The 53,869-nt window shown below is 64.2% G+C and carries 49 protein-coding genes, 1 tRNA gene, 1 pseudogene and 1 riboswitch (1 of these 52 only partly in view); of the genes and pseudogenes, 22 read left to right on the top strand and 29 right to left on the bottom strand.

Annotated elements, in window-relative coordinates:
• Nucleotides 1–78: 78 nt before the first annotated feature.
• Genes EPD66_RS15040 through pspA form a run of 3 tightly spaced genes read right to left on the bottom strand, consistent with a single transcriptional unit; the run spans nt 79 to nt 1,366 of the window.
• A complete protein-coding gene (locus tag EPD66_RS15040) occupies nt 79–456 on the bottom strand; it encodes a PspC domain-containing protein (RefSeq protein WP_142849335.1) in 378 nt (125 codons plus the stop codon).
• Nucleotides 453–680: an envelope stress response membrane protein PspB gene (pspB, locus tag EPD66_RS15035; RefSeq protein ID WP_142849334.1), complete on the bottom strand. Its 228-nt coding sequence runs from the start codon at nt 678–680 to the stop codon at nt 453–455. Before pspB ends, EPD66_RS15040 begins: the two co-directional genes overlap by 4 nt.
• Before the next feature lie 2 nt (nt 681–682).
• Nucleotides 683–1,366 (bottom strand): phage shock protein PspA, encoded by a 684-nt coding sequence (pspA, locus tag EPD66_RS15030; protein WP_221930991.1) that lies wholly within the window; start codon nt 1,364–1,366, stop codon nt 683–685.
• 132 nt (nt 1,367–1,498) lie between these two features.
• Here pspA and pspF point away from each other — a divergent pair, with 132 nt between their 5' ends.
• Nucleotides 1,499–2,500: a phage shock protein operon transcriptional activator gene (gene pspF, locus EPD66_RS15025; protein ID WP_142849333.1), complete on the top strand. Its 1,002-nt coding sequence runs from the start codon at nt 1,499–1,501 to the stop codon at nt 2,498–2,500.
• Nucleotides 2,501–2,558: 58 nt separating this feature from the next.
• A complete protein-coding gene (locus EPD66_RS15020; RefSeq protein ID WP_142849332.1) occupies nt 2,559–3,167 on the top strand; it encodes a flavodoxin family protein in 609 nt (202 codons plus the stop codon).
• 179 nt (nt 3,168–3,346) lie between these two features.
• On the opposite strand, the gene EPD66_RS15015 is transcribed toward EPD66_RS15020, so the two are convergent.
• The 9 genes from EPD66_RS15015 to EPD66_RS14975 form a co-directional block, all read right to left on the bottom strand.
• On the bottom strand, nt 3,347–4,120 hold the full coding sequence (locus EPD66_RS15015; protein ID WP_255448510.1) for a hypothetical protein: 774 nt from the start codon (nt 4,118–4,120) through the stop codon (nt 3,347–3,349).
• A 96-nt stretch (nt 4,121–4,216) separates the two neighbouring features.
• Nucleotides 4,217–4,714, bottom strand: coding sequence for a CarD family transcriptional regulator (locus EPD66_RS15010; protein WP_142849330.1), 498 nt, complete (start codon nt 4,712–4,714; stop codon nt 4,217–4,219).
• 355 nt (nt 4,715–5,069) lie between these two features.
• Complete coding sequence (fdxA, locus tag EPD66_RS15005) at nt 5,070–5,399, bottom strand: ferredoxin FdxA (protein WP_142849329.1); 330 nt, start codon at nt 5,397–5,399, stop codon at nt 5,070–5,072.
• Nucleotides 5,400–5,431: 32 nt separating this feature from the next.
• A complete protein-coding gene (locus tag EPD66_RS15000; RefSeq protein ID WP_185961434.1) occupies nt 5,432–5,902 on the bottom strand; it encodes a TerB family tellurite resistance protein in 471 nt (156 codons plus the stop codon).
• 157 nt (nt 5,903–6,059) lie between these two features.
• Nucleotides 6,060–7,037, bottom strand: a complete 978-nt coding sequence (locus EPD66_RS14995) for an NAD-dependent epimerase (RefSeq protein ID WP_142849327.1) — start codon at nt 7,035–7,037, stop codon at nt 6,060–6,062.
• A 27-nt stretch (nt 7,038–7,064) separates the two neighbouring features.
• Nucleotides 7,065–8,180, bottom strand: a complete 1,116-nt coding sequence (locus EPD66_RS14990; protein ID WP_142849326.1) for a DegT/DnrJ/EryC1/StrS aminotransferase family protein — start codon at nt 8,178–8,180, stop codon at nt 7,065–7,067.
• A 99-nt stretch (nt 8,181–8,279) separates the two neighbouring features.
• Entirely contained in the window at nt 8,280–11,381 is a 3,102-nt protein-coding gene (locus EPD66_RS14985; protein WP_142849325.1) for an efflux RND transporter permease subunit, read from the bottom strand.
• On the bottom strand, nt 11,378–12,487 hold the full coding sequence (locus EPD66_RS14980; protein ID WP_142849324.1) for an efflux RND transporter periplasmic adaptor subunit: 1,110 nt from the start codon (nt 12,485–12,487) through the stop codon (nt 11,378–11,380). Before EPD66_RS14980 ends, EPD66_RS14985 begins: the two co-directional genes overlap by 4 nt.
• 135 nt (nt 12,488–12,622) lie before the next feature.
• Nucleotides 12,623–12,883: a hypothetical protein gene (locus EPD66_RS14975; protein ID WP_142849323.1), complete on the bottom strand. Its 261-nt coding sequence runs from the start codon at nt 12,881–12,883 to the stop codon at nt 12,623–12,625.
• A gap of 695 nt (nt 12,884–13,578) precedes the next feature.
• Between EPD66_RS14975 and EPD66_RS14970 the strand changes: the two genes are divergently transcribed.
• Genes EPD66_RS14970 through EPD66_RS14960 form a run of 3 tightly spaced genes read left to right on the top strand, consistent with a single transcriptional unit; the run spans nt 13,579 to nt 18,373 of the window.
• Entirely contained in the window at nt 13,579–15,519 is a 1,941-nt protein-coding gene (locus EPD66_RS14970; RefSeq protein ID WP_142849322.1) for a PrkA family serine protein kinase, read from the top strand.
• A gap of 34 nt (nt 15,520–15,553) precedes the next feature.
• Nucleotides 15,554–16,831, top strand: a complete 1,278-nt coding sequence (locus tag EPD66_RS14965) for a YeaH/YhbH family protein (protein WP_142849321.1) — start codon at nt 15,554–15,556, stop codon at nt 16,829–16,831.
• A 12-nt stretch (nt 16,832–16,843) separates the two neighbouring features.
• Nucleotides 16,844–18,373: a SpoVR family protein gene (locus EPD66_RS14960; protein WP_142849320.1), complete on the top strand. Its 1,530-nt coding sequence runs from the start codon at nt 16,844–16,846 to the stop codon at nt 18,371–18,373.
• Between the two features lie 137 nt (nt 18,374–18,510).
• On the opposite strand, the gene tyrS is transcribed toward EPD66_RS14960, so the two are convergent.
• The 3 genes from tyrS to hflX all read right to left on the bottom strand — a co-directional run bounded on the left by tyrS (nt 18,511) and on the right by hflX (nt 23,716).
• A complete protein-coding gene (tyrS, locus tag EPD66_RS14955; protein WP_255448515.1) occupies nt 18,511–19,785 on the bottom strand; it encodes a tyrosine--tRNA ligase in 1,275 nt (424 codons plus the stop codon).
• Nucleotides 19,786–20,142: 357 nt separating this feature from the next.
• Complete coding sequence (locus EPD66_RS14950; RefSeq protein ID WP_255448514.1) at nt 20,143–22,206, bottom strand: bifunctional diguanylate cyclase/phosphodiesterase; 2,064 nt, start codon at nt 22,204–22,206, stop codon at nt 20,143–20,145.
• A 193-nt stretch (nt 22,207–22,399) separates the two neighbouring features.
• Nucleotides 22,400–23,716: a GTPase HflX gene (hflX, locus tag EPD66_RS14945; RefSeq protein ID WP_142849317.1), complete on the bottom strand. Its 1,317-nt coding sequence runs from the start codon at nt 23,714–23,716 to the stop codon at nt 22,400–22,402.
• Between the two features lie 294 nt (nt 23,717–24,010).
• Nucleotides 24,011–24,214, top strand: a riboswitch (cobalamin riboswitch).
• Between the two features lie 122 nt (nt 24,215–24,336).
• On the opposite strand from hflX, the gene EPD66_RS14940 reads away from it, so the two are divergent.
• The 5 genes from EPD66_RS14940 to EPD66_RS14920 are packed head-to-tail and all read left to right on the top strand — an operon-like array spanning nt 24,337 to nt 29,850.
• Nucleotides 24,337–26,265 carry a TonB-dependent siderophore receptor gene (locus tag EPD66_RS14940; protein WP_255448509.1) on the top strand — a complete coding sequence of 643 codons (1,929 nt, stop codon included), beginning with the start codon at nt 24,337–24,339 and terminating at the stop codon, nt 26,263–26,265.
• A 6-nt stretch (nt 26,266–26,271) separates the two neighbouring features.
• The gene (locus EPD66_RS14935) at nt 26,272–27,132 is read left to right on the top strand and encodes an ABC transporter substrate-binding protein (RefSeq protein ID WP_142849316.1); all 861 of its coding nucleotides are present in this window, start codon (nt 26,272–26,274) and stop codon (nt 27,130–27,132) included.
• Nucleotides 27,129–28,133, top strand: a complete 1,005-nt coding sequence (locus EPD66_RS14930; protein ID WP_142849315.1) for an iron ABC transporter permease — start codon at nt 27,129–27,131, stop codon at nt 28,131–28,133. Before EPD66_RS14935 ends, EPD66_RS14930 begins: the two co-directional genes overlap by 4 nt.
• Nucleotides 28,130–28,930 (top strand): ABC transporter ATP-binding protein, encoded by an 801-nt coding sequence (locus EPD66_RS14925; protein WP_185961432.1) that lies wholly within the window; start codon nt 28,130–28,132, stop codon nt 28,928–28,930. The genes EPD66_RS14930 and EPD66_RS14925 overlap by 4 nt, the downstream gene beginning before the upstream one ends.
• A complete protein-coding gene (locus EPD66_RS14920) occupies nt 28,927–29,850 on the top strand; it encodes a hypothetical protein (protein ID WP_142849314.1) in 924 nt (307 codons plus the stop codon). The genes EPD66_RS14925 and EPD66_RS14920 overlap by 4 nt, the downstream gene beginning before the upstream one ends.
• A 7-nt stretch (nt 29,851–29,857) precedes the next feature.
• Here the strand turns inward: EPD66_RS14920 and EPD66_RS14915 are convergent, their stop codons facing one another.
• The 7 genes from EPD66_RS14915 to secA all read right to left on the bottom strand — a co-directional run bounded on the left by EPD66_RS14915 (nt 29,858) and on the right by secA (nt 38,068).
• The gene (locus EPD66_RS14915; protein ID WP_142849313.1) at nt 29,858–30,427 is read right to left on the bottom strand and encodes a hemerythrin domain-containing protein; all 570 of its coding nucleotides are present in this window, start codon (nt 30,425–30,427) and stop codon (nt 29,858–29,860) included.
• Nucleotides 30,428–30,468: 41 nt separating this feature from the next.
• Nucleotides 30,469–31,008, bottom strand: a complete 540-nt coding sequence (locus EPD66_RS14910; protein ID WP_142849312.1) for a DJ-1/PfpI family protein — start codon at nt 31,006–31,008, stop codon at nt 30,469–30,471.
• A 95-nt stretch (nt 31,009–31,103) separates the two neighbouring features.
• Entirely contained in the window at nt 31,104–32,357 is a 1,254-nt protein-coding gene (locus EPD66_RS14905) for a Gfo/Idh/MocA family protein (RefSeq protein WP_142849311.1), read from the bottom strand.
• Nucleotides 32,358–32,442: 85 nt separating this feature from the next.
• On the bottom strand, nt 32,443–33,147 hold the full coding sequence (locus tag EPD66_RS14900; protein WP_142849310.1) for a YafY family protein: 705 nt from the start codon (nt 33,145–33,147) through the stop codon (nt 32,443–32,445).
• 18 nt (nt 33,148–33,165) lie between these two features.
• Nucleotides 33,166–33,549: a VOC family protein gene (locus EPD66_RS14895; RefSeq protein ID WP_142849309.1), complete on the bottom strand. Its 384-nt coding sequence runs from the start codon at nt 33,547–33,549 to the stop codon at nt 33,166–33,168.
• Nucleotides 33,550–33,694: 145 nt separating this feature from the next.
• On the bottom strand, nt 33,695–34,909 hold the full coding sequence (locus EPD66_RS14890) for an argininosuccinate synthase (protein ID WP_142849308.1): 1,215 nt from the start codon (nt 34,907–34,909) through the stop codon (nt 33,695–33,697).
• Between the two features lie 444 nt (nt 34,910–35,353).
• A complete protein-coding gene (secA, locus tag EPD66_RS14885) occupies nt 35,354–38,068 on the bottom strand; it encodes a preprotein translocase subunit SecA (protein WP_142849307.1) in 2,715 nt (904 codons plus the stop codon).
• A gap of 283 nt (nt 38,069–38,351) precedes the next feature.
• Here secA and EPD66_RS14880 point away from each other — a divergent pair, with 283 nt between their 5' ends.
• The 7 genes from EPD66_RS14880 to EPD66_RS14850 all read left to right on the top strand — a co-directional run bounded on the left by EPD66_RS14880 (nt 38,352) and on the right by EPD66_RS14850 (nt 44,375).
• Entirely contained in the window at nt 38,352–39,170 is an 819-nt protein-coding gene (locus tag EPD66_RS14880) for a peptidylprolyl isomerase (protein WP_221930990.1), read from the top strand.
• A gap of 29 nt (nt 39,171–39,199) precedes the next feature.
• Nucleotides 39,200–40,429 (top strand): bifunctional glutamate N-acetyltransferase/amino-acid acetyltransferase ArgJ, encoded by a 1,230-nt coding sequence (gene argJ / locus EPD66_RS14875; RefSeq protein WP_142849305.1) that lies wholly within the window; start codon nt 39,200–39,202, stop codon nt 40,427–40,429.
• Nucleotides 40,426–41,418 carry a bifunctional GNAT family N-acetyltransferase/(deoxy)nucleoside triphosphate pyrophosphohydrolase gene (locus tag EPD66_RS14870; RefSeq protein ID WP_255448508.1) on the top strand — a complete coding sequence of 331 codons (993 nt, stop codon included), beginning with the start codon at nt 40,426–40,428 and terminating at the stop codon, nt 41,416–41,418. Before argJ ends, EPD66_RS14870 begins: the two co-directional genes overlap by 4 nt.
• Nucleotides 41,415–42,188: a molybdopterin-binding protein gene (locus tag EPD66_RS14865; RefSeq protein WP_142849304.1), complete on the top strand. Its 774-nt coding sequence runs from the start codon at nt 41,415–41,417 to the stop codon at nt 42,186–42,188. The genes EPD66_RS14870 and EPD66_RS14865 overlap by 4 nt, the downstream gene beginning before the upstream one ends.
• A 7-nt stretch (nt 42,189–42,195) precedes the next feature.
• A complete protein-coding gene (locus EPD66_RS14860; protein WP_142849303.1) occupies nt 42,196–42,438 on the top strand; it encodes a hypothetical protein in 243 nt (80 codons plus the stop codon).
• A gap of 115 nt (nt 42,439–42,553) precedes the next feature.
• Nucleotides 42,554–44,188 carry an enterochelin esterase gene (fes, locus tag EPD66_RS14855; RefSeq protein WP_142849302.1) on the top strand — a complete coding sequence of 545 codons (1,635 nt, stop codon included), beginning with the start codon at nt 42,554–42,556 and terminating at the stop codon, nt 44,186–44,188.
• Between the two features lie 101 nt (nt 44,189–44,289).
• A tRNA-Leu gene (locus EPD66_RS14850) sits at nt 44,290–44,375 on the top strand.
• Nucleotides 44,376–44,518: 143 nt separating this feature from the next.
• Here EPD66_RS14850 and EPD66_RS14845 read toward each other — a convergent pair.
• From EPD66_RS14845 to EPD66_RS14830, 4 genes are all read right to left on the bottom strand, one after another.
• Complete coding sequence (locus EPD66_RS14845; protein WP_142849301.1) at nt 44,519–45,907, bottom strand: hypothetical protein; 1,389 nt, start codon at nt 45,905–45,907, stop codon at nt 44,519–44,521.
• A 24-nt stretch (nt 45,908–45,931) separates the two neighbouring features.
• Nucleotides 45,932–46,399, bottom strand: a complete 468-nt coding sequence (locus EPD66_RS14840; RefSeq protein ID WP_142849300.1) for a CesT family type III secretion system chaperone — start codon at nt 46,397–46,399, stop codon at nt 45,932–45,934.
• A gap of 162 nt (nt 46,400–46,561) precedes the next feature.
• Complete coding sequence (cowN, locus tag EPD66_RS14835) at nt 46,562–46,858, bottom strand: N(2)-fixation sustaining protein CowN (protein WP_142849299.1); 297 nt, start codon at nt 46,856–46,858, stop codon at nt 46,562–46,564.
• A gap of 130 nt (nt 46,859–46,988) precedes the next feature.
• Nucleotides 46,989–47,675 (bottom strand): LytTR family transcriptional regulator DNA-binding domain-containing protein, encoded by a 687-nt coding sequence (locus EPD66_RS14830; protein WP_142849298.1) that lies wholly within the window; start codon nt 47,673–47,675, stop codon nt 46,989–46,991.
• A gap of 160 nt (nt 47,676–47,835) precedes the next feature.
• On the opposite strand from EPD66_RS14830, the gene EPD66_RS14825 reads away from it, so the two are divergent.
• The 3 genes and pseudogenes from EPD66_RS14825 to EPD66_RS24825 form a co-directional block, all read left to right on the top strand.
• On the top strand, nt 47,836–48,048 hold the full coding sequence (locus EPD66_RS14825; RefSeq protein WP_142849297.1) for a hypothetical protein: 213 nt from the start codon (nt 47,836–47,838) through the stop codon (nt 48,046–48,048).
• A 186-nt stretch (nt 48,049–48,234) separates the two neighbouring features.
• The gene (locus tag EPD66_RS14820; RefSeq protein WP_142849296.1) at nt 48,235–48,825 is read left to right on the top strand and encodes a putative glycolipid-binding domain-containing protein; all 591 of its coding nucleotides are present in this window, start codon (nt 48,235–48,237) and stop codon (nt 48,823–48,825) included.
• 55 nt (nt 48,826–48,880) lie between these two features.
• Nucleotides 48,881–49,018: pseudogene (locus EPD66_RS24825) on the top strand (ATP-binding protein); the annotation flags it as partial.
• Nucleotides 49,019–49,131: 113 nt separating this feature from the next.
• On the opposite strand, the gene EPD66_RS14810 reads toward EPD66_RS24825, so the two are convergent.
• A complete protein-coding gene (locus EPD66_RS14810; RefSeq protein ID WP_142849295.1) occupies nt 49,132–50,109 on the bottom strand; it encodes a helix-turn-helix transcriptional regulator in 978 nt (325 codons plus the stop codon).
• 403 nt (nt 50,110–50,512) lie between these two features.
• Here EPD66_RS14810 and EPD66_RS14805 point away from each other — a divergent pair, with 403 nt between their 5' ends.
• Nucleotides 50,513–52,087, top strand: coding sequence for a YifB family Mg chelatase-like AAA ATPase (locus EPD66_RS14805; RefSeq protein ID WP_142849294.1), 1,575 nt, complete (start codon nt 50,513–50,515; stop codon nt 52,085–52,087).
• On the opposite strand, the gene EPD66_RS14800 is transcribed toward EPD66_RS14805, so the two are convergent.
• Entirely contained in the window at nt 52,039–52,443 is a 405-nt protein-coding gene (locus tag EPD66_RS14800; protein WP_142849358.1) for a helix-turn-helix domain-containing protein, read from the bottom strand. The genes EPD66_RS14805 and EPD66_RS14800 overlap by 49 nt on opposite strands.
• Before the next feature lie 310 nt (nt 52,444–52,753).
• On the opposite strand from EPD66_RS14800, the gene EPD66_RS14795 reads away from it, so the two are divergent.
• Nucleotides 52,754–53,332: a hypothetical protein gene (locus EPD66_RS14795; protein WP_142849293.1), complete on the top strand. Its 579-nt coding sequence runs from the start codon at nt 52,754–52,756 to the stop codon at nt 53,330–53,332.
• 170 nt (nt 53,333–53,502) lie between these two features.
• Here the strand turns inward: EPD66_RS14795 and EPD66_RS14790 are convergent, their stop codons facing one another.
• Nucleotides 53,503–53,869, bottom strand: the final stretch of a protein-coding gene (locus EPD66_RS14790) for an acetyl-CoA carboxylase carboxyltransferase subunit alpha (protein WP_142849292.1). 587 nt of this gene lie beyond the right edge of the window; the window shows 367 of its 954 coding nt (coding positions 588–954); the start codon falls outside the window, past its right edge; its stop codon occupies nt 53,503–53,505.

Raw genomic sequence — 53,869 nt, 5'->3', positions numbered from 1 at the left:
GGGAACCCATAGCGGCCCTGAAAGGCGACGGTATGGATGCCCGCCAGGGCGGGCATAACGCATGAAAGAAGGTATGGGCTACAGGTCGCGGAACTTGCGGCGGAGCTGGAAGTCTTCCGACAGCACGGCCTCTTCCAGGCGCTTCAGACGTTCCTCGGTGTCCTGGAGCTTGCCCTTGGCCTCGCGCAGGGCGGCCTGGGGGCCGAGATGGACGGCACGGCGCAAGGCCTCCTCCCGGGGCGAGCCGAATCCTTCCGGCGGACGGCGGCGCAGGAACGCCGCCAAAGCCAGATAGGCCAGCAGGCTGGGCAGGGTGAAGAAGACCAGACCCAGGAACCAGCCGAGGCGGGCCAGCCTGACGTCGATTCCCAGATATTCGGCCAGACCGGCGCAGACACCGGCGACCCAGCCGTCCTCGGGGCGGCGATAGAGGCGAAAGCGGAGATCGCTGGTCATGCGTCTTTCCTCCAGCCAGGGGCTTCCGCATCAAGGATGCGTTCCAGATTGGCCACACGCTCGCGCAGGCGGTCGGCGGTGCCCAGCAGTTCCGTCATGGTGCGCTCCTCCTCTGCCGACAGCGTGCGGATGGACCGCCAGCGGACGATGTAGTGGCCGATGAGGGCGATCGGCGCCACCACCGCAAGCGCCAGAAAGCCGAGGAAGAACACGACGAATTCCATGATCAGTCCCCGCTAGTGATGGAGCCGCCGCCCTTCACGCGGCTCTTCAGGCGAGCCAGTTCGTCCTCGACCGCCGCATCGGCTTCCAGTTCGACGAATTCTTCCTTCAGCGAACGGCGGCGGCCCAGGTCGAAGCTGTCCACCTTGCCTTCCAGTTCGTCCAGGCTGCGTTCCACCTGCTCGAAGCGGGCGAAGGCGTCGGTGATGCGGTCGTCATGGATATGGCCGCGCATCTTCAGCCGCGACGAGGCGACCGAATGACGGGTGGCCAGGGCCTTCTCGCGGGCCTTGGCATCGGCCAGCTTGGCCTGGAGCTGGGCTAGGTCCTCGCTCTGCTTCGCCAAGCTTTCCTCGATCTGGGCATGTTCCTGGGCCAGCGCCTCCAGGGTCTCGACGACGCGGGCCTTGGCCGACAGCGCGCCGCGGGCGAGGTCCTCGCGGTCCTTCTGCAGGGCCAGTTCGGCCTTGCGCTGCCATTCGTCGCGCTCGCCTTCGAGCTGCTTCATGCGGCGCTCGATCTCCTTCTTCTCGGCGATGAAGCGCACCGAGTTGGAGCGGACCTCGACCAGGGTGTCTTCCATCTCCTGGATGATCAGGCGGATGATCTTCTCGGGGTTCTTGGCCCGGTCGAGCATGGAATTGATGTTCGAGTTGATGATGTCGCTCAGGCGCGAAAAGATGCTCATGTCGGCTCTCTCTCCAGGGATCGGCAAAACTCTCGGCCTTCTTGATTGCAGGCAGCGTGCCAATTCCGAATCGCCCGGATTCCGCCGATTCTCCCTCTTGAGGAGTGGCGGTTTTCGTCATAATTTGGCGAAATGATCGATCTTGAAGCGGATTCCGACATCCCCGCCCCGCCGCCCTTGCTGGGTGAATCGCCCTCTTTCCTCGCCATGCTGGAACGGGTTTCGGCGCTGGCTCCGGTGCCCCGGCCGGTGGTGGTGATCGGCGAGCGCGGCACCGGCAAGGAATTGGTCGCCGCCCGGCTGCATTACCTTTCGCAACGCTGGGACAGCCCCTTCGTCAAGGTCAACTGTGCCGCCTTGAGCGAAAGCCTGCTGGATGCCGAGCTGTTCGGCCACGAAGCCGGGGCCTTCACCGGCGCCACCCGCCGCCGCGCCGGTCGTTTCGAGGCCGCCCATGGCGGCACGCTGTTCCTCGACGAGATCGGCACCATGGCACCCGCCGTGCAGGAAAAGGTGCTGCGGCTGGTCGAATACGGCGAGTTCGAGCGGCTGGGGTCGAGCATCACCCAGCGCGTCGACGTGCGCCTGATCTGCGCCACCAACGCCGATCTCCCGGCCATGGCGGCGGCGGGCGAATTCCGCGCCGACCTTCTCGACCGCCTGTCCTTCGCCGTCGTCACCCTGCCGCCCCTGCGCGAGCGCCCGGAGGACATCCTGCTGCTGGCCGAGCATTTCGCCCGCGCCATGACCCGCGAACTGGGCCGCCCCTATTTCGCCGGCTTCACTCCCGCCGCCCTGGACCAGCTTCTCGGCCATTCCTGGCCGGGCAATGTGCGGGAACTCAAGAACGTGGCCGAACGAGCCGTCGCCCTGAACGAGGAACCGGACGCCCCCGTTTCCTCCGTCCTCCTCGATCCCTTCGGCACCTCCCGTCCGGCACCTCCGGCGGCCAGCCCCCCGCCCCCGCCGGAGCCGGAAACAGCGGATTTCGACGCCGCCCTCGACCGCTTTGCCGGCGGCCTGCTGCGCCAAGCCCTGGAAAAGGCGCGCTTCAACCAGAAGGAAGCCGCCCAGCGCCTGGGCCTCGACTACCACCGCTTCCGCCGCCTGCTGCGCAAGCACGGCGTGACGTAAGAGGGAACAAGGCGGACGCCGCTCCGTTGACGGAAAAAGCATTCAACGGAGCGGCGCCATGTCCCTGACAGCCCTTGCCCTGAACTGCACCCTCAAGACCTCGGACAAATCCCCCTCTTCCACCGACCACATGCTGCGGCTGATGCTGGGGGATCTGGCGAAGTTCGGGGTGGAAAGCGCGGTCATCCGCGTGGCCGACTACAACATCAAGCCGGGCGTGTCCTCGGATGAAGGACCGGGCGACGACTGGCCCGAGATCCGCCGCCGGATCATGGAGGCCGATATCCTGGTCCTGGGCACGCCCATCTGGCTGGGCCAGCCGTCGAGCATCTGCAAGCGCGTGCTGGAGCGCATGGACGCCTTCCTGGGCGAAACCGACGACCAGGGGCGCATGCCCTCCTATCCGCGCGTCGCCCTGGTGGCCGTGGTCGGCAACGAGGACGGCGCCCATCACGTCTCGGCGGAACTCTTCCAGGCGCTGAACGATGTCGGCTTCACCATTCCCGCCAGCGCCGTCTGCTACTGGGTCGGCGAAGCCATGCAGGCCAAGGATTTCAAGGACCTGCCGCAGACGCCCGAAGCGATCGTCAGCACCTCGGCCATGGCCGCGCGCAACGCCGTCCATCTGGCGCGTTTTCTGAAGGAAAACCAATATCCGGGAGGGTGAGAGGACCCGCCTCGTGCGTCAACTCTGACGCACGAGGCGCGGACAGGGTTGGTCCGCCGCACCCTTCGAGACGGCCCTACGGGCCTCCTCAGGGTGAGGCTAATTCTTTATTTATATCAGCAAGGTATCCCTCATGCTGAGGAGCCGCGAAGCGGCGTCTCGAAGCATGCGACGATTCCTCACGCCTCGATGACCGTGCCCACGCTGCCGTCGGGGTCGAAGGCGGCGGCGACCAGAGGGCCGCCGAAGCCGCAACCGGCATCCAGCGTCGCGGAGACGGAGCCGAAAGCCGGGCCGGAATGGGCGCGGTCGAAGCCGCGCACGACACAGCCGAAGCCACTATAGGATTCGGCCAGTTCGACGAAGCCGCCACTGCCCCACCAGAAGGCGTCGCCCTGATCCTCGAGCGGGCGGCGCGGATCGATACCCGCGCTGACCAGAAGCAGGCGGCCGTCCTCGGTATAGGCGGCGTGGCGCAACACGCTCATCAGTTGGGTGTGGCCGTCATGCTGGCGCATGGACTGGCGCAGGCTGCTGGTCCAGCGGGTCAGCGGCAAAACGCCGTCGCGGATATAGGTGAAGCCTTCCCGCAGGCGTCCGCCATAGGCGTTGACGGTGGCCTCGATGCCGTTATCGGCCAGCCATTGCAGCACTTCCGATGGATTGGGAGCGAATTGAAGCTGAAGCAGCTTCTGCCACATCTCTTCCTGCTGGCCGCGCAGATAGACCAGCGAGGCACCGTCCTCGCAGGTGCGGGCCATGACAGCCCGGCGGAACAGCAGCAATTCCTCGACGGTTTCGCGCACGGCGGGGCCGTGGCCCAGGAAATTGCCCAAATAGACGATCTGGTCGCCCAGGGCCAATTCCCCGCTCAGCTTGTCATGCAGCGCACGCAGGCGGTCCACTTGCCCATGAATGGCGGCGACCGCCCAGACACGCGTATTTGCCCGCAATGATGCGAAAATGTTCTGGGTGGCCGTCATTATGGATGCGTGCGTTATTCCAAGAAGTGGCGTGGCGGCCCAGGATGAGCCGCCCCACATACCAGATTACGCAGCGAAGAGAAGCTTTTCCAGCTTTTGCGTTGCAGCATCGGCGTCGATCGACTCGACAGCCGCCAATTCGGCCGCCAGACGCTCCAGGGCAGCTTCGTAGATCTGCCTTTCGCTATAGGACTGGTCGGGCTGGTTGGCATTGCGGTGCAGGTCGCGCACCACTTCGGCGATGGCGATGGGGTCGCCGGAATTGATCTTGGCTTCGTATTCCTGGGCGCGGCGGCTCCACATGGTCCGCTTGACGCGGGCCCGGCCCTTCAGGGTGGACAGCGCCTGTTCCATGACGGAAGAGGAAGACAGGCGGCGCAGACCGGACTTGTGCGCCTTGCTGATCGGAACACGCAGCGTCATGCGATCACGATCAAAAGAAATGACGAACAGCTTTACTTCCATGCCCGCGATCTGCTGCTGTTCGATCGCGGTGACCTGGCCCACCCCATGGGTCGGATAGACCACGTAGTCACCGGCAGTAAAGGTAAGGTCGCTCGACATCTTATCACTCATCCTTCGAGAAAGAGAGGCTTTGGGCGCTCTGACCCGCCATACCGCCTATCGCGGCGTGGTGCAAACACGGGTTACGGCACCGTCTGTTGGAACGGGCCGATAGTGAACTTGTCTTGTCCCGTATGAATCGGGCCGCCTTATGCATGGCGGCTGCCGAAAGGTAAGTCCGCCGGACGCATTTCGGCGGACTGCTTCTTATAGCACGAGGCGTATGTGAAAGACAGGAGAAAAACAAGCACCCGGCTGGCTTTCCCTTCGGCGCGGAAGACTAATCCACGTGGTCAGGAAGCCGCCGGGTGCCGGAGACTCGCCAGGAAAGGCGCCGGGGAAACCGGCACCGGCCTCAGCTGCCGGGCTTCTCGCTCAGTAGCTTGGCCTTGTCGGGGCGGCCCTTCCATTCGTCGGCATCGGCCGGCGCGTCCTTGCGGCGGGTGATGTTCGGCCACTTCAGCGAATATTCCCGGTTCATCTCGGCCCATTTCTGGGCCAGTTCCTCGGAATCGGGCAGGATGGCCTCGGCCGGGCATTCAGGCTCGCAGACGCCGCAATCGATGCACTCGTCCGGATTGATGACGAGCATGTTCTCGCCTTCGTAGAAGCAATCGACCGGGCAGACCTCGACGCAGTCGGTATATTTGCACTTGATGCAGTTCTCGGTAACGATATAGGCCATGATGGTCTCCTGGGGGAAGATGCGTGGCGGCGTCAGCCCAGCGTGCCGTCGTTCAGGCCGAGACGGGCCATGGCGCGCTTGCGGGCCGCCCCGCTATCCTGGTCGGTCACGTAGATGAGGCCGCTGACGCGACGGGCCAGGTTGCTCTCGTAGTCGTGGAGCTGGCCGTCGGCATAGGCCACCTCCCACAGCATTTCAATGATCTCGATCCGCTGCTCGTAATCGAAATTGTCCTTGATGGTGCGCGTGAAGGGCAGAAGCTGGCTGGATTCCTGCATCGCCTCTATGGCCGAAGCCACCAGCTCATCCGCCTCTTCATCGGTCAGTTTGAACCGCTCGCGCATCAGGCTGTGGATGTGGGCCTTCTCCGCATCCTTGATGCGACCATCCATCATGGCCGCCTCCACCAGCACGGCGGCAGCCGCAAGCTGCACGCTGTCATGCCCCTTGTCGGGCGTATCCGCGCTCGTTCCCAGCAATAGCGATTTCAGCCGACTGATCATGGCCCTGCCTAGCATAAGGAAGAAAAACAGACAACCCCACGGGTATCACGCCAATCTACGAGATTTCCGTGCAAATTTCTCATGGCAGACTACACATAACCCTCGGCCGGACGGACACAAGGCCGGGCCTGTCCTCCATCCTCGGCGGGCACGGGCGTCACACTCCGTGATAATCCCGATACCAGGACACGAAGCGCGGAATGCCTTCGTCGATGGAGGTGGTCGGGGCATAGCCGACATCGCGCGCCAGGGCCTCGATATCGGCATAGGTTTCCGGCACGTCGCCGGGCTGCATGGGCAGCATCTCGTATTGCGCCTTGCGGCCCAGCTCCCGCTCGATCAGGCCGATGAAGCGCATCAGGTCCTCCGAACGGTTGTTGCCGATATTGTAGAGGCGGTAGGGAGGGGTCTCGCCGTCATCCGCCGGCGGCTTGACCAGGACGCCGATGACGCCCGAGACGATGTCGTCGATATAGGTGAAGTCGCGGCGCATCCGGCCGTGATTGAACACCTTGATCGGCTGGCCGGCCATGATCGCCCTGGTGAACAGGAAGGCCGCCATGTCGGGCCGCCCCCAGGGGCCGTAGACGGTGAAGAAGCGCAAGCCGGTCGAAGGAATGCGGTAGAGATGGCTGTAGGTGTGGCTCATCAGCTCGTTCGCCTTCTTGGTGGCGGCATAGAGCGAGATGGGGTTGTCCACCCTGTCCTCGACCGAGAAGGGCAAGGTCTTGTTGGCACCGTAGACCGAGGACGAACTGGCATAGACGAAGTGACGCGGCTTTAGCCGCCGCGCCACTTCCAGCATCACCAGATGGCCTTCGAGATTGGCATGGCTGTAGGCATAGGGATTGATCAGCGAATAGCGCACCCCGGCCTGGGCGGCGAGATGGACGATATCGCTGATGTCGTCATACCGCGCCAGCATCTCGTCCATCGCCGCGCGGTCGGCAATGTCGATGCGGTAGAAGGAGAAGCCCTCGTATTCCCGCAGCACGGCCAGCCGCGCTTCCTTCAGGGACGGATCGTAGTAGTCGTTGACATTGTCCACCCCGATGACCCGCTCGCCGCGCTCGAGCAACCGCTTGGCGGTGTGAAAGCCGATGAAGCCTGCCGCACCGGTCACGATGATGGACACTGTCTTTTCCTCCTGTTCCGAAATCCCTTAGAGCGCGCCGCGCACCACCGCGACGATGCGGTCCTGGGTCGCCTCGTCGAGATAGGGATGCATGGGCAGGCTGATCACCCGGCGCGACAGGCTTTCGGCCACCTTCACGCCGCCCGGGGCCACCGGGAACATGTTGTAGCCGCCCTGCTGGTTCAACGGGATCGGATAGTAGATGGCGGTGGGCACGCCGTTCGCCTTGCAGGCTTCAGCGACCTTGGCGCGGTCATCCACCAGGATGGTGTATTGCGCCCAGACCGATCGGGCGCCCTCCATCACCACCGGAACCTCCGCCACGTCCTTCAGCAGATCGTTGTAGCGTTGGGCGATGCGGTCGCGGGCCTCGATCTCGTCGGGGAAGATGTCCAGCTTCTCGAGCAGGATCGCCGCCTGGATGGTGTCGAGGCGGGAATTCAGGCCGATCCGCACATTCTCGTAGCGGTCGCGCCCCTGGCCGTGCATGCGGATCGACTTCAGCAATTCGACGACGGCTTCGTCATCGGTGAAGATCGCCCCGCCATCGCCATAGCAGCCCAGCGGCTTGGCCGGGAAGAAGCTGGTCGAGGTGTATTTCGCCAGGCTGGCGGCGGACTTGCCGTTCAGGCGTCCGCCGAAGCCCTGGGCGGAATCGGCCAGCACCGTCAGGCCATGACGGTCGGCCACCTTCTGGATGGCGGGGTAGTCGGCGGGCTGGCCGAACAGGTCCACCGGGATCACCATGCGCGGCTTCAGCCCCTGGCGCTCCGCCTCGCCGATGGCGGCCTCCAGGCTGGCCGGGTCCATGTTGAACGTGTCGGGCAGGACGTCCACGAAGACCGGCGTGGCACCGACCAGCGGCACCACCTCGCCGGTGGCGACGAAGGTGAAGGCGGGAACGAAGACCGCATCGCCCGGCCCGATTCCTTCGGCCATCAGCACCAGTTGCAGGGCATCGGTGCCGTTGGCGCAGGTCACGGCGAAGCGGGTCTCGGCAAAGGCCGCCAGCTGCTCTTCGAGCTTCGTCACCTCCGGCCCCAGGATATAGGCACCATGATCGAGCACCCGGGCGATCGCCTGGTCGATGCGGGCGCCAAGACGGCGGCGTTGGGCGGGAAGATCGATAAACGGAATGGACATCTCTGAGGCTCCGGACGACGCGGCGCGTGTGGAAAAAAAATCGGGCGACTGTCGCCTGCCGACAGCCGCCCTGTCAATGCTCCGGCGGAAAGGCTGAACCTATTCCGCTGCCTTCGGCTGGCGCTCGGCCAATTGCCCGTTGAGTTCGCGCTCGACCGCATCCACCGACTTGGTGAAGCGGGCCAGCAGGTCATAGAGGACCGGCGTGACGAACAGCGTCAGGAGCGAGGCGACGCTCAAGCCCCCGATGACCACGACGCCGATGGCCACGCGGCTTTCCGCCCCGGCGCCCGTGGCCATGATCAGCGGTACCGCCCCCAGGACCGTGGACAGGACGGTCATAAGGATCGGGCGGAAGCGCAGGGCCGAGCCTTCGGTGATGGCGGTCCGCACATCCATGCCCTCGCTGCGCAGCTGGTTGGCGAATTCGACGATCAGGATGCCGTTCTTCGCCATCAGCCCGATCAGCAGCACCATGCCGATCTGACTGTAGATATTGAGCGAGGTTCCGGTGAAATACAGCGCCGCCAGGGCTCCGGCGATGGCCAGCGGCACCGACAGCATGATGATCAGCGGATGGATGAAGCTTTCGAACTGGGCGGCCAGGACCAGGAAGACGATCAGCAGGGCCAGACCGAAAATCAGCGCCAGACCGCCAGACGTCTCCAGATATTCACGGCTCTGCCCGGCGAAATCCAGGCGCCCCTCGGGCGGCAGGACCTCGGCGGCCAGTTCCTCCATATAGGTGATGGCCGAGCCCAGGTCGTAGCCGTCGACCAGCGCGGCGGTGATGGTGACCGAAGGCAGGCGATCGTAGCGGCGCAGCTCGGGCGCCGCGGCCAGTTCGTCCAGGCTGACCAGGGCGGTCAGCGGCACCAGCTCACCGTTGTCGGTCCGCACGAAGATATTGGTCAGGTCGGAAGGCGTGCGCCGGTCGGCATCGCGGGCCTGCAAGAGGACGGGATAGACCCGGCCCCGATCGATGTAATCGGTCACCTCGCGCGAGGCCAGCATGGTCTGCAAGGTACGGCCGATCTGCTCGATCCCCACGCCCAGGTCATCGGCCCGCTGGCGGTCGATGACGACATTGAACTGGGGACGGGTGGGCTCGAAGTCGATCTCGACATTCTGCAGGCCGGGATTGGTCTCGGCGCGGGCGAGGATGCGCTCGGCCCATTCCTGCACGCTCTCGTAATCGGGCCCCCCGATCACGACGCGCAGGGGCTGGCTGCTGCCGCGCTGGCCGAGGCCCGCCGGATTGACCGGGAAGGCGCGGACGCCCGAAACCTGGCTGACGCCAGGAATGACGCTGCTGACGATTTCCTGCTGGCTGCGCGTGCGGTTTTCCCAATCCACCAAACCGACGACGATGAATCCCCGGTTCGGCTGATTGCGGAAGCCGACGATGGAGAAGATGCGGTCGGCCTCGCCGTTCTCGCGCAAGGGCTTCAGAACCTCCTCGATGCGCAAGGCCTGTTCATTGGTATAGGCGGTCGTGGCGCCTTGCGGGGCGGTGATGGGAATCAGGAAGACGCCGCGGTCTTCCGAAGGCGTCAGTTCCTTGGGCAGAAGGTTGAAGATCAGGACTGAGGTGGCCGACAGCGCGAAGGCCGCCGCCAGCACCACCAGCGGCATGCGCAGGGCCATGCTCAGCGTGCGGCGATAGCCTTCGGCCATCATGTCGAAGCCGCGTTCCAGGGCCCGGCCGATCGGCCCAGGATGTTCCTTCTCGCGCAGCAGCCGCGAGCACAGCATGGCGCAGAGCGTGAGCGCGACGAAGGTGGAAATCGCCACCGCCGAGGCCATGACCAAGCCGAATTCCGCGAACAGGCGCCCGACATTGCCCTGCAGGGCCGAGATGGGCACGAAGACGGCGATCAGCGTCAGGGAGGTGGCGATGACCGCGAAGGTCACCTGCCGCGTGCCCAGGAAGGCGGCGGCCAGCGGCTTCTCGCCGCTTTCGACCCGGCGCTGGATGTTCTCCAGCACCACGATGGCGTCGTCGACCACCAGGCCGATGGCCAGCAGCAGGGCCAGCAGCGTCAGCACGTTGATGGAAAAGCCGAAGGCATACATGAAGGCGAAGGTGCCGATCACGGCCACCGGAATGGTGATCGCCGGCACTATGGTCGCTCGCACCGAATGCAGGAAGAACAGGATCACCAGCACCACCAGCACCACCGAGATGCCCAGCGACACCACCACTTCGCGGATCGACTGGGTGATGAAGGTGGCATCGTCGGAGCTGACGGTGATTTCCATGCCCTCGGGCAGGGACGGACGCAGCAGTTCCAACTGCGCACGCACATTTTCCGAAACGGCGATGGTATTGGCCTGGGCCTGGCGCAGCACGCCCAGCCCCACCGCCGCGCGGCCATTGGCCCGCACCGCCGAACGGTCGTCCTCGACCCCCAATTCCACTTCCGCCAGGTCACCCAGCCGCACCGGATAGCCGTTGATCTGGGTGACCACGATATTGCGGAACTGCTCGACCGAGGACAGACGGGTATCGGTGCGCACGGTGAACTGGCGCGTCGTCGATTCGATCTGGCCGGCGGGCAGTTCCAGATTGTTGCGGCGCAGGGCCTCCTCGATATCGGCGACCGTCAGGTTGCGCGCCGCCAGGGCTTGGCGGTCAAGCCAGATACGGATGGCGAAGCGGCGTTCGCCGAAGATCTCCACCTGTGCCACGCCGTCCAGGATCGACAGCCGGTCGACGATGAAGCGGCTGGCATAATCCGAGATTTCGGCGGGCGTGAGGCGGTCGCTGGTGATGGAAATGCGCATCACCGGCTGGGCGTCGCTGTCGGTCTTGACCACGCGGGGCGTATCGGCGTCGTCGGGCAAGCGGTTGGCGACGCGGCCAACGGCATCGCGCACGTCGTTGGTGGCCTCGTCGATATTGCGCGACACCTCGAACTCGATGACCGTGCTGCCGCTGCCCAGGCGGCTGGTCGAGGTGATGGAACGGATGCCGTCGATGCCGCTGACCGCGCCCTCGATGACCTCGACGATCTCGGTATCGACGATTTCCGGGGCGGCGCCGGAATAGGTGGTGGTGACCGTCACCACCGCCGAATCCACGCTGGGCAGCTCGCGCACCGGCAGATTGAGCAGGGCGAACAGACCGATGACGACGATCAGCGCACTCAGCACCGTGGCGAAGACGGGACGCTTGATCGTGATATCGGAGATCATCATCCCGCACGCTCCTGTTCACCGACTTCACCGGTTATCTGTGGGCGGTGCTCGGACACGATATTCACCGGCATCCCCGAGCGCAGCCGTTGCAGGCCCGCCGTCACCACCATGTCCCCGGCAGTCAGGCCCGCCACCACTTCGACCTCGCCGACCCGGCGCAGGCCGAGCTGCACGTCCACCCGTTCGGCCACGCCCTCGCGCACGCGGTAGACATAGGTCGACCGCCCTTCGGCCACGACGGCCTGTTCCGGGATGACCACCGCACCGGCCCGGGAGTCCAGGGTGATCTGCGCGGCCATGAACAGGCCCGCCGGCAGGGCGTTGTCGGGATTGGGGAATTCCGCCCGCACCCGGAAGGCGCGGGAAACGGCGTCGATGCGGGTATCGATGGCGACGATGGTGCCGACGAAGCGGTGATCCCGCATGCCGGCGCTGATCGCTTCCACCCGCTGGCCGCGCTGCAAGCGGCCGAAGAAGATTTCCGGGACCTGGAATTCCAGTTCCACCAGCGACAGGTCGTCCAGCCGCGTCAGCACGGTATTTTCCGTGATGCGGCTGCCCTCATCCACCTCGCGCAGGCCGACGACGCCGCTGAAGGGCGCCACAATCACCCGTTCCTCCAGCCGTCTTTCGGCGGCGGTCAGACGCGCCTGGGCGGCGTTGTAGGCGGCTTGAAGCTCGTCCACGCGGGCCTGGGGGACGGTGCGGTTGGCAAGCAATTGACGTGCCCGCTCCAGCTGGGTGCGGGCATCTTCCATCAAGGCACGGGCCTCGGCCAGATTGGCTTCCTCGATGCGACTGTCCAGCCGCACCAGTTCCTGCCCTTTCTCGACCCGCTGTCCGGCCTCGAACAGGATGTCGGAAATCCGCCCCGAAACCAGGGCCACCACATCCACCGACTGCCGGGCCCGCGTCGTGCCGACGGCCTCGATCACTTCATCGACGGTATCAAGCCGCGCCTCGACCACTTCGACCGGCACGGCCGGAATCTGGGCGAGCGGCGCGCTTCCCGAGGATTCCTGCCCGCCCGAACTCCAGAACCACCACGCGCCCCCTACCCCCAAGGCCAGGATCACAACAATAATCATCTGGCGCACGAGGCTCATGCGTTTTTCCTCCAGGAGAGCGGACAAGCGTACATTGGACCCTCTGCGCGCATTGATGACCTTGAGCACAAAGAATAATACGAATGAAGAGCAGTTCCAGCTATGGAAATAGCTGTCATAAAAATTAATACTCCTTCAGTTGCAAACCGGAGGAGTAAGACCAGTCGGCCTCACCAGGGCCAGCAGGATGACCCGCGGCGCCGTGCCCGAGACCGTCATGACGTTCCATCCCACAGCCAGCAGCAGCAAACTCACCAGGACGTGACCGGCGGCCACATCCGTCACGGCGGCAACGACCCAAGCCGCAGCCATGATGCCGCATGAGCAGAGAGAGGGGGGCTGCACCACCGGCAATCCCAGCGGCAGGGCCGCCACGACCAGCACCGTCAGGCTCACGCCGGCAACCGCGCAGGACCAGTGGAGAGCCTGGGCGAAAACCAGCAAAACGGATGGCGGTATGGGTCAGCAACAGCATCATGATGGTCTTTCAACGGGCGGAGCGGGGAAAACCTACGCGCCAGAATGATCTTTCTCTCCGTCAACGGCAAAGCCAGCTCCCTTTCCCGTTCATTTCCCCGCCGCAAAGAAACCGTTCATATTCAACGCTCAAGACAAAGACTTTCCCCTGGTGCAGACAAAACTCGCATCCGGGCGCAAGGCGCATTATTTTAGAGTGATCAGCCATCATCCACCCTGCCCCAGCCGGCCTCGGGCAGCCGCAATCCCTTGCGCTTCGCCGGAAACAGGCGGGCATCCAGCCCTCATCCCTCTTATTGCGCATAAGAAGTAGGCAGATGGGCGAAAGCGATACCGATACTCCAGCCGTCACATTGAAGCTCTGCCTGCGGGTGCCATTTTCTATCTAAGGCGCGACTTCTGCTGTTATGATGGTTTGGGAAACGGTCGCCAGCCCTGTTCGCCGGGGCACTTTCCCGGCACGGGGGCTGGCAGCCACCAGGACATCGAAGGAGGCGCCCACCGAGTGAGCGTATTTCTACGTTGGGGGCAGAGTATCTTTACCAGGCCCAACCATGTCCGCCCGTGGCTGCCGACGGGGAAGCTGGGCCGCCTTGTCTTGTCTGGAGACCTGCATGAGCGCTGACCTTTTCCAAAAGTTCGCAGCCCGTCACGAGTCCCGCCGGGACGTCGAGATGTCCCTCAAGGCTTATCTGGAACTCTGCCGGGACGATCCCATGGCCTATGCCAGCGCCCACGAGCGCATGCTGGCCGCCATCGGCGAACCCGAGATCATCGACACGGCCCAAGACCCGCGGCTGTCGCGCATCTTCCTCAACCGCACCATCAAGATCTATCCCGCCTTTGCCGAATTCTACGGCATGGAAGAAACCATCGAGCGCATCGTCGGCTTCTTCCGCCATGCCGCCCAAGGGCTGGAGGAACGCAAGCAAATTCTTTATCTGCTGGGACCGGTCGGCGGCGGCAAATCCTCTCTGGCCGAGCGTCTGAAGGCATTGATGGAAAGCCATCCGATCTATGTCCTCAAGGCCGGGGATGAAATCAGCCCCATCTTCGAAAGCCCGCTGGGCCTTTTCGATCCGGAAACGATGGGAGCGGAATTGGAGGAATCCTATGGGATTCCGCGACGGCGCCTGACGTCGATCGCCTCGCCCTGGGCCATTAAACGCCTGGATGAATTCGGAGGCGACATCTCGAAATTCAAGGTCGTTCGCCTTATGCCCTCGCGGCTGCGCCAGATTGCGGTCGCCAAGACCGAGCCGGGCGACGAGAACAACCAGGACATCTCCAGCCTGGTCGGCAAGGTCGATATCCGCAAGCTCGAGACCTACAGCCAGAACGACACCGACGCCTACAGCTTCTCGGGGGGCCTGAACCGCGCCAACCAGGGCATCCTCGAATTCGTCGAGATGTTCAAGGCGCCGATCAAGATGCTCCACCCGCTGCTGACGGCGACCCAGGAAGGCAATTACGTCGGCACCGAGAATATCGGCGCCATGCCCTTCCAGGGCATCATCCTGGCCCACTCCAACGAATCCGAATGGCACAGCTTCAAGAACAACAAGAACAACGAGGCCTTCATCGACCGCATCTGCGTCATCAAGGTCCCCTATTGCCTGCGTGTCTCCGAGGAAACCAAGATCTACCAGAAGCTCCTGCGCAGCAGCGACCTGGCCGAGGCCCCCTGCGCGCCCGGCACGCTGGAGATGCTGGCCCAGTTCGCCGTGCTCTCGCGCCTGAAGGAGCATGAGAATTCCAGCCTGATGAGCAAGATGCGCGCCTATGACGGCGAGAAGCTCAAGGAAACCGACCCCAAGGCCCGCAGCATCCAGGAATACCGAGACGCCGCCGGCGTGGACGAAGGCATGGACGGCATCTCGACCCGCTTCGCCTTCAAGGTGCTGTCGCAGACCTTCAATTACGACAGCCAGGAGATCGGCGCCGACCCGGTGCATCTGATGTATGTGCTGGAACAGGCCATCCACCGCGAGCAATTCCCCGAGGCGATGGAAAAGCGCCTGTTCGAATTCATCAAAGGCATGCTGGCTCCGCGCTATGCGGAATTCATTGGCAATGAAATCCAGAAAGCGTACCTGGAATCCTATAGCGACTATGGACAGAATCTGTTCGAGCGTTACATCTCCTATGCCGATGCCTGGATCGAGGATCAGGATTTCAAGGACCCCGATACCGGCCAGCTGATGGATCGAACGCTGCTCGACCAGGAACTGTCCAAGATCGAGAAGCCTGCCGGCATCGCCAATCCGCGGGACTTCCGCAATGAAGTGGTCAAGTTCGTCCTGCGCTCACGGGCGTCCCATGGCGGCCAGACGCCGTCCTGGACCGCCTATGAGAAGATCAGGAACGTCATCGAGAAGCGCATGTTCAGCCAGGTCGAAGACCTGCTGCCGGTCATCAGCTTCGGCTCCAAGCAAGACAGTGAAACCGAGAAGAAGCACCACGACTTCGTCGAACGCATGGTGTCGCGCGGCTATACCGAGCGGCAGGTCCGCCGATTGGTGGAATGGTACATGCGCGTGAACAAGGCAGGGTGACGCATATTCGTCCCACGCGCTGAGAAGGATTGTCATGAATATCATTGACCGCCGACTCAATCCCAAAGGCAAGAGCCTGCCCAACCGGCAGCGCCTGATGCGTCGGCTCAAGGCCCAGCTCCACAGAGCCGTCGCGGAATCCATTTCCGGTCGCCGGGTCTCCGAGGTGGATGCAGGCGAATCCGTCTCGGTGCCCGTGGACGGCATTTCCGAACCCAGCTTCCGCAAGAGCGGCGGGTCGCGCGACTTCGTCCTGCCGGGCAACCAGAAATTCATCAAAGGGGACCGCATTCCCCGCCCGCCCGGCGGGGACGGCAGCGGGCGCGAGGCCTCGGACAGCGGCGAAGGCGAGGACGAATTCACCTTCACCCTGACGCGCGAGGAATTCCTCGACATCTTCTTCGAGGACCTGGAACTGCCCAACATGGTCAAGCGGCGCCTGAAGGGCGCTTCCTCGACCGTCCCTGCGCGGGCGGGCTTCACCGTCTCGGGCGGGCCGCAATCCCTGGACGTGGTCCGCACCATGCGCAACGGCATGGCCCGGCGCATCGCCCTGGGCCGCCCCGCCGCCAAGGACCTGGAAGAGCTGGAAGCCAAGCTGGCGGAAGCCGAGAAAGCAGGGCTCGACACCAAGGTGGCGGAGCTGACGGCGCAGATCGAAGGGCTGAAACGCCGCCTGCGCGCCGTGCCCTGGATCGATCCGGTGGATGTCCGCTACCGCCGCTTCGAACACCGCCCGGTCCCCATCGCCCAGGCCGTGATGTTCTGCCTGATGGACGTCTCAGGCTCGATGAACGAGCATATGAAGGACCTCGCCAAGCGCTTCTTCATGCTGCTCTACCTGTTTCTGGAACGGCGCTACGAATCGCTGGAGATCGTCTTCATCCGCCACACCCAGGAAGCCCAGGAAGTGGACGAGGAAACCTTCTTCCGCTCGCGCGAGACCGGCGGCACGCTGGTATCCAGCGCGCTCGACGTGGCGGCCAACATCATCACCGAACGCTATCCGCTGGATTCCTGGAACATCTACATCGCCCAGGCCTCGGACGGCGACAATATGAGTTCCGACCGCGATAGGGTCATCCATGCCATGACCCAGAAGCTGCTGCCGGCCTGCCAGTATTTCGCCTATCTGGAAGTGGACGATCCGCCGGGCGATTCCTGGAACGAGCGCCAGGGCGTCACCGATCTGTGGCGGACCTACGAGACACTGGTCCAACCCGGCGTGCCGCTGGCCATGCGCAGGGCCTCGGCCGCGAGCGAAATCTTCGGCGTCTTCCACGAACTTTTCGCCCGCGACAACGTGGAATAGGAGAAGAGCCGCATGGCATTGCTCTACCAAGGCCGCGAGTGGAATTTCGACACCATCAAGCGCGTTCATGACGCCATCGAGGACATCGCCATCAACGAAATGGGGCTCGATGTCTATCCCACCCAGATCGAAGTCATCACCTCCGAGCAGATGCTCGACGCCTATGCCTCGATCGGCCTGCCGATCATGTACCGGCACTGGTCCTTCGGCAAACGCTTCGCCCGCGACGAGGTCCTCTACCGCAAGGGCTATCAGGGCTTGGCTTATGAGATCGTGATCAATTCCGATCCCTGCATCTGCTACATCATGGAAGAGAATTCCATGACCATGCAGACCCTGGTCATGGCCCATGCCGCCTTCGGCCACAACCACTTCTTCAAGAACAACCACCTGTTCCGGCAGTGGACCGACGCCAAGGGGATTCTCGACTACCTCGCCTTCGCCCGCGACTATGTCGCCCGCTGCGAGGAACGCGAGGGCGAGGAAGCGGTCGAGCGGGTACTCGATGCCGCCCATGCCCTGCAGATGCAGGGTATCAACCGCTACAGCCGCCGCCCGCGCCGCAGCCTCGCCGAGGAACTGGAGCGCGAGCGCGAGCGGCGGCGCTATGCCGAAACCACCTGGAATCCGCTCTGGACCACGGTGCCCGGCGTCGACCCCAGCGCCGAACTGGGCAATGCCGATTACCAGCGGCTGCTGGAAGAAGGCCGCCAGCGCATCGAGCTGCCCGAGGAAAACCTGCTCTATTTCCTGGAGAAGAATTCCCCGGTCCTACGCGGCTGGGAGCGGGAAATCCTGCGTATCGTCCGCGTGCTGGCGCAATATTTCTATCCCCAGCGCCAGACCAAGGTGATGAACGAAGGCTGCGCCACCTTCGTGCATTACGAGATCATGAACCGCCTGCACGAACGCGGCCAGATCGATGACGGCTCCTTCATGGAATTCCTGCATTCCCACACATCGGTGGTGTTCCAGCCGGAATTCTCGGACAAGCGCTATGGCGGCATCAATCCCTACGCCCTGGGCTTCGCCATGATGAGCGACATCCAGCGCATCTGCCGCGAGCCGACGGAGGAGGATTACGCCTGGTTCCCGGAAATCGCCGGCAATCAGGACCCGATGGGCACCTTGCGCGAAATCTGGGCCGATTACCGGGATGAAAGCTTCATCCTGCAATTCCTCAGCCCCAAGGTGATCCGCGACTTCCGCATGATCCGGCTGAACGACGACCAGGGCTATCCCTATTTCGAGGTCGCGGCGATCCATGACGACCAGGGATATCGCGACATCCGCACAGCCCTGGCCGCCGAATACGAAATCGCCCGCATCGATCCGGAGATCGAGGTGGTGGATGTGAACCTGGCCGGGGACCGCAAGCTGATCCTGGAACACCGCGTCCGCGACGGCCAGCGCCTGGACGAGGCCACCATGCACAAGACCCTGCGCCATATCCGCACCCTCTGGGGCTATTCCGTGCGCCTGCGTGAAGTGGATGCGGAGAGTGGCAGCTTGCTGGTCTCGGGAGAATGCGAGGTGGCGTAAAGACCCGGAAGCGCCACCTCCCTGGCCCGCCTCGCCCTTCGGGACGGCCGCTCCGCGGCCTCCTCAGGGCGAGGAGTCCCGCAGGGGCGTCTCGAAGCACGAATACGGGCCCTATCTCCTGTTCTTGATGGTCCTTCTCAATCCTCCTGCACGCAAACCAAAGCGTGCCGCTTGCGTCCGGCCGAAAGCTTGATGACGCCGTCCTCTCCCAGATCCTGAAGCGAGAGCGTCGCCTCGTCTTCCGAGACGACTGCACCGTTCACGCGGGCACCGCCCCCGGCGATCAGACGCCGCGCCTCGCCCTTCGAGGCTGCCAGCCCGCTCGCCACCAGCAGATCGACCAGCTTCGTGCCTTCGGCAAGCCGGTCCTTGGGAAGAAGGAGCCTGGGCAGGGCTTCCCCGCCGCTTCCTTCCTCGAAGGTGCGGCGCGCCGTCTCGGCGGCTTCCTGCGCGGCGTCCGGCCCGTGGACGAGGGTCGTCACCTCGGTCGCGAGCAGCTTCTTCGCCTCGTTGATCTCGCTGCCGCCCAAGGCTTCCAGCCGGGCGATCTCGTCCAGCGGCAATTCGGTGAAGAGCCGCAGGAAGCGTCCCACATCGGCGTCCTCGGTATTGCGCCAGAACTGCCAGAAATCATAGGCCGCCAGACGCTCGCGGTTGAGCCAGACCGCCCCGCCCGCCGTCTTGCCCATCTTCGCCCCCGAGGCGGTGGTGAGCAGCGAAGTGGTCAGGCCGAACAGGTCGCGCTCGTCCACGCGCCGCCCCAGTTCCACGCCGTTGACGATATTGCCCCATTGGTCGGAACCGCCCATCTGCAAGCGGCAGCCGAAGCGGCGGCTCAGTTCCACGAAGTCGTAGGCCTGCAGCAGCATGTAGTTGAATTCGAGGAAGGTCAGCGGCTGCTCGCGGTCCAGGCGCTGGCGCACCGAATCGAAGGTCAGCATGCGGTTGACCGAGAAATGCCGGCCGAAATCGCGCAGGAAGGGAATGTAGCCCAGCCCGTCCAGCCAATCGGCATTGTTGACCATCACCGCGTCGCGCGGCCCCTCGCCGAAACGGAGGAAACGGTCGAAGACCCGGCGGATGCCCGCGATATTCGCCGCGATCTGCGCGTCATCGAGAAGCGGCCGCGTGGAATCGCGGAAACTAGGGTCGCCGATCCGCGTCGTGCCGCCACCCATCAGCACGATCGGCCGGTGACCGGTCTTCTGCAGCCAGCGCAGGGCCATGATTGACAGCAGATGCCCCACATGCAGGCTGTCGGCGGTGGCGTCGAAGCCGATATAGGCGGTGACGGGACCTTGGCCCAAGGCGTCGTCCAGCGCCTCCCAATGGGTACATTGGTGCAGGAAGCCGCGCTCGGACAGGATGCGCAGGAAATCGGAACGGGGGGTGAAGGAAGGTTCGGCGTTCATCGTCGCCATGTCTCGAGTCTCCAAAGGGGCCGAAGGCCGGAGACCGTTTGCTGAAACACATGCCGCCGACCTGTCGGCGGAAGTGATGTGTCAGCCAATGACCATCCACGCCGCCCTATTTGGGCAGCGCATAATAGCTGTGCTGTCGAGCCATGCTGGTCATGGGCGGAACTATCCCAGCTTCTTCGCCGGAATGCAACGCATCAGAAGAGCAAGACCGAGATGCAATGCCCCCTCGTTCTCTTCCCCGTCTTCTTCACTGCGCTGCTCCCCTCGTTTCCGGTGGCCTGCGCCCTAGCTTGCGCGGCGGCTGCTTCCCCCTGCCCCGCCAGCGAAGCTCTAGAGGTCATGCGCAGGTCAAGCCATGCTCTCGCTTTCTTCCGGCTTGACCGTGAACACACTCCTCCGGATCTGCGCTTCCTGAATGATGACCTCGAGCGGCGCCGGGCGGCCGAGCAGGTATCCCTGGCCTTCGTCGCATCCTTCCGTGGACAGGATGGACAACTGCCCTTCCGTCTCGATCCCTTCCGCCAGAACCGGAACGCTCAGGCTCTTGCCCAGGGCCAGCACCGCGCGGATGATCGCCTTGGCCTGCGGACTGGTCTCGATTTCCTGCATGAAGGAACGGTCGAGCTTGATCTTGTCGAAGGGGAAGCTGCGCAGCGTATCCAGCGAGGAATAGCCGGTGCCGAAATCGTCCAGGGCAATGGTGACGCCCAGCGCCTTGATCTGCCGCAGAATGTGCAGCGAGCGCACCTTGTCGTTGATGATGGTGGATTCCGTCAGTTCCAGTTCCAGCCGCTCGGGCGCCATGCCCGTTTCGTCGAGCACATCCTTGATCAGCTTGGGCAGGTCGGAATGGACGAACTGCACGGGCGACAGGTTCACCGACACCTTGTAGGGCGGGTCCCAGCTCGCAGCCTCGGCACAGACCTTCCGCAGCACCCATTCCCCGATCTGCAGGATCAGGCCGTTCTCCTCGGCCAAGGGAATGAACTCGGCAGGGGAAACGAAGCCCCTCTCGGGATGCTTCCAGCGCAGCAGTGCCTCATAACCGCAGATCTCGCCCGAAGCGACATCCTTCTGCACTTGGTAATAGACGTCGAGCTGGTCGTTGTTGAGGGCTTCCCGCAATTCGCTGACCATTTTCCGGCGCGCCCGGATCGTCTCGTCCATGGTGGGTTCGTAGAAGCAGGCCGAGGTGGTGATGTCGGCCTTCGCCCGGTACATGGCGAGGTCGGCGTTGTTGATCAGCTTCTCCGCATCCGTCGCGTCGGTGGGATAGAGGGCGATGCCCAGGCTGGCACCGGCGATGAATTCATATTCCTCCAGCCGGATCGGCCGGAACAGCGCGGTTTCCAGGCGCGTGATGAAGTCGATCAGCCCTTCCTGCTCGTGCATCCGGTAGACGGCGGCGAATTCGTCGCCGCCCAGCCGGGCGACGAATTCACCTTCCTGAAGCAGGTTGCGCATCCGCTCGGCGAGAATCTTGAGGACCTCGTCGCCCGCATGATGCCCGTGCAGGTCGTTCACTTCCTTGAAACGGTCCAGGTCGATCCCGATCAGGGCGACCTTGCCGCCCGTTTCGTCGGCAATCTTGATCTCGGCTTCCAGATGCTCGGCGAAGTTCACCCGGTTGGGCAGGCCGGTCAGGCTGTCGTTCAGGGCCATGTGATGCAGGCGCTTGATCGATTCCGAACGCACGCTGTCGTCGATGAGATAACTGACGAAGCCCGCCCCCACGATCAGCAGGGCCACGCAGGCGATGGCCAGCGCCAAGGCCCTGAAGGCCGCCGGATTCGAGAAGGACCCCTCGATCAGCATGGGGGTGACCTTGAAGGCGGTCATCCCGGTGAAGTGCAGCGTGACGATGGCCAGAACCAGCACCCCGGCGGCAATGACCTTGTCGGCGGGGGAAACCCGGCGCATGGCGAAATGCAACGCCAGGGCGGTGAGGCCGACGGAGAGAAGAATCGAGGCGATCAGGTAGTTCATGTCCCAGGACACGAGCCCCTGCACGCGATAGGCGATCATCCCGCTGTAATGCATGGCAGCGACCGCCAGCCCGACAACGCCGCCGCCGATGACCGGCGCGGCCCGCGACCATTTGGACGCGGCGATGGCGAACCCCAGCGCGGCACCAACCACTGCAATCAAGAGGGAAACAATGGTCAGTACAGGATCGAGACCCACAGGAACACCGGGGTCATAGGCAAGCATTGCGATGAAATGCGTGCACCAGATCGAGGCTCCGGCCGCGACAGCCGTCAGAAATTGCCAGCCGAGCTTCTGGATTCCTGTAGTGCTAGCAGCACGATAGAACAGGCGCATAATAGCCCAAGAACCTATTACGCACACCAGAGCAGCAACAACTACAAGCCAGATATTGTGCTCATAAACTATGCAATTAAGAACTGTCATCATATCCTTCACCTCTAAGGATACAATACAATATGCAGTAAAACTTCGTCCACATGGTGTTTTCCCGTATTTTTAACCACAATATTTTTACGGTCTTCTTTTTGTCACCCCTCTCCCTGACCCGTACCGCAAAGAAAAAGGGAGGATGTTTCCATCCTCCCTTCTCCCTCGGGTCAAAGGCCGCAGCTTTGCGTCAGCGGCTCCGTTGCGGCAGCCGGGCCAGGTCGGCGGGCGAAATGGATACCAGCAGATGGGCCCAGTTCTCCTCGTCCCGGCGCTCCAGCACCTCGCCCTTGCTGTAAAGCCAGGACATGGCCGCGCCGTCCGACAGATCGACATCCAGCTCCACCACTTCCCGGGCCGCGCCGGTGCGCTGGTCCACCAGGGCCAACAAAGCGCCGATGCCTTCCCCGGTCAGGGCGGAAACGGCGACGGCGGCCGGATGGCGCCCGCTCCTGGCCTGCAATTCCTCCTGCTCGTCCCGCTCCAGCAGGTCGGTCTTGTTGAGCACCTCGATCACGCGCGGATCGGCCTCGGGATCGATCTCCAGCTCGCGCAGGATGGCCTCGACATCGGCCTTCTGCGCCGCGCTGTCGGGATGGGAAATGTCCCGCACATGCAGGATCACATCGGCCATGCGCACTTCTTCCAGCGTGGCGCGGAAAGCCGCCACCAGATGCGTGGGCAGGTTCGAGATGAATCCCACCGTGTCCGACAGGATGACCTTGTTCCCGGCGGGCAGGTCGATGGCCCGCATGGTCGGGTCCAGCGTGGCGAACAGCAGGTCGCGGGCGAAGACGTCGGCCCCGGCGAGGCGGTTGAACAAGGTGGACTTGCCGGCATTGGTATAGCCGACCAGCGCCACCACCGGGTAAGGCACCTTCGAGCGGGCCTTGCGGTGAAGGCTGCGGGTCCGCCGCACCTGTTCCAGTTCGCGCTTCAGCTTGTCGATGCGCCCGCCGATCAGACGGCGGTCCAGCTCGATCTGGCTTTCCCCCGGACCACCCAGGAAGCCGAAGCCGCCGCGCTGCCGCTCCAAGTGGGTCCAGGACCGCACCAGCCGCGAACGCTGATAGCTCAAGGCCGCCAGTTCCACCTGCAACTGGCCTTCCCGCGTCCGGGCCCGCGCGCCGAAGATTTCGAGGATCAGGCCGGTCCGGTCGATGACCTTGGCCTTCAGGGCACGTTCCAGGTTGCGCTGCTGGATCGGCGTCAGGGCATGGTCCACCACCACGAGGTCGATAGGATGGCCCTCTTCCCCGGCCCGGGCCACCAGCGCCGCCAGATGCTCGACCGTGCCGCTGCCGACCAGGGTCGCCGGACGGGGCTTGGTCATCGGCACCGTCAGGGCATGAACCACGTCCAGCCCGATGGCCTGCGCCAGTCCCTTCGCCTCGTCCAGGCTGGCCTCGGCGCTGCGCAGATGGGCCACGCCCTTCTGGACGGGAAGCAGGATGATCGCCCGACCGGTCATGGCCGCCGGGACGTCGTGAGGGGTCTTCAATGTCATGCGTATGTTATCTGCCGCGCCATCGCGCGGCCTCCTGATCCGACATCAATGCTCTGCACAGGCGCCGCCCGCCCGCCGGGTCAGCCGCAGGACCGGGGCGAGCAGACGATCGGCCTTGGGACCCAGAGCCGGTCGTGGTCGATGAGGGGATGTCGGAATAGCCTCTATATGGAGGCGGACGGAACGGACACAAGGTCCCCGGCGAAAAGAAGGCGGCAGCCCCCGGAAAAGAAAAATCGCCCCCTCAACCACAGGGAGCAAAGAAAAAGTCCTGGTCAATCCGCCGTCCCTTGCCTATAAGCTTGCCCCGACGGTTCCCCTCGGGGATCAAAAGGGAACGCGGTACCGGCAAGTTCTTGCCTCAAGCCGCGGCTGCCCCCGCAACTGTAAGCGGCGAATCCTTCGTCAACAGGCCACTGGACTCTCGGGGTTCGGGAAGGCGACGAAGAAGATGACGACCCGCAAGCCAGGAGACCTGCCGTCACTCGTGGTCACACGCGAGCACGCCGGGCGGGGTGTCCTGGTGGTAGCCGAACCGTCGCCTGACGTCGTTTTCGTCAAAGGCTGCGGCAAGACTTCGTTCGCGGTGACGTGCCACAGGCAAGCCGCCCGAGGTCTTGATGATGTCGATCCTTTCCGGCCGTTACGGCCGTCTTTCCTCCTTCGCCCTCTGCACTCTCACGCTGGCTCTGGCCGAGGCGCGGGCACAGGAGCCCTCCTCCCCGCAGGTCCATGCGCTTCCCCCCGTTTCCGTCACCGCCAATCTGGTGCCCACCCCTTGGGAGGCCGTCGGCAGCGCGGTCACGACCCTGACGGGCGAGGAGCTGGAAAAGCGCCAGACCCGACTCGTTTCCGATGTCCTGCGCGAGGTGCCGGGCCTCGCGGTCAACCGCACCGGGCCGCTCGGCCAGTTGACCCAGGTCCGCATCCGGGGCGCGGAAGGCAATCACACGCTGGTGCTGATCGACGGCATCCGCGTCAACGATCCCTCCGCCGGATCGGAATTCGACTTCGCTCATCTGCTGGCCGCCGAGGTCGAGCGCGTCGAGGTGCTGCGCGGGCCGCAAAGCGCCCTTTACGGATCGGACGCCATCGGCGGCGTGATCAATATCGTCACCAGGCGGGGCCAGGGCAGGCCGACACTGCGCCTCAGCCTGGAAGGCGGCTCCTTCGATACCCTTGCCGGCAGGGCTTCGGTCAGCGGCGGCGGGGAACGCTACGACTTCATCGCCGGGGCGGCGGGCTTGCGGACCCACGGCGTTTCGGTGGCCGACGAGAAAAGGGGCAATCCCGAACGGGACGGCTACCGTAACGGCACGGGCTTCGCCACGCTCAACCTGCGCCCCAGCGACATTTTCGAGCTGTCCCTGGTCGGACGCTATGTCGATTTCCACAGCGATAGCGACACCGAGATCGGCGGAGTGGGAGCGATCGACGCGGACCAGGACATCAAGGGCGACCAGATCTACGGACGCATCCAGGGCCGCCTGAGCCTGCTGGAAGACCGCTGGGAGCATATCCTGGGCCTCTCCCATGTCCGCCATCAGCGCGACTACCGCGAGGCGGGCGCGGTCACGAGCAGCTATGAAGGCAAGACCTATCGCATCGACTATCAAAGCAACGTCTATTTCGAGACGCTGTCTTTCCTGGATGCCGCCCATGTGGCGACCTTCGCCGTGCAGCACGAAGACAACCGCGCGGTGTCGGAAAGCCAGTGGTCGTCCTTCGACCGCAGCATCGATACCACCGGCTTCATCGGCCAATATCAGGTGACCCTGCTCGACCGGCTGACCCTGACGGGAAGCCTGCGTCACGACCGGAACGAAATCTTCAAGGATGCCGATACCTTCCGCCTGACCGGCGCCTATGCGATCCCACAGACGGGCACCAAGCTGCGCGCCTCCTACGGCACCGGGGTCAAGAATCCGACCCTGTTCGAATTGTTCGGCTATACCAACACCTATCGCGGCAATCCCGACCTCAAGCCGGAAAAAGGCACGGGCTGGGATGCCGGTATCGATCAGGCTTTCTGGAATGACCGGGCGGTCCTGGACGCCACCTATTTCAACCAGACAATCGAGGACCTGATCCAGGGAACGGGACAGACCTCCGCCAACCTGCCGGGCCGGTCCAAGATCTGGGGGACGGAATTGGGGCTGACCTTGCGGCTGCTCGAAAACCTTACAGCGCGCGGCGCCTATACCTATAGCTCGGGCGAGGACGCCACGGGCGCGGAACTGGTGCGCCGTCCGTCCCATATCGCCAGCCTGAACCTCGACTACCGCTTCCTCGAAGACCGCGCCAAACTTAACCTGGGCATCGTCTATAACGGCAAGCAGAAGGATTGGGCCTTCGATGCCCTGTGGAACCGCCGGGTGGTGGAACTGGATGCCTATACCCTGGTCAACCTCGCCGGCTCCTATGCGATCAGCGGCAATGCGGAGATCCATGCCCGTGTCGAGAATTTGTTCGACGAACATTACCAGGAAGTCTTCAGCTACGGCACGCCGGGGCGGGCCGGTTATGTCGGCATCAACCTGGCCTTCTGATCCGGCATGCGGCCCTTCCTCCTTGCCCTTCTGACCCTCCTGGCCGCCTCGGCCTGCCTCCGTGCCGGAAATGCGGACGCGGCGCAGGCACGGCGGATCGTCTCGATCAATCTGTGCGCCGATGAACTGGTGCTCAGGCTGGCGGACCGGCAGCATGTGGCGGCGGTGACATGGCTGGCCCGCGACCCCGCCGCCTCGACAGTCTGGGAAGAGGCCGCGCAGGTCGGCATCAATCATGGCCTAGCCGAGGAAGTCCTGCTGTACAGGCCGGACCTGATCCTGGCCGGGCAATACACCACCCGCACCACGGTCGCCTTCCTGCGGCGGACGGGCATGCCGGTCATGGAACTGGGCGTGCCCCAGACCCTGGAAGAGGTCTACGCACAGATCCTTTCCGTCGCCACGGCGCTGGGTCACGAGGAACGGGGGGAGGAGATGGTCGCCGCGATGGAAGATTCCTTCGCCGCCCTCGCACCGCCGCCCGCGGAATGGCGGCCGCGTGCCTTCGTGCTGCGGCCCAATGGCTTCACCGTCGGTCCCGGCTCGCTGGTGGATTCCCTGCTGGTCAAGGCCGGGCTGACGAATGCGGCGGGCGAGAACGGCTTGTTCCTGTATGGCCAGATCCCCCTCGAAACGGTGATCCTGGAACAGGCGGATCTTCTGATCATCGATGCGGATGCGCGCGACCATCCGGCGCTGGCGATGGAAGTGCTGCATCATCCCGCCCTGCAGCGGCTGGGAGAGCGGATCGAGATCCTGGCCTTGCCCTCGCGGCTCTGGACCTGTCCGGGGCCGATGCTGGTCGAGACCGTGAAACAACTCGCCGAAGCCGCCGAACGGGTTCGGGCCAGGCGGAGGAACCCATGAAAGCGCGTCTTGCGATGCCTGCGGCGGGCTTGAATGCCGCCCTCGCCGTTCTTGCCGTCCTCGCCTGCGGATTGTCCGTTGCCTTGGGCTATGCGCCGCTCGATCTCGGCCAGGCCCTGCGCGACGCCCTGGCGGGCCGGGAAAGCATCGAGGCCCTGGTCCTGACGGAAATCCGCCTGCCCCGCGCCGTGCTGGGGATGCTGGTCGGCTTCTCCCTCGGCCTGACCGGGGCGGCGATGCAGGGGCTTCTGCGCAATCCTTTGGCCGAGCCCGGCGTCATCGGCATTTCCGGCATGGCGGCGCTGGGGGCGGTCGCAATGTTCTATTCGGGCCTTGCCGGGGCCTTCTCGCTGGCCTTGCCGCTGGGCGGCATCGCCGGTGCCCTGATCGCCACGATCCTGCTTTTCGCCCTGGCGGGACGGGGAGCAAGCATGACCACCCTGATCCTGGCGGGCGTCGCCATCAATTCCTTTGCCGGGGCCATGACCTCGCTGGCCCTCAACCTTTCCCCCAATCCCTATGCCGCCACGGAAATCGTCTTCTGGCTGATGGGATCGCTGGCCGACCGCAGCCTGGACCATGTCTGGCTCGTCCTGCCGCTGATGCTGGCGGGCTGGGGGCTGATGCTTGCCGCCGCGCCCGCCCTCGACGCCCTGACGCTGGGCGAGGACACGGCGACCAGCCTGGGTTTCAACCTGATGCGCCTGCGCGCCCAATTGGTGCTGGGCGCGGCCCTTGCCGTCGGCAGCGCCGTGGCGGTGACCGGCGCCATCGGCTTCGTCGGCCTGATCGTGCCCCATCTCCTGCGCCCGCTGGTCGGTCACCGGGCGGGGCGCCTGCTGCTCGTCTCGGGATTCGGCGGGGCCTTGCTGGTGCTGGGGGCCGACAGCCTGACGCGGCTGCTGCCGGTCCGCCCGGAACTGAAGCTGGGCGTGGTGACGGCGATGATCGGCGCACCCTTCCTGTTCAGCCTGATCTGGCGCCTGCGGCGGGAGGCATGATGCGGATCGAAGCCAGGAACATCACCTGCCGCGCCGGGCGACGCCTGATCCTCGACGGCGTGGACCTCGCATTCGGAACCGGCGAGATGGTCGGGCTGATCGGCCCGAACGGTGCGGGCAAGTCCACCCTCCTGCGCATCCTGGCCGGGCTGCGCCCGCCGGAGGGCGGAACGGTCACCCATGACGGGAACAGGCTGACAGGCCGCGACCTCGCCCGCAAGCTGGCCTTCCTGGCGCAAGGCGGCGAGGTCAATTGGGCCCTGCGGGTGGAACATCTGGTTGCGCTGGGGCGGCTGCCCCACCGCCGTTTCGGCCCGCCCGGCACCGACGACCTGCGGGCGGTGGAGAACGCCCTGGCGGCGGCGGAGGTGACGGAATTGCGCGACCGCATCGTCTCCACCCTGTCGGGCGGCGAGCGGATGCGCGTCCTGCTGGCCCGCGCCCTGGCGGTGGAGGCCGCGATCCTGCTGGCAGACGAGCCGGTGACGGCCCTCGACCCCTATCACCAGCTTCGCGTCATGGAATTGCTGCGCGCACAGGCCGATGGCGGAAAAGGCATCGTGGTGGTGCTGCACGACCTGACCCTGGCGCATCGCTTCTGCGACCGCCTGGTCCTGCTGGACCGGGGCCGGATCGTCGCCGATGCCAGCCCCCGCGAGGTGCTGAGCGACGCGCGGACCGAGGCCGCCTATGGGGTGCGCCTGCTGCGCGGGCGGACGGGAACGGAAGAATACGTGCTGCCTTGGGAAAGAGTGGCCGCAAGGAACAAACAAGACCCGCAGGAGGGGAATTCATGACGGAACATGCGGAAAGCTTCCAGCTTTTGAAGGAGCATCTGCGCGACTCCGACGCGGCCTGGAGCGTCGGCTCCTTCGGCGCCATCGCCGAATTCATGCGCGATGCGACGGAAGCCGTGGAAATCGCAGAGGACGAAGAGACGGTCTCGGCAGTCACGGACAGGGGCGGCCTACGCCTCTCCGCCTGGCCGGGCCTGCGGCTGGTCGCCTATGAGCATGCCACCACCGGAAGCGGCAGCTGGAGCCAGGCCATCGCCCTCTGCCTGCCCCGGGCGGACTGCTCCATGTCGGAACGCCGGGTGCTGACCGAGCTTGGTCCCGACGAGGCGGCGCTGCGCCCGCAGGACCGCCGGGATATCCTCTTCGACCTCGGTCTCGGCCAGCCGCAGGTCGATGCCTGCATCCGCACCGGCAATCCCGATCTTATCGCGTCCTTGCGCAAAGGGGTTGGACAGCCCCTTTTTACCGAGGGAAATCCTCTCCAGGACGCCATCCTGGCCGCCGCCCCCCATCGTGTCTTCCTCACCCGCTTCGCCCGCGCCGAGGTCTTCCAGCCGATTCCGCCGCCGGACGGGGAAAGCCCGCAAGGGCCGCATACGCATATCCTGCCGAAACTGCTGCAAAGCGGGCAGACCCATGCGGCGACGGCACCGATCCCGGAAGGCTGGTGCCCCGCCGCCCATCTCTTCCCCGCGCATCCCGCCAAGGACCTGATGGGGCACCCGCAGCCCTTCCATCCCGGCCGCCATGCCCGCTTCCAGGTCCTGCTGGAGCGTCACGGCCTGGCGGAACTCAACGCCTACAAGGGAAAGGTGCTGGCGGCATTGAAGAGCGGAGAAACGCCGCCCTCTCCGTCAAGCCGTTACGAGACGTCGAGCCTGCGCGCCACCCTGGCGCAATGGGCGGCCGCGCAGGGCTGAGGAACGATTACAGCAGCAGCGCCTTCTCGCGCTGGATATGCCCGGCCATGCGGTTGAGTTCCTCCTCGCTCAGCATCTGGCGCAGGCGGGGGAAATCCACCTCTTCCTCGTGCCGGGCATGGTCCTGGATCAGCAGCCGCAAGGCATGGGCATGGTCGACCCAGGCGGCCGGGTCCTTCGAGACCAGCCGTTCCATGGCGTAAAGATGGCGCTTGATCTCGCCATGCTCGGCGTAAAGCTGTCTGGCGCTGTCCTCGGAATGGGCCTCGTCATGGAGCAGCGGATAGACCACGTCCTCCTCGGCCATGGCATGGGAGGCCAGGGCATGTTTCAGCCGGAGCAGCAATTGCGTGCGCTGGAAGGCACCCGAATCCTCCGCTTCCTCCATCTGGCCCAGGAGGTCGAGGAAATGGCGGTGGTCCTGGATCAGCCCCTCGAAGGGGTCCCGCCCCATGGAGCTGCGCGCCGACCCCGCCGCCTGCGCCATGATCGGCGGCAGGATCCGGCTGGCCAGAAGGGCGGCCATCGTACCGCCCGCGAAGGCCATCATGCCCCGCCCGCTAAAACGTCCTGTCATCGTCCTCTCTCCTCTTCCTGTCTTGAGCGGCTGCCCCGTTTTCAATGGGCGCGTTTGACCGAATGGATCACGGCGGCGGCGACGCGAGGCAGATCGTCGCGGTGACGGCCCAGGAACAGGCCGCCTTCGGCCACCACATCGTCCTTCCAGCTGCCCCCGGCATTCACCAGGTCCTGACGGATGCCCGCGATGGAGGTCACGGGCCGCCCCTTGACCGCATCGGCCTCGACCAGCAGCCAGCTGGCATGGCCGATGGCCGCGACGGGAATGCCGCTGCGCACCGCTTCTCTGACGAAATCCACGGCATAGGAATCCGACCGCAAGGTATCGGCCGAGATCAGGCCGCCGGGAATGACCACGGCGTCGTAATTCCTGGCATCGGCCTCGAGCACCGATTCATCCACCCGCAGGCTGTCGCCCCATTCCGTATTGCGCCAGCCGCGTGCCTCTTCCTTCTTCGTTGAAACCACCACGGTCTCGATTCCCGCATGTTCAAAGCGCTCGCGCAGGGCCTTGACCTCGGCTTCGTCGAAACCGCTGGCCAGCAGCACCGCAGCCTTCTGGGCGCCTGTTTCCGCCATTTGCTATCCTCCCAACGTATTGCCTCTTGCGGCTGAGGTGGGCAGGCCGCCCGAAAGCGTCAATTCACCGAACGGAAAGACCCTGCCCTTCCGGGTCAGCCGGGCCGTCCGTATTCCCAATCCACCGCGACGGGCTGCCCGGTACGGGCGGCCTCGTAAATCGCCAGCATCAGGCGCACATCCTGCATCCCCTCCTCGCCAGGGCTGCGGATTTCGCTGTCGTTCAGGATGGCTTCGGAGAAGTGATCCATCTGGCGGGCGAACTGATTGGCCTCGTCGATCTGTACCTCCTCCACGCTGTCCTGGGTGCGGATCGACAGATTATGTTCGTAGTAATCCGTCGCCGGCTGCATCTGCAGGCTGGCCTCGGTGCCTTCGACGGAGAAGCGGTTGGCCTGATAGCTGAAGGCGGAAGAGCCCATAGCGGTGATGCCGCTGGGGAAGCGCATCTGCCAGCTCACCACGTCCTCGACATCGCCGAAGCGCGCATCGCCCTCCGGCGTATGCGTCATCGCCCTAATCTCCACCGGTTCTTCGCCGGATAGGTAGCGGGCGCCGTTGACGCCATAGATGCCGATGTCGAACAGCGAGCCGCCGCCCGCCAGATCGCGCTGCACCCGCCACTGGTCCGCCGGCACATCCGGATTGATGGGGCGGCTGGTATCGGTCTGGATCACCCGCACGGTGCCCAGCTCTCCCTCGCGGATACGGCGGATGGCTTCCAGGTTATGGGGCTCGTAATGCTCGCGGTAGCCGATCATCAGCTTGCGCCCGGCCTCGGAAGCGGCCTGGATCATCGCTGCGCATTCCTCGGCATTCATCGCCATCGGCTTTTCGCACAACACATGCTTGCCCGCCCGCGCAGCCCGGATGGAATATTCCGCATGCAGCGCCGGGGGCAGGATGACATAGACCGCCTCGATCTCGTCATTCTCGGCGATCCGGTCATAGCTGTCGTAATCATAGATGGCGTCGTGGCTGACCCCGTAGAGGTCCGCCGTCCGCTCCGCCTTTTCCCGGTTGCCGCTGACCAGGGCCACCAGCCGCGAGGACCGGCTTTCCGCGAAGGAGGGAATGATCTGGTTCAGCGCATATTGCCCCAATCCGACGACGGCATAGCCGACCCGCCGCTCCGGCTCGATCGGCGGCTCCGTCGTCATCTGCGGATCGGGCCGGCCGATGGCATCGACCGGCAGGCGTTCCTGAGCGGCGGCCATGGTGGAAAGGGAGGTCGCGGCAAGCAGCCCGCCGCCCGCACCCTGCAGGAAACGGCGGCGCGACAGGAAGGAAACCCGCAGGGGCTCCCCTCGCTCATCCTGGTCCTTCTCGATCCCGGGCTTTTCCGTCATGGGCGGCTCCTGATGGCGCTGGGTCTTTCGCCACGAAACACCCAGGCCCACAGGCGGTTCCCGCACGCATGAAAAGAAAGGCCGACTAATCCGCAGCCCGTCCCCTCTCTTCGTTACAGGCCGCGTGGACCAGATAGCCGCTCAGGCTGCATTCGGGGGTCTCCAGGAAATACCGATCAAGGCAATGCAAAACCCCGATCCGGTCGACCCGGAAGGTCCGGTAGGAGGCACGGAATTCGCACCAGGCCGCCAGAGTCCAAACCCGCCCCCAATAATGCATTCCCAAAGGACGGGCATGGCGATGGGAAGGCGTGCCGTCCGCGCGTTCATAATCGAAGGCGATCACCTGGCGGAGGTTCACAGCCTGACGCAGCTTGTCGATCCGCTCGGCCAGGTCCGGCGCTATCCCGTAATCGGGCACGAACAGGCGGGCCGCCTCCAGTTCCGGCCGCCGCTGCTCGGGAAGCACCGCCTCGACCCGCTCCAGCGCCTTTGTCGCGGCCAGGGCCAGCGTGGCACCGCCCCAGGCCTGCACCATGCGGGCGCCGACCACCAAAGCCTCGATTTCGTCCCTGCTGAACATGATGGGGGGAATGTCGAAGCCGGGACGCAGCATATATCCCACACCGGCTTCGCCATCGATGGGCACTCCATTCGCCTGAAGGTCGCGGATATCGCGATAGATGGTCCGCTCCGACACCTCCAGGCTCTCGGCCAGTTGCGAGGCCTTGACGATACGCCGCCGTCTCAGGACCTGGACGATTTCGAACAGGCGGTCGGCGCGACGCATGGAGTTCCCCTTCTTCGGTCACTTGAGGGAATGTAACCCGACCCGGTTGCCCTCGCTATCGATGAACAGCGCCATGTAACCGATCTCGGGACTGATCAGCGTTTTCTGCACAGTGACCTTGCCGCCGGCCTGTTCCACCCGGCTTAAGGGCAGCGACAGATCTTCTCCCGCATTGAGATAGACAAGGCTGCCCTGGTCAGACGGAGAAAAGCCGTCATAGGCGATCAAAGCCCCGTGAACGGCCTGGTCCGGGGCATCGAAGACAGCCATGGGGAAATCCGTGCTCTGGCAGGTTTCCTGCTTGAGCTTTGTGGCAAAGACGGTCTCGTAGAAGGCGACCGCACGGGTCATGTCGCTCACAGGAATCTCGAACCAGACGACGACGTTATCGGCGAACTTCATTGGTCATTCTCCTTTGCTTAAACCAATGACGCCTTCATACGCCCCTCCTCCTGACAGCCTTGTGTCAGGAGACTGGCCCCCAGGATGCAAAAAAGGGCGGGATTGCGCCCGCCCTTCTTCTTCCCGCTAAAAAACCAGAGCTTGCTTAGCCGCGGGCCATCTTCGCCAGACGCAGGCGCAGGGCGTTGAGCTTGATGAAGCCTTCCGCGTCACGCTGGTTGTAGACGCTGTCTTCCTCGAAGGTGACGTAGTCGAGGCGATAGAGCGAGTTGGGCGACTTGCGGCCGACCACGGTGACATTGCCCTTGTAGAGCTTCAGACGCACCGTGCCGTTCACCATCTCGCTGGCCTTGTCGATCATGGTCTGGATCATTTCGCGCTCGGGCGACCACCAGAAGCCGTTATAGATCAGCTCGGCATAGCGCGGCATCAACTCGTCCTTCAGATGCGCGGCGCCGCGGTCGAGGGTGATGCTCTCGATGGCGCGATGGGCGACGATCAGGACGGAGCCGCCGGGGGTCTCGTAGACGCCGCGCGACTTCATGCCGACGAAGCGGTTCTCCACCAGGTCCAGGCGACCGATGCCGTTGGCGCCGCCCAGTTCGTTCAGCTTGGTCAGCAGGGCGGCCGGAGACAGGCGCTGGCCATCGATGGCGACCGCATTGCCCTTCTCGAACTCGATCTCGACATAGGTCGGGGTGTCGGGGGCCTTTTCCGGGCTGACCGAACGGGTGAACATGTCCTCGTCGGGCTCGACCCAGGGATCTTCCAGCGCCTTGCCTTCATAGGAGATGTGCAGCAGGTTCGCGTCGGTCGAATAGGGCGCCTCGCCGCGCTTGTCCTTGGCGATCGGAATCTGGTGCTTCTCGGCGTATTCCAGCAGCTTGGTGCGCGAGTTCAGGTCCCACAGGCGCCACGGGGCGATGACCTTGATCTCGGGCTTCAGGGCGTAATAGCCCAGCTCGAAGCGCACCTGATCGTTGCCCTTGCCGGTGGCGCCATGGGCCACGGCGTCGGCGCCGACCTGGTTGGCGATCTCGATCTGGCGCTTGGAGATCAGCGGGCGGGCGATCGAGGTGCCCAGCAGATAGACGCCTTCATACAGCGCATTGGCGCGGAACATGGGGAACACGAAGTCCCGCACGAATTCCTCGCGCAGGTCGTCGATGAAGATGTTCTCCTTCTTGATCCCCAGCATCTCGGCCTTCTTGCGGGCGGGCTCCAGCTCCTCGCCCTGGCCGAGATCGGCGGTGAAGGTCACCACCTCGCACTGGTAGGTATCCTGCAGCCAGCGCAGGATGATCGAGGTATCGAGGCCGCCGGAATAGGCCAGCACGACCTTTTTGACTTCGCCCTTCATGACAATTCGCCCTTTCGAGAGGGGGGATAAAAAACAGGGGCGCAGTATAGGAGATCGCACGCGGGCGGCAAGGCCTTGCAAGGGATCGGGGCACAACCGCCGGGACTTCAGCATCCAGCAGGGGCGATCAAGGCCTTTGGCCCGCCTCCTCCATCGAGACGCCGCTAAAGCGGCGCCTCGAAGCATGATTGAACGCCCCGCCCCAAGAAAAAACGCGGGCCGAAGCGCGCATTTCAAAATGCTGACAAACCTCTTTTTCTTCGTCACTCCCGCGAAAGCGGGAGTCCATGGGGCCGCTTCATCCATATTCAGCGGCTCATATCTTCACGATTCCCAACATGGACCCCCGCTTTCGCGGGGGTGACGATTCGTGGCGGGCGGCCCCGGCCCCACGTCTGGCCCCAAGAAAAAAACGCGGGCCGAAGCCCGCGTTTTCCGTCTTACCTACTGCGCGCCGTGGCAGTGCTTGTATTTCTTGCCCGACCCGCAGGGGCAGGGAGAATTGCGCTGCACGTTGCCCCAGGTGGCGGGGTTGTTGGGGTCCAGTTCGGCCAGCGCCTGCTGGCCGGCCGCATCGGTGGGCAGCACCGCACCGCCGGTGGCAGCGGCGAGGGCCGGGTCCTGGCGGGTTTCGGTCATGCGCGGACGCGGCGGCTCGGGCATGGCCGGGGGCTGGCGCGGATCGACGCGCAATTCGAGATGGCACAGCACGCCGGTCACGCGTTCGCGCAGGTCGTTCAGCATCTTCTCGAACAGGTTGAAGGCTTCGGCCTTGTATTCGTTGAGCGGATCGCGCTGGGCATAGGCCCGCAGGTTGATGCCCTGGCGCAGATGATCCAGCGTCAGCAGGTGGTCCTTCCAGGACTGGTCGAGCAATTGCAGCAGCAGCGAACGTTCGACCATGCGCATCACGTCGGGGCCGTAATTGGCGGCCTTTTCCGCCATCTTGCGGTCGGCGGCTTCGGTGATGCGCTGCTGGATTTCCTGCTCGGCGATGCCTTCTTCCTTGGCCCATTCGGCGATGGGCAGGTCCAGGCCGGTGACGCGGAGCACTTCCTCGTGCAGGCTCTTGACGTCCCACTGCTCGGCATAGGCCTTTTCCGGGATGCAGCGCGAGACGATTTCCTCGATCGCCTCGTGGCGCATATCGGTGATGGTCTGGGAGACGTCGGTCTCCTGCATCAGCTCCTTGCGCTGCTCGTAAATGACCTTGCGCTGGTCATTCATCACATCGTCGTATTTCAGCAGGTTCTTGCGGATGTCGAAGTTGCGCGCTTCGACCTTCTGCTGCGCCTTTTCCAGGGCCTTGTTGATCCAGGGATGGACGATGGCCTCGCCTTCCTTCAGACCCAGCTTCTGCAGCATGGAATCCATGCGCTGCGAGCCGAAGATGCGCATCAAATCGTCTTCCAGCGACAGGAAGAACTTCGATGCGCCCGGGTCGCCCTGACGGCCCGAACGGCCGCGCAGCTGGTTGTCGATGCGGCGGCTTTCATGGCGTTCGGTGGCGATGACATACAGGCCGCCGGCTTCCAACGCCTGCTGCTTCAGTTCGGCGACCTCGGCACGAATCTCGGCCTCGCGCTTGGCGCGTTCGGCCTCGTCGGTGATGTCCGCCAGTTCCTGCTTCAGGCGCATCTCCACATTGCCGCCCAGCTGGATGTCGGTGCCGCGACCGGCCATATTGGTGGCGATGGTCACGGCGCCGGGCACGCCGGCCTGGGCGACGATATAGGCTTCCTGGTCGTGGTGGCGAGCGTTCAGCACGTTGTGCGGAATGCCCTTCTTGCGCAGGATCCCGGACAGCAGCTCGGACTTCTCGATGGACACGGTGCCCACCAGGACCGGCTGCTTGCGGGCGCGGCAATCCTCGATCAGGGCGGCGATGGCGTCGAATTTCTCGCGCGCGGTGCGATAGACCTCGTCGTCCTCGTCGCGGCGCGCCACCGGCACATTGGTCGGGATCTCGACCACTTCCAGGCCGTAGATCTCGGCGAATTCGCCCGCCTCGGTCATGGCCGTGCCGGTCATGCCCGCCAGCTTGGGATACATGCGGAAGTAATTCTGGAAGGTGATCGAGGCCAGGGTCTGGTTCTCGTTCTCGATCTTCACGCCTTCCTTGGCTTCCAGCGCCTGGTGCAGGCCTTCGGAATAGCGGCGGCCTTCCATCATGCGACCGGTGAATTCGTCGATGATGATGACCTTGTTGTTCTTGACGATGTAGTCCACGTCACGGGTGAACAGCTTGTGCGCCCGCAGGGCCTGGTTGGCGTGGTGGACCAGCGACACGTTCGCCAGGTCGTAGAGGTTGCCTTCGACCAGCAGCCCGGCCTCGCGCAGCAGCTGCTCCATATGCTCGGCGCCCTGCTCGGTCAGGGTGACGGCGCGGACCTTCTCGTCCTTCTCGTAATCCTCTTCCGTCAGCTTGGGGATCAGCTTGTTGACGGCGACATAGAGGCTGGAATTGTCCTCGGTCGGGCCCGAGATGATCAGCGGCGTGCGGGCTTCGTCGATCAGGATCGAGTCGACTTCGTCGACGATGGCGTAGTTGAAAGGCCGCTGGACCATCTCTTCCAGGCGGAACTTCATGTTGTCGCGCAGATAGTCGAAGCCCAACTCGTTGTTGGTGGCATAGGTGATGTCGGCGCGATACGCGGTCTGGCGCTGGAAGTCGTCCATGCCGTGCACGATGATGCCGGTGGACATGCCGAGGAAGCCGTAGAGGCGGCCCATCATCTCGGCGTCGCGGCTGGCCAGGTAGTCGTTGACCGTCACCACATGGACGCCCTTGCCGCTCAGCGCGTTGAGATAGACCGGCAGGGTGGCGACCAGCGTCTTGCCTTCCCCCGTCTTCATCTCGGAGATCATTCCCTTGTGCAGGACGATGCCGCCCAGTAGCTGCACATCGAAGGGCCGCATGCCCAGAACGCGCTTGGCGGCCTCGCGCACGGTGGCAAAGGCTTCGTGCAGCAGGTCGTCCAGCGTCTCGCCCTTTTCCAGGCGCTCGCGGAACAGCCGGGTCTTGTCACGGAGTTCGTCGTCGCTCAGCTTTTCCCATTCGGGCTCGAGGGCGTTGATGGCCTCGACGTCCTTACGCAGGGTTTTCAGGAAACGATCATTGGCGGTCCCAAAAAGCCGCCGGGCGATAGCGCCGAACATGAAGTATCCTCGACAAACAGAGATGGCCGGCCACACAAGACCTGTGTCGCGACGGTCAAACACATAGAACCCAGGGGATAATCTGTCAACGACGGGGCCGTACCAGCCTGCCGGAGAGGCTGCAAGAATGGAAAATAGGCCATCGAGTGAAGGTCCCACCACATTATCGTCCCAATGGCGCGCTTGTAAGGTCACAATCTCTGTGCATTATGCTTTCCCCACCGCCGCAAGCGGGCCCATGGCCCCAGAGGTGGCGCCGATGTTTTCCAATAAGGACATGCCGATGCCCCGTTTCGCCCCGCGCACCCTGGCCCTTGCCCTCGCCGCCGGCCTTTTCGTCAGCCCCGCCTTCGCCAACGACCCCGTGGTGGCCACTGTAAACGGCAAGGACATCCGCAAGTCTGAACTGGTCGAACTGCAGAACTCGATTCCCCAGGTTGCCCAGGTGCCGCTGGAAATGGTCTACGACCAGCTGCTGGACCACCTGATCAACAGCCGCATCATCGCCGCCGAAGCGCGCAAGCAGAACCTGCAGGACGACGCCCAGCTCAAGCAGCGCCTGCGCGAGATGGAAAACCGCCTGCTGCAGGAAGCCTATCTGGCCAAGCGCGTCGACCAGACCCTGACCGAGGAGAAGGTCCGGGCCAAGTATGACGAGCTGATCCAGCAGGCCGAACCGCGCGAGGAAGTCCGCGCGCGCCACATCCTGGTGGAGACCGAAAAGGAAGCCAAGGACATCATCGCCCAGCTGAACAAGGGCGCCAGCTTCGAAGAGCTGGCCAAGGAGAAGTCCAAGGATCCGGGCAGCCAGAATGGCGGCGACCTGGGCTATTTCGAGAAAGAGGAAATGGTCCCGGAATTCTCGGCGGCCGCCTTCAGCATCGAGCCGGGCACCGTCGGCGCCAATCCGGTCAAGAGCCAGTTCGGCTGGCACGTGATCAAGGTCGAGGACAAGCGCATGGCCGAGCCGCCGGCCTTCGAGGAAGTGCGCGAGCAGCTCCATGCCGCCATGGCCGAGGAAGTGATCGTCGCCATGGTCAAGGAATTGCGCGACAGCGCCCAGGTGAAGAAGTTCGACATCAACGGCAATCCCGCCAAGTAAGGCCCTAAAAGCAAAGCCCGAAGACCACCATGACTGCCATCTCGCCCCTCGCTCCCGCCACCTTCCCCCAGCTTCCCGTCGTCAAGGGCGTGAAGCTGGGCGCCTTCGAAGCCAAGATCCGCTACAAGGGCCGTCCTGACCTGCTGGTGGCGGAACTGGCGCCGGGCACGACGGTCGCGGGCGTCTATACCCGCTCGCTGACCGCCTCGGCCCCCGTCCTGTGGTGCCGCGAGGCGCAAGGCCTGGGCACGGCCCGCGTGCTGGTGGTCAATTCGGGCAATGCCAACGCCTTCACCGGGGCCCTGGGCGTGGCCTCGGTGAAGCGCACGGTGGACAAGGCGGCCGAGGTCTTCGGCTGCGACCCGCGCGAGGTCTTCGTCGCCTCCACCGGCACCATCGGCGTCCCCCTGCCCGACGAGAAGATCACCGGCACCCTGCCCGACGCTCCGGCGGCGCTGAAGGAAGAGGCCTGGGCCGAAGCGGCGCGGGCCATCATGACCACCGACACCTTCCCCAAGGCGGCGACCCGCACCGCCCGCATCGGCGACACCACGGTCACCATCAACGGCATCGCCAAGGGCTCGGGCATGATCGCCCCGGACATGGCGACCATGCTGTCCTACGTCTTCACCGATGCCGCCATCCCGGCCGAGGTGCTGCAGGAGATGCTGACCAAGGGCTGCGACAAGAGCTTCAACTGCATCACCGTCGACAGCGACACCTCGACCAGCGACACGCTGATGCTGTTCGCCACCGGCCAGGCCGACCATCCCAAGGTTTCCTCGGCCAAGGACGGGCTGCTGCGGGACTTCCGCAAGAAACTGGATGAAGTGCTGCTGGAACTGGCCCATCTGGTGGTCAAGGACGGCGAAGGCGCGACCAAGTTCGTCACCATCAAGGTCACCGGCGCCGCCGGGGCCAAGCCGGCCAAGCGCATCGCCCTGGCGATCGCCAATTCGCCGCTGGTCAAGACCGCCGTGGCGGGCGAGGACGCCAATTGGGGCCGCGTCGTCATGGCGGTCGGCAAGGCCGGCGAGAAGGCCGACCGCGACCGCCTGAGCATCCGCATGGGCGGCGTGCAGGTGGCCAAGAACGGCCAGGTCGTTCCGGATTACGACGAAACCCCCGTCGAGGCCCATTTCAAGGGCACCGACATCCTGATCGAGGTGGATGTCGGCGTGGGGTCGGGCAAGGCCACCGTCTGGACCTGCGACCTGACCCACGGCTATATCGAGATCAACGGCGCGTACCGCACGTGAGCGGCGAGAGCGACATGATGGGCTGCGCCGCCGCCTCACGCGGCTGGCGCGGCCAGATCCTCGACACCGGGCGGCTGCGCCTGCGCCCCCTGCGGCCCGAGGATGCGCCCCGGCTGACCGCCCTGCTGGCCGACGGAACGGTAGCCGCCACCACCTCGGACATTCCCCATCCCTATCCCCTCTCCGCCGCCGAAGGCTTCATCGCCGAGGTCGCCATCGAGCAGGAGGCCGGGCGGGCCGTGGTGCTGGCGATGGAACGCCTGACCGACAAGGCGGTCATCGGCTGCGTGGGACTGATCATCGACGGCAAGAGCGCCGAACTCGGCTATTGGGTCGGCCAGTCCTGCTGGGGCCAGAACTACGCCACCGAGGCGGCACGCCGCATACTGCGCCTGGCCTTCCGCAACCTGGAGCTGGACCGCGTCTGGGCCAGTGTCCTGGCCGAGAACACCCGTTCTGCCCGGGTGCTGGAAAAGCTGGGCCTGCGCTTCGAAAGCGAGGAACTGGCCGACCTGCCGGCGCGCAACCGCAGCGCCATGATGCGCAAGCTGTCCCTGTCCCGCCAAGACTGGCTGGCCGCGCAAGGGGCGAAGCCCCATGTTTTGGTCGCCGCCTGCGCCCTGGTCGATGCCGAAGGCCGCGTGCTGCTGGCCCAGCGTCCGCCGGGCAAGTCGCTGGCGGGCCTTTGGGAATTCCCCGGCGGCAAGATCGATCCCGGCGAGACGCCCGAGGAAGCCCTGGTGCGGGAATTGCGCGAGGAACTGGGCATCGACACCAGCGAAAGCTGCCTTGCGCCGCTGGCCTTCGCCTCCCACGACTACGATACCTTCCACCTGTTGATGCCGCTCTATGTCTGCCGTATCTGGAAGGGCGAGGCCGCCGCGCGCGAGGGGCAGACCTTGCGCTGGGTCCGCCCCAACCAGATGGCAGCCCTACCCATGCCGCCGGCCGACATCCCGCTGGTGGCCATCTTGAGGGACTGGCTATGAAGCGCGAAAGCGAGGTCACCGCCGCGATCCTGGTGATCGGCAATGAAATCCTGTCGGGCCGCACCCGCGACGCCAATGTGCAATTCCTGGCCGCGGCGCTGAACGACGACGGCGTCCGCCTGGCGGAAGTGCGCATCATTCCCGACGACCACGGCGTGATCATCGCCGCGCTGAACGAATTGCGCGCCCGCCATTCCTACGTCTTCACCACCGGCGGCATCGGCCCCACCCATGACGACATCACCTCGGAAGCCGTCGCCCAGGCCTTCGACGTCGAACTGGAGCTGAACCCGGAAGCGGTGCGCCGCCTGGAAGCCTATTACAAGAGCGCCGAACAGCGCGCCAGCGGCGGCATCAACGACATGCGCCTGCGCATGGCCCGCATCCCCGCCGGAGCGGAACTGGTGGACAATCCCATCAGCGCCGCTCCCGGCTACCGCATCGGCAATGTCTTCGTGCTGGCGGGCGTGCCGCGCATCATGCAGGCGATGTACGATTTCCTGCGTCCGCAATTGGTGGGCGGCAAGAAGATGCTGTCCCAGACCGTCACGGTCTGGACGCCGGAAGGCACGCTGGCCGCCGGCCTGGCCGAGATCCAGTCGCGCTTCCCCCGCGTCGAGATCGGCAGCTATCCCTTCATCCGCGAAGACCGGCTGGGCGCGGCGATCGTCCTGCGCTGCGCCGATGCCGCCTTGCTTGCCGAGGCCGCCGAAGAGGTCCGCCAGCTGGCGCAGGACCTGGGTGCCGATTGGGAAGACGGCGAAGGCTGAGGAGAAGATGCAGCGTCACGAGAAGACCATGCTGATCTTCCTGCTGAAGCACCTGGCCTATGGCTTGACCGGCGGCCTGATCTTCGGCTTGGCCCTGCTCTATTACGACATCGCCCAGATCCGCAGCCTGGCGCTGCGCAGCGACAATCCCTTCCTGGTCATCGGCCTGCTGTTCTTCGGCCTGTTCGTCACCTTCGGCAGCGTCGGTATGGGTGTCGGCATCATGAGCCAGGGCAAGGACGAGTACTGACCTCCCTTCCGGCTCCGCACGGACCCGCTTTCATGCAAATGAGAATCGGTTGCATGAAACAGCCGCGATGGTTAGGGTAGCCCCCTTTCCACTCCACCTCTCACGGTTGCGGTTCATGTTTCCTGCCTGCCTGCGCTTTCTTCTGTGCTGGACCCTTCTTCTGGCCGCCACGACGGCATCCGCTTCGGAAATCGCGGCCGTCTCGCCCCTGTTACCTGCGGGCGGACACAGCGAGGGAAGCCTGGACTCCGGGCAAAGCCGGACCCACCGGCTCGATGCCGAAAAGGGAGCCTTCGTTCAGGGCAGCCTTGAAGGGACGGGCAAGCGCCTGATCCTGCGCGACGCATCGGGCGAGGCGCTCCGGGTCCTGGCCCATGGCCGCGGCGAGCGGCAGGATTTCATGTTCGTCGTCGGCGATCATCCGCCCTATGCCCTGGAGGTCCAGGCGGTGGAACCGGGCGAATACAGGCTGCGGATCGCCCAGGTCGTCCCGCTCGCCGATCAGGTCGCCCCGCCCCCCGCAAGCATCGAAAGCCCCATCCTGCGCGCCATGACGGAGCGTCTGACCGAGGGCGGCGACAGCAGCAGCTTCTGGCGGAATATCGAAAGCCTGGGCACCCCGCTCGTCGAAGCCGAGGGGGTGGAGCCGCCCTTGGCCGAGGACCAGCTTCTCGTCACCTTCCTGTGGCGCGGGGCCGAACACTCCGTCCGCCTGTTCGGCGCGCCCACGGGGGAACATGACGGGCTGCACCGCCTTGGCCGCTCCGACATCTGGTATCGCAGCTATCGCCTTCCCCGCGATACGCGGCTGGGCTACCGGCTGGCCCCGGACGTGCCCGAGTTGAACGCCCCGGCGACGCAACGCCGCCGGGCGATCCTGGCGACGGCGCAGCGCGACCCCTTCAACCGGCACAGTTTCCCCGCCGATCCGGTGGACCGCTTCCACGGCAGTTCCGTGCTGGAACTGCCCGGCGCCCCCGCTCAGCCCTGGATCGCCCCCCGCCCGGACGTCCCGGCCGGCCAGGTGGAAACGCTCCGTTTCGCCAGCAACATTCTCGGCAACAGCCGCGACATCCACCTCTACCGCCCACCGGGCTGGCAGCCGGGCGCCCCGGGCAATGCCCTGCTGGTGGCCTTCGACGGCGAACGCTATGTCGAGGAGGTGCCGACGCCGGTGATCCTGGACAATCTGATCGCGGCGGGACGGCTTCCTCCCACGGCGGCGATCCTGATCGGCAATCCCAGCAACGCCGCCCGCTCGGCCGAACTGCCGCCCAATCCCGCATTCCTGCGCTTCCTGGCGGAGGAACTGATGCCCTGGGCGCGGGAACAGGGGCTCTCCGCCGAGGCAGGCCGGACGGTGATCGCAGGGTCCAGCTATGGCGGGCTTGCCGCCGCCCATGCCGGTTTCCACCATCCGGAATGGTTCGGCAATGTCTACAGCCAGTCGGGCTCGTTCTGGTGGGCGCCCGACGCAGTGGGAGAAGAAGGCGAACCGGAATGGCTGACGCGGCAATTCGCGGCCGCGCCGAAGAAGCCCGTCAGGTTCTACCTGGAAGCTGGACTCTTCGAGACTCGCGGCATGCGGGGCGGCATCCTGGAGGCCACCCGGCATCTGCGGAACGTGCTGCGCGCCAAGGGCTATGACGTCCAGCACCGGGAATATGCCAGCGGCCACGACTATCTGCACTGGCGCGGAACCCTGGCCACCGGCCTGACGGCACTGCTCGGCCCGCCTCCCGCTCATTGATCCCGCAACGATCACCTTGCGCTGCGGTATGGACTTCGGCGAGTCTGTCGCGTTAAAGTCTGCCCTCTCGATCACGGATCGGGAGCATGACCCAAGGGACCGGGCGCGTGGCGAAATGGTAAACGCACTCGACTTAAAATCGAGCGTCTTTGATGACTTGCGGGTTCAAGTCCCGCCGCGCCCACCAAAAAATCCCGCCGAAGCAAATGCACCGGAAGCCTTCATCCGGTTTTTGCTCCTGGCGGGATTTCTTTTTCAGGCAAGAAAGCGGCCAGCCGCCCTGCCCCCGTTTTCCCTCGGAAGGAAGCCGGGGCGGCTGGCCCAGTCTTGTCAGTCGAGCCGGATGGTGTAAAGCGGCTCGGGGTTTGCGTCGTCGGTGAACAATTCGCTGGGATAGGTTTCCAGCGAGATATGCGTCTCCATCCCCTTGCGCTCGACGCCGAAATTCGGCCCCTGCTCGTCCTTGAACCGGCTGATCGAGTCCTTCAGCGCCGCCAGCGTCTGCTCGAATTCCTCCTCCTTGCCCGGCACCGGTTTGTAGCCCTGCATGCTTCCCAGGAATTGGTCGATGTAGTCGGTGCCGTATTTCTTGGCCTGGTTCACCACATCCTCCAGCTGGTTCACGGCCGGGTTATGGGGCTCCATCATTTTCGTCAGCTTGACGAAGGGGTCCCAGACGGCATCGCGCGTCGCATCCTTGTGCACATGCTCGCGATGCATGCCGAAGCCGACCGCCGAGGTGTTGAAGCGCGAGGTGATGAAGCTCAGCGAGTGCTCCAAGCAACGCCCGAGGCTGCGGAAGGCATTGGCGATCTTCTGACCGGTGGTATGGTGGGCCTCGCCGGTCATGCGGAAGATCTTGGGCATGCCGCCATGCTCGAACTTCATGAAAATCTGTTCGTTCTGCATCTTGTCGAACAGCACCGCCCCCTTGCCCGAGGGCAGCCGGTTTCCGAAATCCTCGATCCCGCGCTGGACCGGCTTGTTGCCGAACAAGCCCGAGAAGCCGACATTGCCGAAGGAAGCGCTGCCGCTGGCGCTACGCTCGTTGAAATGGGTCGAGATGCGGCCATAGGAGGTCGGGTTGGCGTTCAGGAAATCGTAGAGACGGTTGCCCTCGTCCTTCATCACCAGCGAGCCGCTGGTGACCATGTGGTCGCCGCCATCGAGGATCTCCAGCTCCGCCGTCTTGGCCGTCAGGTACCAGCTGATGGCGCGGGTGGTATGAAGGCTGCTGGGGATATCGTAATCCTGGCCGTTGACGTTGATATGGACCGTGCCGCCCTCGACGTCGCCGCGCGTGATGGCATTGACCAGATGTTCCCCGGTATTGATCAGGGCGCGCAATTCCTGCGGCGTGACCTTGGTGCCGATGGCTTCGCAGTAATTCTGCAGCTTCTGCTCGATCGCCTGGCCATGGCGCGCGAGAATACCGTTATCGGTAAAGCCGTTCTCGCCCGCCTGCGGCGGTACGGCAAGGGCGGCAACATAGGGGTTCTGGCGCGCGAACACTTTGTCGGCGGTGTGATTGCCGGTATGCGTGATGCGCTGGAACGTATCGACGAAGCGCTGGCGCAGGCTTTCCACCTGCTGCCGGATGCCAGTGCGGACTCCGCCGGCATTGTCTTGTTGCTGGGGCTGGACCTCGCCGCCCTGCACCCCCGCATGATTCCCCAGCAACGGCGTCGTCACGCCGACATTGGCGTTTATATTCACCATGGCTCGACTCCCTTTCCGCCCGGATTAGACACGCACCATGTTCGGGGCCTGGGGCAAATCGGGCGCCCCGCCCTCTCCACCGCCGCCGCCTTCTCCGCCGGAGGCGATGAAATCGCGCCAGAACTGGGAAACACGGGCGAACTGGCTAATGACGGCGGCCAAGGCCTCGCCGGTCACGCCCTCGACGGGCAGGCGATAGGCCAGAACAGCCGAGCCGGTATCGGGATGAAGACCGAGCGTGCCACCGCCGGTACCGGCCCACAGCAGGTTGGCCTCGAGCAGGTTGCGGTGGATTTCTCCGGCCTTCTCCTGGGGGATGGCGCCAAGGTCGGAATAGACGAGGACCTCTTCCGTCCCGTCCGCTTCACTCAGCTCGAGAAAGATGTTCTGCCCTTCGACATCCAGAATGCCGCTCTCATAGACGCCGGCGGCATTGCCGATGTTCATTTGCACGCAAAGGGCTTCGATCAACGCCTTGTAACGCTCGCTCATCTTCGTGTGATCTCCCGGAAGTAGCGCGGTTCTCCGCAACAGTCTCTTTCCGTTAGTCACAGCTCGATGAGGAAAGTTCTCAAGATGCTCAACACTGTCTCCCTCGCGCCTTACCTGCCGGAGACAGCAGAAGGGCGGGAAAGGCCGATTCTGGTCAGAAATTCAGCAGCATTCTTCTTCAAGCTTGCGCAACAATTCCAGGCCGACCGCATCCTCGTATTCTTCGAACAATTCCTCGATGTAATAGGTGTGCGAGCAGGCCAGGCAGAGTTCATCGGCGCGGCGGGCATGCAGCTTTTCCGCCTCGGCCAGGCGAAGCTTGAACCTTTCCCAGAAGGCGTTCGTCTTCGCCGGGTCATTGATATGCATCAGCACCCGCTCGATCACCTGGCGGGAATTGCCCTCGCAATCGATGCCCTGGAAAGTCTTGTAACGGTCGGTCGTGGCGGGAACATCCATGGCAGGCCCTATGGCAAGAAGAACGCGAAGCTCTCTCTATTGCCAACACCGCCCGCCCTGACAAGCCACCGCGCTCCGAGCGGCGGCTGCGGCGCGCGAAGCACCGCCTGCATGCACGAATTGCGGAGGGTCAGAAGGCCAGGCGCTTCTTCAATGCCTCGATCCGCCCCCGGCTGACCGGAACGCGCGGCGCCCCTGGGGCGGCCATGATGAATTCCGCCCGGTCCCCGATCCTCTCCAATGCCTGGGCATGGACCAGATTGACGATATAGCCTCGATGCGAGCGAACGAATTGCCGTCCGTCCAGCCGCCGTTCCAGTTCGGAAAGAGGCAAGCTGCACAGGAAGGCGCCCTCGGCGGTATGGACGGTGGAATAATGGCCGTCGGCGCGCAGGTAGACCACGTCGGGCGGGTCGATCAGGGCCACGCCATGCCGCGTCGCCACCGGCAGTTTCACCAAGGGCTCCTTTTCCGGAGCCGCCGCTCCGGCGGGCGCCTCTCCCAGGTCGAACAGCATCAGCACCGTGGCCGACCTTCCATCCCACGGCAGGGAGGTCACCTTGGCCACCACCATCCGCCCCGGCAAGGCGACGATCATCGAGGTGGCCGAGGGCGGGGCATCGGGACGCTTGGCCGCCTCCAGCAGCAATTCCACCTTCTCGCGGCTGCCCGGCCCATGCAGGTCCTGGATCGGACGGCCGATCCGGCTCTCCACGCCGCCCAGCAGCCGCGAGGCGGCCGGATTGAGCGAGACGATATTGCGCCTCTCGTCCAGGACCACCAGGCCCACATCCATGCGCTGGAGCCGATATTCCATCCCTACCCGGCCTCGCCCTGCCGCCGGACGCGGCGCGCCCGGTCCCGTTTCCGAGTATAGCCCAGCTTCCGGCCCTGAAAAGTCCAGCGCAGAGATCCTGCCAAGGTTTGAAGAGAAGGTCCCCCTTGCTATAAACGGAAAGTCCTTTCTGGAGAGAGTTATGAAACGGCATCGTTACGCCCTGGCCATGATGGCGGGCGCCTATCCCTTGATCGTCTGCATCCTTTACTTGCTGCCCGCGGAATTGGCCAATGCGCCCCATTGGCTCAAGGCGCTGTTCATCGTGCCGGTCATGGTTCTGGGGATGGTCTATGCGGTCAACCCGCTGGTCCTGCGCCTCTGCGGCCCCTGGCTGGGGCTGCGCAAGGAGTGAGCCTCTCTCTTGAGAGAGGCCGGAAGCCCCCAAGGGGGGAACGACCGAAGAAGGTTTGAACAAGACAGGCGATGGGCGCACCCTGTTCCTGCCCCTTGAAGGAAAAGGGAACAGAAGGACCGCCATGGCCCGCCACGACCTCACCCGAGAAGCGCCCGAAGACGCGCCGTCCGCCTAGGCCCCGCCATGCCTCTTGCAGCATCCATCCTATGGCGGCGGCTCGATGCCCCCGGCCATGACGCCTGTTCCCTGAAGCATACGGGCGAGACCTGGCTTCTGCAGGGGACGTCGGTGTTCCGCCATGACGGCCAGCCGGCATGCCTGCATTACCTGGTGGAATGCAATGCGGACTGGGAAAGCCTGCATGGGGCGCTGCACGGTTTCATCGGCCGGAACGGCGTGGAGCAGCAGATCACCCGCAGCGACGGGATCTGGATCCTGAACGGCACGCCGCAATCCGGCGTGGATTCCTGCCTCGACCTCGATCTCGGTTTCACCCCGGCGACCAATCTGTCACAGCTTCGCCGGGTCCCGCTGGCCGTCGGCCAAAGCGCAGAAATCGATGTCGCCTGGCTCGACCCGGCGACGAACCGCCTGGTCCTGCTGCCGCAACGCTATGAGCGGCGGACGGAGACGGAATATTGGTACGAGGCGCCGAGCGTCGGCTACCAGGGCCTGCTGGAAGTCGGCCCCTCGGGCTTCATCCGGCACTACCCCACCCTCTGGCGCGCCGAAACATCCGGCGACGCTCCCCTCGCAGACCGAGCACCTCTCTAGCCATTCCCGCCCGCATCGCCTACTATGGCGTGTGCATTGGGGGAACGGCACAGCCATGGTTTCAAGCGTCAAAACCGTCGCCTTCCAGGGAATCGAGGTCCTGGAGATCGATGTCCAGGTCCAACTCGCCAGCGGCCTGCCCGCCTTCACGCTGGTCGGTTTGCCCGACAAGGCGGTGGGGGAATCGCGCGACCTGCTGACGAACCTTGGTCATGCGTCACTCGGAGCAACTATACACGCTTACGCTGATGCTAGGGAGTGGCGGGTATAAGGTTGACGCCATGCCACTCCCCAGCATCCCTAGCACTACCTCCGACTGTTCACCCGAAACTCTGACGCGTCGAGCTTGAATTCCTCGCTTATGCCCAACTTCTTGAGAATCGCGGGCAGCACTTGGTGAATCGTTCTCATGCCGACCAACAGTTCGTTCATGTAGATGTCGGGGTGAAGACGCCCCTTGTTAAGCCCCAGACTTTCAGCCTCAGCCTCGCTCCCAAGCTCACCAGCAGAGCCATAGGCCAAGTCGAGAAGCTCTGCTCTGAGCGGCACACCAGCGCGGAAAGCCTTCTCCTTTACAGTGTTGAGCCACTTTTCGTAGTCCTGCAGCGTGTTCCATTTAAAGGCGTCATAATTGGCTGCCATCACGGGCTTTTCATCGAGCTTTGCCGCCGCCAACTCCAAAAGGCAAGAATCGACTTGGGACCCAATTTCAAATATATCCAGGCTCTCATCGTAAACCAGACCCTCAACGTAGGCAGCGTAGAAACCGTAAACGTCGTTTAGTGACTTGTATATTTTGTAAATAAGAGACGTATACGGATTCTCCATCATCGCCTCCCACCGAGAATCGAGGTCGGAGGCAGAATCATCTTCCTCATTTAAACCAATTGCGCCCTCGACTTCCTTTGGAAATTCTTTCGGAAGTTCGACCCCCATCTTCCTAAGAACATGGAATGTGTGCCAAGGAAGTAATCCCATGTCATCTGTTAGAGGCTCAGTGACGTAGCCCGTTTCAGCTTCTTCTTGAGCAGCGTCCGCAAGGAGACGAATGACCTTTTCCCATTTATCTGCTGCATCGAGGGAACCTGCCCAAACAACAAATTGCGGGTCCTTGTCACCGATCCCGCTCATCTTACGGAGCTTGTCATCCATGTCCTTAGACATGTGTTCCCCGCTCTTCCACTTGCTGATTTGGGTGGGAGACACCCCAAGGCGCACTGCGAGTTCCTTCTGGGTGCAGGAGAGGGCATTCAATGCGAGTTGCACAAGAGCAGCACCGTTCATTTGGGACCCCTTCGACTGGTTTACTAAATTCTCTCTCCAACCATGACAACCGGACCATAGCGAAAATTAAGTGAACTGGAAAGATAATTTAGTAAATTGGCTGATAAAGGTAGGCGCCCCTACATTGAGAAAGGACTGGCGCTGATAACATGCTGCAGATCGGCCGTGCATGGGTCGGGCAGATCCATGCTAGCGGCGGACGGAAACGGAATGTTGGTACGAGGCGCCGAGCGTCGGCTATCAGGCCTGCTGGAGGTCGGCCCCTCGGGCTTCATCCGGCACTACCCCACCCTCTGGCGCGCCGAAACATCCGGCGACGCCCCTCTCGCAGACCGAGCGCCTCTCTAGCCATTCCCGCCCGCATCGCCTACTATGGCGTGTGCATTGGGGGAACGGCACAGCCATGGTTTCAAGCGTCAAAACCGTCGCCTTCCAGGGGATCGAGGTCCTGGAGATCGATGTCCAGGTCCAACTCGCCAGCGGCCTGCCCGCCTTCACGCTGGTCGGATTGCCCGACAAGGCGGTGGGGGAATCGCGCGAGCGGGTGCGCGCCGCGCTGACCGCCCTGGGCCTGGCCCTGCCGCCCAAGCGCATCACCGTCAATCTGGCTCCCGCCGACGTGCTGAAGGAAGGCAGCCATTTCGACCTGCCCATCGCCTGCGCCCTGCTGGCGGCCATGAACGTCCTGCCGGGCGAGGAATTGTTCAACTACACCATCCTGGGCGAACTGGGGCTGGACGGACGGCTGGCGCCCGTGGCCGGGGTGCTGCCCGCGGCCATCGGCGCCAATGCCGCCGGGCGCGGGTTGATCTGCCCGGGCAGCCAGGGGGGAGAAGCGGCCTGGGCGGGCGGCAGCGACATCCTAGCCCCGCGCGACCTGCTGGCGCTGGTCAATCATTTCAAGGGCGTGCAGATCCTCGCCCCGCCGGTGCCGGAACTGGCCGAGGACGCTGCCCCTCTGCTGGACCTACGCGACATCAAGGGCCAGGAAAGCGCCAAGCGCGCCCTGGAAGTGGCGGCGGCAGGCGGTCACAACATGCTGATGATCGGCCCGCCCGGTTCCGGCAAGTCGATGCTGGCGGCACGCCTGCCCGGCCTGCTGCCGCCGCTGGACCCGGCCGAGGCGCTGGAGGTCAGCATGATCCATTCCGTCGCCGGCCATCTCGACCAGGGCCGGCTGATGCAGCGCCGCCCCTTCCGCGACCCGCATTTCTCGGCTTCGACGGCCTCGCTGGTCGGCGGCGGGCATCGTGCCAAGCCGGGCGAGGTGTCGCTGGCCCATCTGGGGGTGCTGTTCCTGGACGAATTGCCCGAATTCTCGCGCGGGGCACTGGAAGCCCTGCGCCAACCCTTGGAATCCGGCCGGGCGACGGTGGCCCGGGCCCAGGCCCATGTCACCTATCCGTCGCGTTTCCAGCTGATCGCGGCGATGAATCCCTGCCGCTGCGGCTATCTCGGCGACGAGGCGCAGGCCTGCAACCGCGCGCCCAAATGCGGGCTGGACTATCAGGCCAAGATTTCAGGCCCGATGTTCGACCGGATCGATCTGCATGTGGATGTGCCGGCGGTCAGCCCCGCCGATCTGTCCCTGCCGCCGCCCGCCGAGGGCTCGGCCGAAATCGCCGCCCGTGTCGCCACGGCCCGCGCGATCCAGCGGGAACGTTTCCAGGCGCTGGCGCCGGGACGCGGCATCCGCACGAACGCGGAAGCCGAAGGGGAATTACTCGATAAAATTGCAAAGCCGGATGCCGCCGGAAGACAGCTTCTGGCCGAAGCCGCCGAACGGATGCGTCTTTCGGCACGCGGCTATCACCGCGTCCTGCGCGTCGCGCGTACCCTGGCCGACCTGGAAGGAAAAGAGAGCCCCGGCCGCATTCACGTAGCCGAGGCTCTCGCCTATCGCCGCCTCATGCCCGGACGGGCCGAGGCTTATTCCTTGCCGCCACCGGCATCCGCCAGGACGCGGGCCAGGTCATAGACCTGACGGCGCAGGCGGGGGTCGGTGATGCGCCAGTAGGCCCGCACCAGTTCCAATGTTTCGCGCTTTCCCATGGGGTCGGCGTCGTCATCGGCCTGGGCCGGCGCAGCATTCTGGCCGACGGGCATCTCTTCGAAGAAGAAGGATACCGGCACCCCCAGGATGCAGGCCATGTCATGCAAGCGGCTGGCACTGATACGGTTGGTGCCGCGTTCGTATTTCTGAACCTGCTGGAACGTGATGCCCAGCGCCTGACCGAGCTGATCCTGGGTCATGCCCACCAAAGTACGACGCATGCGGACGCGACTGCCCACATGGATATCGATGGGATGAGGACGGCCAGGGATTTTTTCCATGATCTGGTGAGTCTGCACTTATTACCACCTCCGATTGGTGGCAGACATAACACCCGTGCCACAAGATTTGAAGACGAATCTTATGCGCGTTGCGAGGATTCCTCCAAATCAGCACAATCTTTCTGATATATCCCTTCCCCAAGAAGGGGCGAAGAATATCGCGCATTGAGGAGTCCGAAAGATCCACCACCCTAGAGCAAATATCCCTTCCGGACCAGTCTCCGCCTCTAATGAGATCGAAACTCGGCCCTAAAAAAGTCGGCTTTGCCTGTGACATTCCAAGGATGAAACCGTCCGAACCCATCGGGACATGATGAGCCTTACCTGTAAAGACGCTGCCGTCGCCTGGACCGCCGCCGCCCTATGCATGGCCGCCTTCGCCCTGCCGGCCACCGCCCAGGCGCAGGAACAATTGTATCTCGAGCCGCCACCCGGCTGGGAAAAGGCCTACGACACCCGCCAGGGCACCGCCGAGATCCGCCAGTTCGTGCCCGAGGGGCAGAATCTGGACGATTGGAGCGATATGGTCGTGGTCCAGGTCATGCACGGCCTCAGCACCATGCCGCCCGACCTCTTCCTCGCCAGCGTCCCGGGCCAGTTGGAGAAGTATTGCGAGGAACCGCGCTTCGGGGACATCCAGAAAGGCCTGATGGCGCAGCAGGAAGCCGCCTTCCAGATCGTGCAATGCCCGCTGAACACGCTGACCGGCCGGGGCGAGTTGTCCATGTTCCTGGTCATCAAGGGACAGAGCAATCTCTATGCCCTGCAACGCGCTTGGCAGACCCCATCCTATCTAGGCGAAGACGCGCCCATCCCCCAGGCCGCCATGGATGCCGGGATCGCCTATCTGCGGGCGGCCAAACTGTGCAGCAGCCTGCCCTGCCGGTGACGTAGGAAAGAAAAGGAGGCCCTGTCCGGCTGCCTCCTGAGTGCTGACGAAGCCTTTTTCTGCCCCGTCATTCCCGCGGAAGCGGGAAGCGATGCGCCCCCCGCTTCCGCGAGGGGCCGAGATAACGAGACGGGATCGTTTTCAGCGGGCCGGGACGGCCCCTTTTGGCCTCAGGCCAGGCCGCGCTTGCCCATTTCCAGGAACTTCTCGCGGCGGCGGGCACGCAGGACGCCGCCCTCCAGACCGGACAAATCCTTCAGCGCCGCCTCGACGGCATCGCCCAGGGCGGTGATGGCCTGCTGCGCATTGCGGTGGGCGCCGCCCAGGGGTTCGGGAATCACATCGTCGATGACGCCCAGCTTGTGCAGGTCCTGGGCGGTCAGGCGCAGGGCCTCGGCGGCATCCTTGGCGGCCTCGCCGCTGCGCCACAGGATCGAGGCGCAGCCTTCCGGCGAGATCACCGAATAGACGGAATGTTCCAGCATCAGCACGGTATTACCCGCCGCCAGCGCGATGGCGCCGCCCGAGCCGCCTTCG

Source organism: Telmatospirillum sp. J64-1 (assembly GCF_006980715.1).
Taxonomy (GTDB): Bacteria; Pseudomonadota; Alphaproteobacteria; order Rhodospirillales; family Magnetospirillaceae; genus Oleiliquidispirillum; species Oleiliquidispirillum nitrogeniifigens.
The sequence above is the reverse complement of the archived record's forward strand: the minus strand, read 5'-3'. Positions and strand labels throughout refer to the sequence as shown.

What these genes read in the sequence shown, in the direction of transcription:
- EPD66_RS14925 (WP_185961432.1), top strand. Translation starts at nt 28,130, where the DNA reads ATGATGCGGATCGAAGCCAGGAACATCACCTGCCGCGCCGGGCGACGC.
- EPD66_RS14845 (WP_142849301.1), bottom strand. Translation starts at nt 45,907, where the DNA reads ATGGTGAATATAAACGCCAATGTCGGCGTGACGACGCCGTTGCTGGGG.
- EPD66_RS14935 (WP_142849316.1), top strand. Translation starts at nt 26,272, where the DNA reads ATGCGGCCCTTCCTCCTTGCCCTTCTGACCCTCCTGGCCGCCTCGGCC.
- EPD66_RS15000 (WP_185961434.1), bottom strand. Translation starts at nt 5,902, where the DNA reads ATGATCAGTCGGCTGAAATCGCTATTGCTGGGAACGAGCGCGGATACG.
- pspB (WP_142849334.1), bottom strand. Translation starts at nt 680, where the DNA reads ATGGAATTCGTCGTGTTCTTCCTCGGCTTTCTGGCGCTTGCGGTGGTG.
- EPD66_RS14940 (WP_255448509.1), top strand. Translation starts at nt 24,337, where the DNA reads ATGATGTCGATCCTTTCCGGCCGTTACGGCCGTCTTTCCTCCTTCGCC.
- EPD66_RS14825 (WP_142849297.1), top strand. Translation starts at nt 47,836, where the DNA reads ATGAAACGGCATCGTTACGCCCTGGCCATGATGGCGGGCGCCTATCCC.
- EPD66_RS14960 (WP_142849320.1), top strand. Translation starts at nt 16,844, where the DNA reads ATGGCATTGCTCTACCAAGGCCGCGAGTGGAATTTCGACACCATCAAG.
- EPD66_RS15010 (WP_142849330.1), bottom strand. Translation starts at nt 4,714, where the DNA reads ATGTCGAGCGACCTTACCTTTACTGCCGGTGACTACGTGGTCTATCCG.
- EPD66_RS14980 (WP_142849324.1), bottom strand. Translation starts at nt 12,487, where the DNA reads ATGAGCCTCGTGCGCCAGATGATTATTGTTGTGATCCTGGCCTTGGGG.
- EPD66_RS14990 (WP_142849326.1), bottom strand. Translation starts at nt 8,180, where the DNA reads ATGTCCATTCCGTTTATCGATCTTCCCGCCCAACGCCGCCGTCTTGGC.
- EPD66_RS14965 (WP_142849321.1), top strand. Translation starts at nt 15,554, where the DNA reads ATGAATATCATTGACCGCCGACTCAATCCCAAAGGCAAGAGCCTGCCC.
- EPD66_RS14895 (WP_142849309.1), bottom strand. Translation starts at nt 33,549, where the DNA reads ATGAAGTTCGCCGATAACGTCGTCGTCTGGTTCGAGATTCCTGTGAGC.
- EPD66_RS14880 (WP_221930990.1), top strand. Translation starts at nt 38,352, where the DNA reads ATGCCCCGTTTCGCCCCGCGCACCCTGGCCCTTGCCCTCGCCGCCGGC.
- EPD66_RS14915 (WP_142849313.1), bottom strand. Translation starts at nt 30,427, where the DNA reads ATGACAGGACGTTTTAGCGGGCGGGGCATGATGGCCTTCGCGGGCGGT.
- EPD66_RS14900 (WP_142849310.1), bottom strand. Translation starts at nt 33,147, where the DNA reads ATGCGTCGCGCCGACCGCCTGTTCGAAATCGTCCAGGTCCTGAGACGG.
- EPD66_RS14930 (WP_142849315.1), top strand. Translation starts at nt 27,129, where the DNA reads ATGAAAGCGCGTCTTGCGATGCCTGCGGCGGGCTTGAATGCCGCCCTC.
- hflX (WP_142849317.1), bottom strand. Translation starts at nt 23,716, where the DNA reads ATGACATTGAAGACCCCTCACGACGTCCCGGCGGCCATGACCGGTCGG.
- EPD66_RS14950 (WP_255448514.1), bottom strand. Translation starts at nt 22,206, where the DNA reads ATGACAGTTCTTAATTGCATAGTTTATGAGCACAATATCTGGCTTGTA.
- cowN (WP_142849299.1), bottom strand. Translation starts at nt 46,858, where the DNA reads ATGGATGTTCCCGCCACGACCGACCGTTACAAGACTTTCCAGGGCATC.
- EPD66_RS14800 (WP_142849358.1), bottom strand. Translation starts at nt 52,443, where the DNA reads ATGGAAAAAATCCCTGGCCGTCCTCATCCCATCGATATCCATGTGGGC.
- tyrS (WP_255448515.1), bottom strand. Translation starts at nt 19,785, where the DNA reads ATGAACGCCGAACCTTCCTTCACCCCCCGTTCCGATTTCCTGCGCATC.
- pspA (WP_221930991.1), bottom strand. Translation starts at nt 1,366, where the DNA reads ATGAGCATCTTTTCGCGCCTGAGCGACATCATCAACTCGAACATCAAT.
- EPD66_RS14920 (WP_142849314.1), top strand. Translation starts at nt 28,927, where the DNA reads ATGACGGAACATGCGGAAAGCTTCCAGCTTTTGAAGGAGCATCTGCGC.
- argJ (WP_142849305.1), top strand. Translation starts at nt 39,200, where the DNA reads ATGACTGCCATCTCGCCCCTCGCTCCCGCCACCTTCCCCCAGCTTCCC.
- EPD66_RS14795 (WP_142849293.1), top strand. Translation starts at nt 52,754, where the DNA reads ATGATGAGCCTTACCTGTAAAGACGCTGCCGTCGCCTGGACCGCCGCC.
- EPD66_RS14910 (WP_142849312.1), bottom strand. Translation starts at nt 31,008, where the DNA reads ATGGCGGAAACAGGCGCCCAGAAGGCTGCGGTGCTGCTGGCCAGCGGT.
- secA (WP_142849307.1), bottom strand. Translation starts at nt 38,068, where the DNA reads ATGTTCGGCGCTATCGCCCGGCGGCTTTTTGGGACCGCCAATGATCGT.
- EPD66_RS14905 (WP_142849311.1), bottom strand. Translation starts at nt 32,357, where the DNA reads ATGACGGAAAAGCCCGGGATCGAGAAGGACCAGGATGAGCGAGGGGAG.
- EPD66_RS14860 (WP_142849303.1), top strand. Translation starts at nt 42,196, where the DNA reads ATGCAGCGTCACGAGAAGACCATGCTGATCTTCCTGCTGAAGCACCTG.
- EPD66_RS15040 (WP_142849335.1), bottom strand. Translation starts at nt 456, where the DNA reads ATGACCAGCGATCTCCGCTTTCGCCTCTATCGCCGCCCCGAGGACGGC.
- EPD66_RS14820 (WP_142849296.1), top strand. Translation starts at nt 48,235, where the DNA reads ATGCCTCTTGCAGCATCCATCCTATGGCGGCGGCTCGATGCCCCCGGC.
- EPD66_RS14805 (WP_142849294.1), top strand. Translation starts at nt 50,513, where the DNA reads ATGGTTTCAAGCGTCAAAACCGTCGCCTTCCAGGGGATCGAGGTCCTG.
- pspF (WP_142849333.1), top strand. Translation starts at nt 1,499, where the DNA reads ATGATCGATCTTGAAGCGGATTCCGACATCCCCGCCCCGCCGCCCTTG.
- EPD66_RS14865 (WP_142849304.1), top strand. Translation starts at nt 41,415, where the DNA reads ATGAAGCGCGAAAGCGAGGTCACCGCCGCGATCCTGGTGATCGGCAAT.
- EPD66_RS15020 (WP_142849332.1), top strand. Translation starts at nt 2,559, where the DNA reads ATGTCCCTGACAGCCCTTGCCCTGAACTGCACCCTCAAGACCTCGGAC.
- EPD66_RS14830 (WP_142849298.1), bottom strand. Translation starts at nt 47,675, where the DNA reads ATGGAATATCGGCTCCAGCGCATGGATGTGGGCCTGGTGGTCCTGGAC.
- EPD66_RS14970 (WP_142849322.1), top strand. Translation starts at nt 13,579, where the DNA reads ATGAGCGCTGACCTTTTCCAAAAGTTCGCAGCCCGTCACGAGTCCCGC.
- fdxA (WP_142849329.1), bottom strand. Translation starts at nt 5,399, where the DNA reads ATGGCCTATATCGTTACCGAGAACTGCATCAAGTGCAAATATACCGAC.
- EPD66_RS14840 (WP_142849300.1), bottom strand. Translation starts at nt 46,399, where the DNA reads ATGAGCGAGCGTTACAAGGCGTTGATCGAAGCCCTTTGCGTGCAAATG.
- EPD66_RS14810 (WP_142849295.1), bottom strand. Translation starts at nt 50,109, where the DNA reads ATGAACGGTGCTGCTCTTGTGCAACTCGCATTGAATGCCCTCTCCTGC.
- EPD66_RS14985 (WP_142849325.1), bottom strand. Translation starts at nt 11,381, where the DNA reads ATGATGATCTCCGATATCACGATCAAGCGTCCCGTCTTCGCCACGGTG.
- fes (WP_142849302.1), top strand. Translation starts at nt 42,554, where the DNA reads ATGTTTCCTGCCTGCCTGCGCTTTCTTCTGTGCTGGACCCTTCTTCTG.
- EPD66_RS14890 (WP_142849308.1), bottom strand. Translation starts at nt 34,909, where the DNA reads ATGAAGGGCGAAGTCAAAAAGGTCGTGCTGGCCTATTCCGGCGGCCTC.